We start from the raw sequence: 57,671 nt of genomic DNA, 5'->3' as shown, positions 1-57,671 counted from the left end.
TGCACCGGCGGCTGGCCGAACTGGCCTCGACGGAGCGGTTGCGGGCGGCCCAGCCGCCCGTTGTGCGGACCTGTGCCGAGCGCCGGACACGCTTCTGGACCCGGTCCGCGCTGGCGTTCACGGCGACGATCATCGCGGCGACGACGCTGACGCTGCGGACGGCGCCGACGCACTACGAGGCGCCGATCGGTCCCGCGCAGGCGATCAGCGGGGTACCGGCGGAGGTGGGGCTGGGGCCGTTGTCGGCTGGGGAGCGGGCCTTGCAGGCGAAGCTGCGGAGGATCGCCGAGAAGGGACCGGAGAGACTGGTGCCGGTGGCGAGGTAGCGCGTGCGGGTGCGGACGAGCGAAAGCGCCGGCAGGCCCGCCCCAACCCGGGGACGGGCCTACCGGCGTACGGTCACGCGGTCGTTCAGCCGGCGAGAAGCTCGCGCGCCAGCTTCGCGGTCTCGGTCGGGGTCTTGCCGACCTTGACGCCCGCGGCCTCCAGGGCCTCCTTCTTCGCCTGGGCGGTGCCCGACGAACCGGAGACGATGGCGCCGGCGTGACCCATGGTCTTGCCCTCCGGCGCGGTGAAGCCCGCGACGTAACCGACGACCGGCTTGGTCACGTTCTCCTTGATGAACGCGGCCGCACGCTCCTCGGCGTCGCCACCGATCTCACCGATCATCACGATCAGGTCGGTGTCGGGGTCGTCCTGGAACGCGGCGAGGGCGTCGATGTGCGTGGTGCCGATGATCGGGTCGCCACCGATGCCGACGGCGGTCGAGAAGCCGATGTCACGGAGCTCGTACATCATCTGGTACGTCAGCGTGCCGGACTTCGAGACCAGGCCGATACGGCCCGGCTTGGTGATGTCGCCCGGGATGATGCCGACGTTCGACTGGCCCGGGGTGATGATGCCGGGGCAGTTCGGGCCGATGATCCGGGTCTTGTTGCCCTTCTTGCCGGCGTACGCCCAGAAGGCCGCCGAGTCGTGCACGGCGATGCCCTCGGTGATCACGACGGCCAGCGGGATCTCGGCGTCGATGGCCTCGTCGACCGCGGCCTTGGTGAACTTCTCCGGCACGAAGATGACGGAGACGTTGGCGCCGGTGGCCTCGATGGCCTCCTTGACGGTACCGAAGACCGGTACCTCGGTGCCGTCGAAGTCGACCTTCTGACCGGCCTTGCGCGGGTTGACGCCGCCCACGACGCTGGTGCCGTCGCCCAGCATGAGCTTGGTGTGCTTCATGCCCGTGGCGCCGGTCATGCCCTGGACGATGACCTTGCTGTCCTTGTTGAGCCAGATAGCCATGGTGTGTTCTGTCCTCGTCCTGAGTGCTTACTTGGCGGCGTGGGCCAGCTCGGCGGCCTTGTCGGCCGCGCCGTCCATGGTGTCGACGCGCTGCACCAGCGGGTGGTTGGCGTCGGTGAGGATCTTGCGACCCAGTTCGGCGTTGTTGCCGTCGAGACGGACGACCAGCGGCTTGGAGACGTTCTCGCCGCGGTCCTCCAGGAGCTTCAGGGCCTGCACGATGCCGTTGGCGACCTCGTCGCAGGCGGTGATGCCACCGAAGACGTTCACGAACACGGAGCGGACGTCCGGGTCGCCGAGGATGATCTCCAGGCCGTTCGCCATCACCTGGGCGGAGGCACCGCCGCCGATGTCGAGGAAGTTGGCGGGCTTGACGCCGCCGTGCTTCTCACCGGCGTACGCGACGACGTCCAGGGTGCTCATGACGAGACCCGCGCCGTTGCCGATGATGCCGACCTCGCCGTCGAGCTTGACGTAGTTGAGGTTCTTCTCCTTGGCGGCCGCCTCGAGCGGGTTGGCCGCGGCCTTGTCGTGCAGCTCGTCCCAGTCGTGACGGAACTCGGCGTTGTCGTCGAGCGACACCTTGCCGTCCAGGGCGAGAACCTCACCGGAGACGACCTTCGCGAGCGGGTTGACCTCGACGAGGAGGGCGTCCGACTTGATGAAGGTGTCCCACAGCTTGACCAGGATGTCGGCGACCTGGTCGGCGACATCGGCCGGGAACTTCGCCGCGGCGACGATCTCCTTGGCCTTGGCCAGGTCCACACCGTCGATCGCGTTGATCGGGGTCTGGGCCACGGCCTCCGGACGGGTGGCCGCCACCTCCTCGATCTCCATGCCGCCCTCGACGGAGGCGATGGAGAGGAAGGTGCGGTTCGCACGGTCGAGGAGGAAGGAGACGTAGTACTCCTCGACGATCTCCGGGGCGGTCTCGGCAATCATCACCTTGTGGACCGTGTGGCCCTTGATGTCCATGCCGAGGATGTCCGTCGCACGGGCGACGGCCTCGTCCGCGGAGGCGGCCAGCTTGACGCCACCGGCCTTGCCACGACCACCGACCTTCACCTGCGCCTTGACGACGGACTTGCCGCCCAGACGCTCGGTGATCTCGCGCGCCGCCTCAGGCGTGTCGATGACTTCACCGGCCAGCACCGGTACATCGTGCTTGGCGAAGAGGTCCCTCGCCTGGTACTCGAACAGGTCCACGCGCTTCCGTCCCTATCAGTGATCTCGCGGTTCGTTGGATGCGTGGGCGTGCCGCGAAGGGCAACGTGACGTCCGCAATGTGTCACAAGGGGGGCGCACACGGTGTCCGAGCGCGCGGCATGTCCGTCTCGCAGATTATCGCCGCTCGCGGGGGGTCTCTAAATCAGGGGTCACACCTGAGCGGTGATACCTGTCACATGATGCCGGGTATCGGCGGTTCTGGTGGCACGGCGTGCCGTCTTGCGAACGATGTGCGAGGCCTCACCGGGCTGGGGTTGGCCCGGTGAGGCCTCCGCCCCGGGGGCTGCGCGCCTCCGGGGTGGACCGCCGCTCCCCGCCCCACTGGGATCGGGCGGCCCGGACCGCGGGGTCCCGGCGGGGGCGAACCGACGGTGTTCGGCCGCCCACCCCGAGTCACCCCGCGGAGTCAGACGGAGTGGGACCTGGCCTGTGGGGCGTGGCGGTACTCCGGGGCCATGGGGGCGGTGCCGGTGGCGGTCCCGCCGCCTCCGTCGAGGCCGGTGAAGAGCGCGGTGGCCGTTTCGGGGCCCATGTCGGAGCCGATCATGGTGGCCGCCCGCCTCTGCAGGGCCCGGGCGTGCGCCCTGGCGATGGCCTGGGCCTTGGCCGTGGCCTGCGCGGCCCGGGCCGCCCGGGCACCCTGGATGGCCTGCGCGGCACGGATCCTGGCCGCCGGCCCGGCGCCCTGCCGGCGTGCGGCGTCGTCGGCGGCTGTGGCTGTGGTTGTGGTTCTGTCCGTGGCAGTGGCCATGGCCATGGCTGTGGTTCTGGCTGTGGCTGTGGCTGTGGCTGTGGCGAGGGGACCGCTGATGTTCTTGTTCATGCGTGCGTCAGTCCTTCGGGGCTCCGGTGCGTGTGTCACGCACCCGCGGAGCTGGGAGTGCCTCCGGTGGGCCGGAAGCGCGGCTGGGGACATCGCCGTCCAGAGCGCTGGGAGGGGACTCCGCAGGGGGATCCGAAGTGCGGGATCCGAAGGGGTCCGGACGGACGGGCAGACCTGTTCCGCCCCCGCGCGACAGGTCTGTGGCGGGGAGTGGGCGGCCGGCCGTCCTAGCCGGGGAAGACGGGGATGTCCCGGTACCTGTCCCTGGTCCCGGCCGCGCCGACGTGCGCGGCGGCACCGGGCACCAGCCGCAGCGGCGCCCGGTCGTCGACGGTCACGGCGTAGGCGTCACCGTGCCGGGAGGAACTGGCGTCGACCACCGACTTGCCCAGCGCGCCGTCCGGGTCTCCGGCGGGTGCGGGGCGGCTCGGGCCGTCGAAGGCGCGGGCCGCACGGTGGCCGCCGGTGTGCGTGTGCGCCGCCGCCCCGGAGACGGGCGCGAGGGCAGAGGTGGTGCCCTGCGGCCCGTACGACCCGACGGTCGCCGCCGGCTTCTTCGTACGGGCGGTCTGCTGCCGGCCGCCCTCCGTGACCGCGGGCCGTGCCTCGGTGGTGCCGGGCGCCGAGGTGACCGGCGCCGGGACGGACCCACCGGGCGGTTCCGACACCGGCAGGGTGGCGGACGTACCCGGCAGCGCCGGAAGAGTGGGCAGCCGCACGGGCAGCGTGACCAGCTCCGTCGGCAGGTCGGTCACCTGCCGCACCACGTCACCGAGCCCCTGAACCACGGCCGCGGTCACGGCCCGCGTCACGGTCACGGTCACGGTCACCGAGTGAATCGTTTCCCCCACGACCGGCACGACCTGGACCACCGGCGCGGTGGGCAGCGTGGGGGCGGGGGATGCCGTGCGGGTCACGGGTGCCGTGGGGGCCTCGGGGGCCGTGGAGGTGGCGGGGTGCGTGGAGGTGGCGGGGTGCGTGGAGGGTGCGGAGGTGGAGGGGGTGACGCGCTTGCGGGGCGTTGCCTCACGGGGTTCTGCCTCGCGGGCCGTGGTCCCGTGGGGCGCTGCCTCGTGGGGTGTGGTCAGACGGGGCGTGCTCTCGCGGGGCGTGCTCTCGCGGGGTGCCGTCTCGCGTGCCGTGGTCTCGTCAGGCGCCGTTCTCCCGTCAGGCGCCGTTCTCCCGTCCCGCGGTGTCTCACTGGGCGGGAGGATCCTGTCCACGCCCAGCCGACTCACCAAGGACGTCAACGACGGCGTCGACGGCACCGATTGCGTCCCCTCGGCCGCCTGTGCCCGCCCTCCGCAGAGGAGGCCGAGCGCGAGCAGTCCGCCCGCCAGCAACGCCAGTTGCAGCGCACGCCGCCCCGCCGCCGTACGCGACACACGCGCGGCGGAATCGGGCAGAACGGCTGGCGAGGACAAGACGGGGAGGATCCTCCGGTACGGCGGAACGCGGACGCGAAGCAGGGACGCGGCGCGAGGGCCCGGAGAACACGGACCGCCCCGCGGGCGTCGATCCTCGCACGCCCGGCCCACCGCCGCGCAAGTCCCCCTCACCGCCAAGTCATCATGTCCGGTTCACAAGACCTCTTTGACTTGATGCGGTCTCCTTCACAAGGTGTCCGGTACCGGAATCGGCCGCTTCTCGATCGCCGCGGCCATCACCTCGGGGAAGAGATCGGGCGTACAGGCGAACGCCGGTGCCCCGAGCGCGGCGAGCGCGGCCGCGTGCTCCCGGTCGTAGGCCGGCGCCCCCTCGTCCGACAGCGCGAGCAACGCCACGAACTGCACCCCCGACGCCTTCATCGCCGCGACCCGCTTCAGCATCTCGTTGCGTATCCCGCCCTCGTAGAGGTCGCTGATCAGCACGACGACGGTCTCGGTCGGCCGGGTGATCTGCGACTGGCAGTACGCGAGCGCCCGGTTGATGTCCGTACCGCCGCCGAGCTGGGTGCCGAACAGGACGTCCACCGGGTCGTCGAGCTGGTCGGTGAGGTCGACCACCGCCGTGTCGAAGACGACGAGCCGGGTGTCGATGGACCGCATGGACGCCAGCACCGCCCCGAACACCGAGGCGTACACCACCGACGCCGCCATCGACCCGGACTGGTCGATGCAGAGCACCACTTCCTTCTTCACCGACCGTGACGCCCGCCCGTACCCGATGAGCCGCTCCGGCACGATCGTCCGGTACTCGGGCAGGTAGTGCTTGAGATTGGCCGCGATCGTGCGGTTCCAGTCGATGTCGTGGTGGCGCGGCCGGCTGATCCGGGCGCTGCGGTCGAGGGCGCCGGTGAGGGTGGCCCGGGTGCGGGTGGCCAGCCGCTTCTCCAGGTCCTCGACGACCTTGCGTACGACCGCCCGTGCCGTCTCCTTCGTCGTCTCCGGCATCGCCTTGTTGAGCGAGAGCAGTGTGCCGACCAGGTGCACGTCGGCCTCCACCGCCTCCAGCATCTCCGGTTCCAGCAGCAGCGCGGCCAGCCCCAGCCGGTCGATGGCGTCGCGCTGCATGACCTGGACGACGGAGGACGGGAAGTACGTCCGGATGTCCCCGAGCCAGCGCGCCACCGACGGCGCCGAAGCCCCCAGCCCCGCCGAACGCTCCCGGCCCGACTGCGGTCTGTCCCCCTTCCCGTAGAGCGCGGCCAGCGTCCCGTCCATCGCCGCGTCCCGTCCGGACAACGTGCAGCCGGTCCCGTCGGCGGCCTCGCCCCCGAGCACCAGTCGCCAGCGCCGCAGCCGTTCCTGGGCCGTGTCGTCAAGGCCGGTGCCGCCGCCCGTCAGGTCTGCTGTCATCTCCCCACCCCCACGAGGTCGTTGTCTGGTGCCGTTTCGTCGAGGCCGAGCAGCAGCCGCAGCACCGGCAGTACGGCGGCGGCGCGCCCCTCGTCCGCCTCGGCGCCGAAGCCCGGTGTCCCGCCGGCCTGCCCTGGCGCATCCGCCCGCTCCCCCGGCCCGCGGCGCACCAGCTCGCCGATCGTCCTGCGCACCCCCGGCTCGTACGCCGAGAACGTCCGCCGCAGCAAGGGCAGTACATCCGTGAACGCGTCCGCCGGCACCCCTGTGAGCCAGGTGTCGACGAGGCCGAGCAACCGCTCGTCATGGACGAGCAGCATTCCGCCCCCGCCACCCCCGACGAACCCCTCGACCCAGGCGGCCGCGTCCGCGGGCGGAGTCCCCGGCGAGAGCACCAGCCCCATCAGCCTGGCCGCCTCCTCCGGCTCCAGCTCTCCCTCGTCCAGCAGAATCCGCACCGCCCGCCCCCGCAGCACCCCGGGCACGGTGTCCCGCCCCGCCAGCGTGCGCAGCACCGCCCGCCAGCGGCCCCGCAGATCACGGCCGCCGGCATCGGCCCCCGTCCCGGGCTCCCCGAGCAGTCCCACCGCCGTGTGCACGGCGTCCACATGGCCCCGCATCTCCTCCGCCGCGTCCGCGTCGAGGGCGGCGCAGGCCGGCGGGAGCCCGACGAAGACCCGCTCGGCGAGGCCCGCGGCCACCTCGGCGAGCGCCCCGGTGTCGGTACCCCGTACATCGCCGTAGCGCAGGGAACGGACCAGGGCCGGCAGGGCCTGGGCGAGTTGGCCGACGTCCGTGTCCAGCGCCGCCCGGTCGGCGAGTGCCCGCATCACCACCGGCAGCGCGTCCGGCAGAGCGGCGAGCAGGCAGTGCTCGGCGAGCGCGGTGACGTCGGCGAGGGCTCTCGCCTGCACCGCGTCGGCCTCGGCCCTGGCCGTCGCCGCGCCCTCGACGGTCGTCCCCCACACCCCGGCCTCGGCGACCCGCACCGACAGCTCCGGCTCCCAGCGCAGCCGCCAGGTCTCCCGGAACGTGCCCGTGCTCCCCCGCGACTGCGCCTGCTCACCCCACCCGATGCCGAGCAGCCGCAGCCGGTGCAGCAGCCGGCTGCGCCCGGCGTCGGTCTCCTTGCGCAGGTCCAGCTCCAACTCCCGCTCCAGCGCCTCCGGCTTGAGCCTGAGCCGGCGCTGTTCCCGGGTCAGGTCCCGCTGCAGTGGCACCGCGGGCGCCGTCTCCGGCACCTCCCCGAGCACGTCCCCGACCACCAGCCGGTCGTGCACCAGCGCCAGCGGAACGTCCGAGCCCTCGCAGAGCACCGCCCGCACCGCGTCGGTGGTCTCGCCCAGGCCGGGCAGCGGGCGGCCACGCATCACCGCGAGGGTCTCGGCCAGCCGTACCGCCTCGATGACATGGGCCGAGGAGACGATCCGGTCCTCCTCGCGCAGCAGTCCGGCGACCTGGGTGAGCCACCGCTCGACCGGCCGGTCCGGGGCCCGGAACAGATGCCCGTACCAGCCCGGTGAGTCGATGCCCGCGCCGTATCCGCTCGACCGCGCCAGCCGGCGGTTGGTCCACGGCACCCAGGTCAGGTCCGTCTTGACCTTGGGCAGTCCCTTCAGCAGCTCCTTGTCGGCCGCCACGGTGCTCCGCGCGCGCAGCGCCGGCACATGCCACGCCCCGCACACCACCGCCACGTCCTCGCCGAACTCTCGTTGAGCGGACCGTAGTTGTAGCCGCATGTACGCCTCGCGCACCGGGTCCCGGCCGCGCCCCCCGACCCCGTACGTCTCCCGCAGTACCTCCATCGCCTCCGCCACCGCGGTGAACGGCGCGAGCACGTCCCGCTCCCGCTCCCCGGTCCCGCCCCGGTGCTCGACGACGTCCTCCCACCAGCGCTCGGGGTCGTCGTAACCAGCGGCCTCGGCGAGTGCGGCGAGCGGGTCGACCCGCATCCATTCATCGGCGTCGGACTCACCGCCTCCGGCCCCGGGTTCGCCGGCCTCGGCGTCGGGTGCACGACGCTCGGTCCCGGGTTCGCCGGCCTCGGCGTCGAGTGCACCGTCCCCGGTCCCGGGTTCGCCGGCCTCGGCGTCGGGTGCACGGCTCCCGGCGTCGCCAGGCGTCGCCGCTTCCGCACCCGCCCTCCCCCACGCCAGCGTGTGCGTGGCCGGCAGGTCGATGAAGCGGGCGGGGACCCCGTGGTCCAGGGCCCAGCGGATGGCCACCCACTCGGGGCTGAAGTCGGCCAGCGGCCAGAAGGCCGAGCGGCCGGGCTCGTCCACGGCGTGGGCGAGGAGGGCGACCGGGGGCCGCATCTGCGGGTCGGCGGCCAGCGTGATCAGCGCGTCGGCCTCGGGCGGCCCCTCGATCAGCACGGCCTTCGGGCGGGTGGCTTCCAGGGCGGCCCGCACCGCCCGTGCGGAGCCGGGCCCATGGTGCCGTACCCCGAGAAGCAGCGGCCCGGTCCGCTGCCGCGCGGAGTCGCTCATGCGCTCACCTCCCGGCAGGCGCGGTAGAAGTCCTTCCAGCCGTCCCGCTCGCGGACGACCGTCTCCAGGTACTCCTGCCAGATGACCCGGTCGGCGGCCGGGTCGCGAACGACCGCGCCGAGGATGCCGGCCGCCACATCGCCGGCCCGCAGCACGCCGTCGCCGAAGTGGGCGGCCAGGGCGAGGCCGCTGGTGACGACGGAGATCGCCTCGGCCGTGGAGAGCGTGCCGCTCGGCGACTTCAGCTTGGTGCGGCCGTCGGTGGTGATGCCGTCGCGCAGCTCCCGGAAGACGGTGACGACCCGGCGGATCTCCTCGATGCCGTCGGGCACGGCGGGCAGGTCGAGGGAGCGGCCGATCTGGTCGACGCGGCGCGCGACGATGTCGACCTCGGCGTCCGGGCTCTCCGGCAGCGGCAGGACGACGGTGTTGAAGCGGCGGCGCAGGGCGCTGGAGAGGTCGTTGACGCCCCGGTCGCGGTCGTTGGCGGTGGCGATCAGGTTGAAGCCGCGGACCGCCTGCACCTCCTGCCCCAGCTCCGGGATCGGCAGGGTCTTCTCGGACAGGATCGTGATCAGGGTGTCCTGTACGTCGGCCGGGATCCGGGTCAGCTCCTCGACTCTCACCGTCATCCCCTCCGCCATGGCCCGCATGACCGGGCTCGGCACCAGTGCGTGCCGGCTCGGGCCGTTGGCCAGCAGCTGGGCGTAGTTCCAGCCGTAGCGGATCGCCTCCTCCGGGGTGCCGGCCGTGCCCTGCACCAGCAGGGTCGAGTCACCGCTGACGGCGGCGGCCAGGTGCTCGGAGACCCAGGTCTTGGCGGTGCCGGGCACGCCGAGCAGGAGCAGGGCACGGTCGGTGGCGAGGGTGGTGACGGCGACCTCGACAATGCGGCGCGGGCCGACGTACTTCGGTGTGATCACCGTGCCGTCCGGCAGGGTGCCGCCCAGGAGATAGGTGGCCACCGCCCACGGCGACATCTTCCAGCGGGCCGGGCGCGGCCGGTCGTCCTGCGCGGCCAGCGCGGCGAGTTCGGCGGCGAAGGCGTGCTCGGCGTGCGGTCGCAGGGCACCCTCGGTGGTCGTCGGGTCGGTCGGTTCCACGGACACAGTCATGGCTGAGGCCCCCTCCAGCTCGGCCGGTTCGGATCTGGTGTCCACCGTGCACCACGCCACTGACAATCGCTCTGACCTGCACAAACATGCTCGCAGGGTCGATTGTCAGTGGGGGGACCTACCTTCGATGGCATGACTCAGCAGGGGGTGCGCTGGAGTGCGGACCAGGTGCTGGCACTGGCTCCTGACGCCGCGTCACGCAAGGCGGGAAGCAAACTCGGAGCGGCGGGGCCGTGGTCCGAGGCGGGGAGTTGCGAGGAGGGGACCGTATGGGGACTGTGCAAGGGCAGCGGCAGCAAGCCGTACCAGACGATCGTGGACATCGCGGACCCGGCCGGGCTCGCGTACAAGTGCAGTTGCCCCAGCCGGAAGTTCCCCTGCAAGCACGCCCTCGGGCTGCTCCTGCTGTGGGCGGGCGAGGACGACACGGTACCGACGGTGGCGGAGCCGCCGGACTGGGCCGAGCAGTGGATCGCGGTCCGGCGCAAGCGCGCGGAGGACAAACGGACGGCGGGCGGCGGGAGTTCCCCGGCCGCCGCTGATCCCGAGGCGGCCCGGCGGCGGGCGGAGCGGCGGGCCGAGCGGGTCACGGCGGGCGCCACGGAGCTGGAGCAGCGCCTGACCGACCTGCTGCGCGGCGGCCTGGCCACGGCCGAGCAGGCGGGGTACGGGCTGTGGGAGGAGACGGCGGCCCGCATGGTCGACGCCCAGGCGCCAGGGCTGGCCGCGCGGGTGCGGGAGTTGGGGGCGATACCGGGCTCCGGGCCCGGCTGGCCGGTGCGGCTGCTGGAGGAATGCGCCCTGCTGCACCTCCTCGACCAGGGCTGGCTGCGCCGCGACCGGCTCCCGGAGAGCCTCGCCGCCACGGTCCGCTCCCGTGTCGGCCTGCCCGCCACGGCGGACGGTCCGCCGGTGCGCGACCACTGGCTGGTCCTCGCCCAGTACGACACGGCGGACGCGAAGCTGACGACCCGCCGGATCTGGCTGCACGGCGCCGACTCGGGCCGTACCGCGCTGCTCCTCTACTACGGCGCGGCCGGCCGCGCCCCGGAGCTGGCGCTGCCGGTCGGTCTCGCCCTGGAGGCGGAGCTGTCCGCCTATCCCGGCGCGGGCGAGCACCGGGCGGCCCTGGGCGAGCGGTTCGCCGCGCCCGCGCCCCTCCCGCTGCGGCCGCCCGGCATGACGACGGCCCAGGCGGCGGCCCGGTACGGGGAGGCACTGCGGGAGGACCCGTGGCTGGAGTCGGTGCCGGTGACACTGGGCCGGGTGGTGCCCGTCCAGGACGGCGGCTCCTGGCAACTGGCAGATGCGGAAGAAGAACTGGCACTCCCCCTCTCCCTCGCCGCCCGCTCCCGACCCGGTCTGTGGCGGCTGGTCGCGCTCTCCGGCGGGGCTCCGGTCACGGTCTTCGGCGAGTGCGGCCACCGCGGCTTCACACCACTGACGGCCTGGCCGGAGCACACGGACGAGGCGGTACCGCTGTGCTGACCCGGCCGACTGACGAAACCCGTCCGACTCTCAGATCCGGGCCGGCTCAAGGCGCCCGATCGACTCGCACAACCCTGCCGACTCGTGGAAGGGAAACCCCGTGACCGCTTGGGAGGACCTCGTCACCATGGCCCTGCTGGGCACGGACCGGCGTCCGCCCGCGACCGGCGGGCCCGGGCGGGAGGCTCCGGTGGCCCTGCTGGACGAGGCGGCCGTGGCGACCGTACGGCGACGGGCCGGACTGCGGCCCGCGCAGGCCGCGCACCGCCCCGAACCGGCGCCCGAGGACGCGCGCCCCGCGCTGCCGGCCGCGGCGGCGCGCAGGCTGGCGATGCTGCTCTCCGACCGTCCCGGCACCGGGACCGGCGGCCGCCGGGGCACCTCGCCCGACCTCATGGAGCTGCTGCCCCAGTGGCTCGCGGCGGCCAACACGCGCGGGTTCGCCGCGCCCCCGCAGACGCTGCCCGCGCTGCTGGACGCGGCCCGCGGCCGTACCGACCTGCGGCCTGCCGCGCTGGCCTTCGCCGGGCCGCGCGCCCTGTGGCTGGCCCGGCTCAACCAGGACTGGCGGTTCGCCCTGCGCGCGGCCCCGGGCGGCGGCGCGAGCCTGCCCGGCCCCGAGGACACCGATGCGATACGGCGGTTGTGGCAGGAGGGGTTGTTCGCCGAGCGGGTCGCGTTGCTGGCGGCACTGCGGGCCCGTACGCCCGACGCGGCGCGCGAGTTGCTGGCCGGGACCTGGGCGACGGAGCGGGCGGAGGACCGGCTGATGTTCCTCGACTCGCTGCGCACCGGACTGGCCGCCGGGGACGAGCCGTTCCTGGAACTGACGCTTTCCGACCGGAGCCGTAACGTGCGAACGACGGCGGCGGAGCTGCTGTCCGCCCTGCCGGGCTCGGCGCTGGCGGGGCGGATGGCGGTGCGGGCCGGGGCGTGTGTGGCCGTCGACCACTCGGGGGACGGCCCGGCGATCGCCGTGGAGGCGCCGCCGGAGTGCGACCCGGGCATGGAGCGGGACGGGGTGGTGGCCAAACCACCGAGCGGACGCGGCGAACGGTCCTGGTGGCTGGGCCAGTTGGTGGAGGCTGCCCCGCTCGCCACCTGGTCGGCGCGGCTCGGCGGCCGTACGCCCGGGGAGATCGTGGCGCTGCCGGTCGCGGACGGCTGGCAGGGCGAGTTGCACGCGGCCTGGTGCCGGGCCGCCGTACGGCAGGGGGACGCCGAGTGGGCGAGAGCGCTGCTCGGGGTTCCGGCGGCGCCGGAGGCGGGCGGTCCGGGCGCGGTGTCCCTGGCCGAGCGGGCCAGGCTGCTGGGCACGCTGGACGGTGCGGAGCGGGCCGGGTGGGTGGCCGGGTTCATCGCGGCGCACGGCCTGTCGGAGGCGTTCCAGCTGCTCGGTGTCTGCGCCGTACCGTGGTCGGCGCCGCTTGGCCGAGCCGTGGTGGATGCTCTCAACATCGCGCGGGACGCCGGGAGTTACCCCTGGAGCTTCAGCGGGGTGATGGGCCTGGCCGAACGCTGTCTGGATCCCGCGGAAGCGGGCCGGCTGGACGCGTTGCTGGCGGTTCCGGACGAGGGGGAGGACGCGTCACCGGGTGCCGGCGGGTACTGGGCGGAGGCGTTCCAACGGCTCGCGACGACCTTGAGGCTGCGGGCGGTGATGCTGGAGGAACTGGGGCCGGTCGGCGACTGAGCGTCCGGTGCCGCGACGGCTCTTGGGGGCTGTGCCGCCGAGCCCTGGGCGGCGCGAACCGCCTCACGCCCGGACGCGTCCCGGCCGTCCCGGCCCGGTCGCCAGGGTCAGGACGGATCGGATCGGACGGATCGGATCGGATGTAGTCCGGCCGGGCCGGGCCGGGCCGGGCCGCCGTGACGTGATGCGACGTGACCGCGGGTTACGCCTCCGTGGGCTGCCGGACGTTCTCCCGTACCCACTCCACGATCGACGTCGTCGTCGCCCCCGGCGTGAAGATCGCGGCGACGCCCTTGTCCTTGAGGGGGGCGATGTCGTCCTCGGGGATGATGCCGCCGCCGAAGACGAGGATGTCCTCGGCGTCACGCTGCTTGAGGAGGTCGATGACCGCGGCGAACAGGGTGTTGTGGGCGCCGGAGAGAATGGAGAGGCCGATCGCGTCGGCGTCCTCCTGGATGGCCGTGTCGACGATTTGTTCCGGCGTCTGGTGGAGTCCGGTGTAGATGACCTCCATGCCCGCGTCGCGCAACGCCCGCGCGATGACCTTGGCCCCGCGGTCGTGGCCGTCGAGCCCCGGTTTGGCCACCACCACGCGAATCGGACCGGCTGCCACACCCATCACTGCCTCCATGACCACGAAACGAACACGCCGACATGCGTGCGTACCGAGAAGTACCGCACATTTGGCGCGTTCCGCCACCCGTCTCCAGTGAACGAACGTTATCTCCAGCATCCCGCAACCGGCAGTTTCGCGGAGGTTACCGAGGGGGAAATCACACACAGTGGGACACGTCAGGGAGCCGCAGCGTGGTCCGCGGGGGCAACACGGGCACGCGACGCGGCACGTCGTCGTGCCCTCGCCACCTCCGCTCGGCCTCCCATGAGGGCACACGGGGGACAGAGCCGTCCTCCGCGCGCCGACAGGAGGTCGGCCGATGAAGGTCACCGCGGCACTCGAGCCCTTTCTCCCGCTCTGCCGTCGCTTTCTGCCCGGCAGACTCGCCGGCCTGTCGCTGGCCCTCCTGAAGTCGACCGCACTGGAAGCCGCGATCCTGGCCGGGCACCTGCTGCTCTATCCGACCGGCCTCACCCCGGAGCGCCGCTCCCCCGCACAACAGCCCGCACCGCAGGACGGCACCGCCCTGCTGCCGGTCCGGACGACCCCGCCGGTCGTGCTGCTGCACGGGTTCATCGACAACCGCTCGGTCTTCGTCCTGCTGCGCCGCGCCCTCGCCCAGCACGGCGGCCAGCGCGTCGAGTCGCTCAACTACTCGCCGCTGACCTGCGACATCCGCACCGCCGCCGGCCTGCTGGGCCGGCACATAGAGGAGATCTGCCAGCGCACCGGCAGCCGCCGGGTCGACATCGTCGGACACAGCCTCGGCGGCCTGATCGCCCGCTACTACGTCCAGCGGCTCGGCGGTGACTACCGCGTCCGCACCCTGGTGACGCTCGGCACCCCGCACTCCGGCACCCGGGTCGCGCCGCTCGCGGACGCGCACCCGATCGTTCGGCAGATGCGCCCCGGCTCGGAGGTCATCGAGGAGCTGACCCGGCCCGCGCCCGGCTGCCGTACCCGGTTCGTCAGCTTCTGGAGCGACCTCGACTCAGTGATGGAGCCGGTCGAGACCGCCCGGATCGACCACCCGGACCTCATGGCGACCAATGTGCAGGTGACCGGGATCGGCCACCTCGCCCTGCCCGTCCACCCGGCGGTCGCGACCGGCATACGGCAGGCCCTCGACGAGGCGCACTCGGAGGAGCGGGTCGCGGACGGCCTGACGGTGGCCTGACGGTGACCCGAGGACGAACCGGGTGAGTCGGGTATTCGGGGTGGTTCGGTCGGGCAACGACCGCCCGGCTCCGCCGACTTAGCCCCCCGTATTCTCGAACACTCCTCGAACACAAGGCCAAACCCGCGCCCGCCGTCCCCCGAAACACGGCCGAATGCCCGTTTCCCGAAACCACGAAACCTGCTGAAGATTGTCGCGCCCGTATACCGCCGGGTACAGTCGCCGCACTGCTCTGGCAGCCCCTGTTGTCGAGGCGAAAGAGAAGTTGGTGAACGACCGTCACCCGTCGGGGACCATGACCACCCCGGCCCCGGCTTCCGACGCCGACCAGGCGCACTACGCGCCGTACGGCACCCAGGAAGCCCAGTACGGCGACTTCACCACGTACGGCGACCACGCCGCTACCGGCACCTCGTTCCACAGCGACCCGCTCTTCGGCCATCTCCCCGGCGAGGCCCAGGCCACCGGCGCGTACGACGCCACGCAGTGGCAGACGACCGGCGACCACACGCTGAACTACGACCCCTACGCGGCCCAGCACCACGCCGCCTACGACTCCGGCGCGTACGACAGCACCAGCTGGACCATCCCAGCGCAGGCCACGCAGGCGACACAGGGCACGGTCGGCGACGGCAGCGGCCACTGGGACGCGAGCGCCTGGCTCCAGCCCGACCAGTCGCACCCGGCCGGCGCCACCCAGCAGTGGGAGTGGGGCACCCAGGTCTTCGACACCGGCACGTACGACGCCACGCAGTGGAACTCCGACGGCACCCCGGCGCAGCCCGCGGAGCCGGAACACGAGCACGAACCCTGGTCCGCCGAGCCCTTCGAGCAGTCGGCGACCCAGATGTTCGAGCAGGTTCCCGCCGAGCAGGTTCCCTACGACGAGTACGAGGAGTACACAGAGGACTCCACGGACGCCGGGGAGTTGGCCGCGACCGGTGAGCTACCTGCAGTAACGCCACTGCTGGAGGACCAGGAAGAGGTCACCCCGGCCGCTGCGACCGCGACACGCGCCGGCGGCCGCGCGGGGGCGCGCTCCCGCCGTCGTACGCCCCCCAAGCGCTCCGCGCTGCTGACCGTCGCCGTGCCCTCGGCCTGTGTGATGGGGGTCGCCGGAATCGCGGCCGCCTCCGTCGGCACCCTGACCGGCGGCGAGGGCCAGGACACCACCGCCTCGGCCGCGCAGTCGGTGAAACCGTCCGCCGCCAACAGCAAGCTGGACGCCCAGCTGAGGACGCTCTCGGCGGGCGCCGACGACTTCGCCGACCGGGCCAGCCGGACCCAGGAGCGCATCGACCTCAAGACCCAGCAGGAGGCCGAGAAGAAGAAGGCGGCGGCGGAGGCGGCCCGCAAGGAGCGGCTGCGCCCCAAGTACGTCCTCCCGGTCACGCAGCGGGGGCTCAGCGCCTACTTCGGCCAGGCCGGCGTGAACTGGATGTCCGTCCACACCGGCATCGACTTCCCCGTCTCCTACGGCACGACGGTGATGGCCGCGACCGACGGCGTCGTCTCCACCAAGTGGAACAGCGCCTACGGCAACATGATGATCGTGACGGCGAAGGACGGCACGGAGACCTGGTACTGCCACCTCTCGTCGTACCGCGTCGCCTCGGGTACGACCGTGAAGGCCGGGGATCCGATCGCGTACTCCGGGAACTCCGGGAACTCGACCGGCCCGCATCTGCACTTCGAGGTCAGGCCGGCGGGGGGTTCCGCCATAGACCCGCTGCCGTGGCTGCGGAGCCACGGACTCGACCCGACCTGATCCTGGCCCTGCGCCTGGTCAGCAAGCCCTGATCGGTGAGTCCTGATCAGTGAGCCCCGCTCGTGGCAGCGGGGCTCAGCCTTCCGTCTTCACAGCGCCGGCGCGGTCACAGCTTCTCCACCGGCGCGTACCGCAGCAGCAGTCGCTTCGGCTTGGTGTCGCCGAAGTCGACCGTCGCCTCCGCGTTGCCGCCCGTGCCCTTCACCCCGACGACCGTGCCGAGGCCGAACTGGTCGTGGGTGACCCGGTCACCGACGGCCAGCGAGACCACCGGCTTCTCCGAGGTCCGCCGGGTGGCGAAGCCGGACGCGCCGGACGCCGAGGAGCGCGAACGGGTCGAGGAGAGCGAGGCCGCCACGCCCGACGCGGGCCCGGAGGACACCGGCGCCATCGCCCCGGTCCGCTTCCACTCCAGATACCCGGCCGGGATCTCCTCCAGGAAGCGCGAGGGCGGGTTGTACGACGGCTGCCCCCAGGCGCTGCGCATCGCCGACCGCGTGAGATACAGCCGCTCCCGCGCGCGCGTGATGCCGACGTACGCGAGACGCCGCTCCTCCTCCAGCTCCTTGGTCTGGCCGAGGGCGCGCATGTGCGGGAAGACGCCGTCCTCCATGCCGGTCAGGAAGACCACCGGGAACTCGAGGCCCTTGGCGGTGTGCAGGGTCATCAGGGTGATGACGCCGGAGCCGTCCTCGTCCTCGTCGGGGATCTGGTCGGAGTCGGCGACCAGGGCCACCCGCTCCAGGAAGGCGGACAGCCCGGCCGGCGCCTCGCCCTCCCCGGACTCCTGCTCGAACTCCAGTGCCACGGAGGCGAGTTCCTGGAGGTTCTCGATCCGGGTCTCGTCCTGCGGGTCGGTGGAGGCCTGCAACTCGGCGAGATAGCCGGTGCGTTCCAGGATCGCCTCCAGGACGGTGGCCGGTCCGGCGCCGGACTCCACGACCGTACGGAGGTCCTCCATCAGCGTGTTGAACCGCTTGACGGCGTTGGTCGACCGCGCGGCCATGCCGTACGCCTCGTCCACGCGCTTGAGCGCCTGGGGGAAGCTGATCTTCTCGCGCTGGGCGAGGGCGTCGATCATCGCCTCCGCGCGGTCGCCGATACCGCGCTTGGGGACGTTGAGGATCCGGCGCAGCGGGACGGAGTCCTCCGGGTTGGCCAGCACGCGCAGATACGCCAGGACGTCCCGGACCTCCTTGCGCTCGTAGAAGCGGACACCGCCGACGACCTTGTAGGGCAGGCCGACGCGGATGAAGATCTCCTCGAAGACACGGGACTGCGCGTTCGTGCGGTAGAAGACGGCGACATCGCCGGCCTTCGCCTCCCCCGCGTCCGTCAGACGGTCTATCTCGTCGGCGACGAACTGTGCCTCGTCGTGCTCGGTGTCGGCGACATAGCCGGTGATCTGCGCGCCCGCGCCCGCATTGGTCCACAGGTTCTTCGGGCGGCGGGACTCGTTGCGCTCGATGACCGCGTTGGCGGCGGAGAGGATCGTCTGCGTGGAGCGGTAGTTCTGCTCCAGGAGGATCGTCGTCGCGTTCGGGTAGTCCTCCTCGAATTGGAGGATGTTGCGGATCGTCGCCCCCCGGAAGGCGTAGATCGACTGGTCGGCGTCGCCCACCACGCACAGTTCGGCGGGCGGGAGGTCCTGCTCGCCCGGCGGTACGTCCTCCGCGTGCGCGCCGGTGCCGACCAGCTCGCGCACGAGCGCGTACTGGGCGTGGTTGGTGTCCTGGTACTCGTCCACCAGGACGTGCCGGAAGCGGCGGCGGTAGTGCTCGGCGACGTCCGGGAAGGCGCGCAGCAGGTTGACCGTCGTCATGATCAGGTCGTCGAAGTCGAGGGCGTTCGCCTCGCGCAGCCGCGACTGGTACATGGCGTAGGCCTGGGCGAGGGTCTTCTCGAAGCCGTCGCTCGCCCGGGCGGCGAAGTCCTCCTCGTCGACCAGCTCGTTCTTGAGGTTGCTGACCTGGGCACTGAAGGACTTCGGCGGGAAGCGCTTGGGGTCGAGGTCCAGGTCCCGGCAGACCAGCGCCATCAGGCGCTTGGAGTCAGCCGCGTCGTAGATCGAGAAGGAGGAGGTGAAGCCGAGCTTCTTGCTCTCCCTGCGCAGGATCCGCACGCACGCGCTGTGGAAGGTCATCACCCACATCGCGTTCGCGCGCGGGCCGACGAGGTGCTCGACGCGCTCCTTCATCTCGCCCGCGGCCTTGTTGGTGAAGGTGATCGCGAGGATCTGCCCCGGGTGCACCTGGCGCGCGCCGAGCAGGTGGGCGATGCGGTGGGTGAGCACGCGCGTCTTGCCGGAACCGGCGCCGGCCACGATCAGCAGCGGGGAGCCTGCGTGCACGACCGCCGCGCGCTGGTTCTCGTTCAGCCCCTCCAGGAGGGCGGCCGGGTCCAGGGCCGGGCGGGCGGCGCCGTCGCGGTAGTAGGCGTCCCGGTCCGGGGGCGCGTCGAACTGCCCGCCGAACAGATCGTCCGGAACCGGTTCCGGTACGTGCTCGTCCTCGGGCGGCGGCGGGGGTTCCTCCTCGTGGCCGCGCGGGGACTGGAGGCTCGCCAGGAAGCTGTCGTCAAAGAGGCTGCTCATCGCTCTCCGAGTCTAGGGCGCCCCACCGACAACCGGTCCCCACCCCGGAAACTCACCCCGGTCACCCGCCAGAATCGGCCCCTCACGGTCAGCGATCACACGCCGTGAGCACGGGCCGGCCCGTCAGCGGAGAGCACGGACCACCCGCCCGCACCGGACAAGTCACCGCATACCCTCCCCGATCAACCGATCCGGCCGATCCGCAACACCAAGGTCACGAAAATGTATCGGGCATATCGCACATCAAACTTCACACGGAGCACACGAGTTGGCTAGCGTGCCGAGCAGGCCGTACGACCCCCACCGGCGAACGTCGCCGGGCCGCACGGCCTCCGCCGAGTCCAGGGTGCCGCCGCGTACCCGGAGCCGGGGACCCACACCGAACCTTGGGGTGAATCGGTCCCGACTTCCCACCGGGGAACGGACCGTAGGGCAACCCTTCCGAACCACCCGCCCGAACCCGACAGCTAACTCGGTAGGCGGAGCATGGAAGGAGTCGCCCCCGTTGGCGTCGCACCGCAAGTCGCGTCCGTCCGCAACGCGCGTAGCAGGCATACGCACCCCCGCCCTGGCCACCGCCGCCCTCACCTCCGTGGCGCTGCTCTCCCAGACGGCCAACGCCGCGCCCTCCGAGGACGGCAAGCCCAGCCTGGAGGAGGTCGAGAAGAAGGTCGACGCCCTCTACCGGCAGGCCGAGTCGGCGACCGAGAAGTACAACGCGGCCAAGGAGAAGACCGGAAAGCAGCGCAAGCAGGCCGACACCCTGCTCGACGACGTCGCCGAGCGCACGGACCGGCTCAACAAGGCGCGTGAGGAACTGGGTTCCTTCGCCGCGGCCCAGTACCGCACCGGGACCGGCGCACCCGACACGGCGACGTTCCTGCTCGCGGACAGTCCGCAGGACTACTTCGACCAGACGCAGCTGATGAGCCGGCTGACCTCGCGCCAGAAGGACGCGGTCGACGACTACGCCACACAGCAGTCCGCGACCATGGCGAAGCGGCAGGAGGCCGCCAAGAGCCTGGAGACGCTCACCGAGACCCAGGACGACCTCAAGACCGCCAAGACCACCGTTCAGACGAAGCTGGCCTCCGCGCGGGAGCTGCTGTCGCAGCTGACGGCCCAGGAGAAGGCGCGGCTGGCGGAGATCGAGAAGCAGCAGCAGGCGGCAGCGGCACGCAAGGCGGCGGAGCTCGCGAAACAGCAGGCGGCGGCCGCGAAGGATGCTTCGTCGTCATCGACGTCGACCTCCAGCGGCTCCTCTTCGTCCTCTTCTTCCTCCTCGTCCGACTCCGCCTACGGGACGAAGGCGGCCAAGGCGATCGCCTTCGCCCGTGCGCAGGTCGGTAAGCCGTACGTCTGGGGCGCCACCGGCCCCGGCTCCTACGACTGCTCCGGCCTCTCCCAGGCCGCCTGGAAGGCCGCGGGCGTCTCCCTGCCGCGCACCACGTACGACCAGGTGAACGCCGGCACCACCGTCTCCCTCGCCGACGCCCAGCCCGGCGACCTGGTCTTCTTCTACGACGACGTCAGCCACGTCGGCGTCTACATCGGCAACGGCATGATGATCCACGCCCCGAAGCCCGGCGCGTACGTCCGGGAGGAGTCGATCTACTACGGCGGCGAGTCGATCATCCACAGCGTGGTGCGACCGGCCTGAAAGGCGCCTGCGACCGGCTCAAGAGGCGCGGGCACGCGCACGCGCGCATTTCGTGGGGCTGCATCTGGCGGGGGCTGGTGCTGTACGGGTTCGCCGTGGCCCGTTTCGAGTGGCGGCAGGTGATCGCGGGGGCAGGCGACCACTGGGTCGCGGGCGGCGCGCCCGCGATCTCCGCGCTGGCCGGGGCAAGGCTGCTGGCCGCCGACAGCGCCCGGCTGTACCTGTGGAACGACGACGACCGGGGCGTTCTGCGCACGGTGACGGTGGCGCTGCTCGTCCTGGCCCTGGCCTGGTACGTCGTACTGCTGGCCGCCGAGGTGGCGCGACCCCGGCCGCGTTACGACGTACGCCGCTGGGCGACGGTGTTCACGATGGGGTTGACGGCCGCGGCGATGCTGTCGGTCGCGACCGCCGTCGGCGTCCCGTGGCTGAGATGGCCGGGGCGGGTCCTGGCGTGGGTCGCGGTGGCGGCCTGGCCGGCGGTGACCGCCGGCGCGGTGACGGCCGCCCGCGCCGCCCTCAGGAGGGCTTCCTGAGGGTCACGTCCACAGCACGGCGATGAAGATGTTCACCATGGTCAGCAGGCCCACCAGGCCGAAGGCACCCTTCTCCACCTTCTCGTCGTCCCGCTTCACGTAGACGAGCCCGAGGATCACGATCAGCAGCGCGAGCTTCACGCCGATCTTGACGGTGTTGACGTGGTGGTCGTCGGCCTCGTTGAGGCCGACCAGGATCACGCCGGTCGCGAGCATGGTGAACGCGCCGTGCAGCATCCCGGGGACGAAGCGGGCCGTGCCCTGGCCCATCGCCTTCATCTGGGTGAGGAAACCGCCGAGGAGCGCGGCGATGCCGATGATGTGCAGGCCGACGAAGAGATGGATGAGTACGCCCATGGCCCCGGAGCCTAATCAGGGCCCCCCGGGTCGCCGGTCACCGGCCCCTCCCTCCGCACCCGCCGCCGCCCGTCGCCTGTCGCCGACCGCCGCTGCCCGCCGTCCACCGTCCGCCGCCACGGCATCGCATATATGCACCCCATAGCACCCCGCGCGCCCCGCTCGCCCCGGAACCGCCGCTTCGGTCATCCGGCCCCGTGAAGCCGACGGGTCCGGACCGGAATCCCGGTCACATAGCGTCGGGTAACGATCCGGTCACACCAATTCCGCGCATCGCGTTACCAGGCCGACACAGACCGGTTTAGCGTCCTCCCCCAGGTGACCGACTCCCCACCGCCGCCCGGGCCAGGGGCGGCAGTCGGACACCACCGCCGAGAAAGTCCGGCGGCGGCCCGCTCCCCCTGTGCGGGCCGCCGCCGGACGCGTAATCCGCACCCCTGCGGCCGTATACGCGCTCCCCCTGGCGTGCGTACGGACCACACGGCGGTCGTACGAAAGGACGTGACCAGTCCAGGTGGCAGCGCACCGCAAGCCCCGACAGCGCTCGCTCAGCGGCAGTACGGCCCGCACGGCCGTCACCCTCGCCCTGGCGGGCGCGGCCACCGCGACGGGCTTCGAAGGGACCGGACACGCCGAGCCGCAACTGACACCGGCGCAGGTGAAGGCCAAGGTGGACCAGCTGTACCAGGAGGCCGAGGCGGCCACCGAGAAGTACGACGGAGCGAAGGAGAAGGCCGACGCCGCCCAGCAGCGGCTCAAGGCGTTGCAGGACGAGACCGCCCGCAAGCAGGACAGGCTCAACTCCGCGCGGGACGCGCTCGGTCTGGCCGCGGCCGCGCAGTACCGCGACGGCGGTATCGACCCGGCGTGGCAACTGGCGCTCTCCAGCGATCCCGACCGGTACCTGGACAACGCCGCGTTCGCCGAACGGGCCGGTGCCGCGCAGGCCGGCGCGGTGGCGCGGGTGCGCCGACAGCTGCGGGAGATCGAGCAGTTGCGCGGCGCGGCGCACGTCGAGCTGGCCTCGCTGCGATCCCGGCAGGCCGAGCTGAAGCGGCAGAAGACCACCGTCACCGGCAAGCTGGCCGAGGCCCGGCGGCTGCTGGACCGGCTCTCGCCGCAGCAGCGGGCGGCGGTCACGGCGGACGGCGACTCCGCGCGCGCCTCCCGTTCGGCCTCCGGCGCCCGCGCCACCCTGGCCCCGGGCGGCGTCACGGCCTCCGACTCCCGTGCCGCGGCCGCCGTGGCGTACGCCTACGCCAAGCTCGGCAGCCCCTACGTCTGGGGCGCGACCGGCCCCGACGCCTTCGACTGCTCGGGACTCGCCCAGGCCGCCTACCGCTCCGCCGGCGTCTCCCTCCCCCGTACCACCTACGCCCAGATCAACGCCGGCCGCCGCGTCTCCCGCTCCGAACTCCAGCCGGGCGACCTGGTGTTCTTCTACTCGGGCATCAGCCACGTCGGCATCTACATCGGCAACGGCCAGATGATCCACGCCCCCAATCCGTCGGCCCCGGTACGGATCGCCCCGATCGACGAGATGCCGTTCGCCGGGGCGACACGGGTGGTGTGAACCCCGTCGGCCACCGTACGGATCCGGGGCCTCCCGGAGCCGCCTCAGACCAGGCGGCGCGCGGTCGCCCAGCGGGTCAGCTCATGGCGGTTCGACAGTTGCAGCTTCCGCAGCACCGCCGACACATGGGACTCGACCGTCTTGACGGAGATGAACAGCTGCTTGGCGATCTCCTTGTAGGCGTAGCCGCGCGCGATCAGGCGCAGGACCTCGCGCTCGCGCTGGGTGAGGCGGTCGAGGTCCTCGTCGACCGGCGGGGCGTCGGTGGAGGCGAAGGCGTCCAGGACGAACCCGGCGAGCCGCGGGGAGAAGACGGCGTCGCCCTCCTGCACCCGGAAGATCGAGTCGACCAGGTCGGTGCCGGTGATCGTCTTGGTGACATAGCCGCGGGCGCCGCCGCGGATCACCCCGATCACGTCCTCGGCCGCGTCCGACACGGACAGCGCGAGGAAGCGCACCGGCCGTTCGGCGTCCGCCGTCAACGGGGCGCACCGGCGCAGCACTTCGACCCCGCCGCCGCCCGGCAGATGCACATCGAGGAGCACCACCTCGGGCCGGGTCGCGGTGATCACCGTGACCGCCTGGTCGACGTCGGCGGCCTCGCCGACCACCTCGACGCCGGTCTGCTCGGTCTGGCCGATCTCGGCCTGCACACCGGTACGGAACATCCGGTGGTCGTCGACGAGGACCACGCGCACCCGACGCCCGGCCTTCTCCGTGCCTTCCGCCGGGCCGTTCGCCTCGGTCGCGTCGCTCATGACGTGTTCTCCGCCCTCTCCATCTCCAACTCGACCTCCGTGCCGCCGCCCGGCACGGACCGCAGCCGCGCCGTACCGCCGTGGCGTTCCATGCGGCCGACGATCGATTCTCTGACACCCATGCGGTCGGCGGGTATCGAGTCGAGGTCGAAGCCGGGACCGCGGTCGCGGACGGACACGAAGACCGTCCTGCCCTCGGCTTCGGCGTAGACCTGGACGGCGCCGCCCTCGCCACCGTACTTGGCGGCGTTGACCATCGCCTCGCGCGCGGCCTGCATCTGCGCGCCCGTCCGCTCGTCGAGTGGGCAGTCGCCGACCACCACGACCTCGATGGGGACGCCGTGCTTGTCCTCGACCTCCGCGGCATTGCGCCGGACCGCTTCGGCGAGGGTGGTGGGCTCGTCGGCCTCGTCCTTGCCGGTGCCCTCGGGCTTGTAGAGCCAGGTGCGCAGGTCGCGCTCCTGGGCGCGGGCGAGGCGGCGCACCTCGTTCGCGTTCTCCGCGTTGCGCTGGATCAGGGTCAGGGTGTGCAGCACGGAGTCGTGGACATGAGCGGCGACCTCGGCGCGCTCCTGGGCGCGGATACGCATCAGCCGCTCCTCGGAGAGGTCCTGGGTCATCCGCACCAGATACGGCCCGGCGAGCAGCGTGATGCCGACGAGCACGGCGAGCGAGGCCTGGAGCACCGCCCCGATGTGCGCGGCGGAGCCCTGCATGACGAAGACGCCCGAGACGCCCGCCGTGACGAGCAGGACGCCGACGCCCGCGCGCAGCAGCGAGAGCGTACGGCGCCGGCTGCCGACCTCGACCCAGCGGGCCCGGCGGGCGTTGTCCGCCTGGCGCCAGACGAGCGCCACACCGGCGGCGACCAGGACCGCGGGCAGGAGATAGGCCTTGGCGCCGCTGGTGAGGTTGACACTGCCCACGAACACCATGGACACGACGACCATGAGGAGCAGCGCGACGATCTGGCCTCTGTCGGGTCTGCGGGCGACGAGTCTGCGGCGGCCGTCCGCCGAGGTCTCGGTGGTGACCAGGGAGGGCGGTTTCTGGCCGCCGACGCCGCCTAGACCGAGGGGCACGAAGAACCAGAACGCGGCATACAGCAGCGCGCCGAGGCCGTTGGCCATGAACAGGCCGACGAAGACGAGCCGCACCCACACGACGGGCAGGCCGAGATGCCCGGCGAGGCCCCGCGCCACCCCACCGAGCCAACGGCCGTCGCTGCTGCGGTAGAGCTTGCGCGGCGGCCGCGGGTCGTCGAGGGGCACTGCTGCGGCTTCCGGCATGCCATCGATGTTCACACGCCACAAGTCCCCGGGCATCAGGGTCGGCCCCCGATACTCCCCTGATCTTCGGATTTCCCCGCGCCGGGTGCCCGGACTTCGGGTGGCGAGCGGCCGGGTCCGTCGCAGGGCGCGGCATCGAACGCCTCCCGGCCCGGCCTCGGGGCCGATTTCAGGGTTCGGCCAGGGTCATCCCGACTGCCGTCGCGGCGGCTCGCCCGTCACCATTGACTCATGACTGATCACGAGCACGCCGCGACGGGTCCGGGACCCGGCCCCGGCCCGCGGCCCGCCCCGGGCCCCGGGCCGTCGGATGCCGCGCCCGCCGCGGCGGAGGCGGCCGGGACGGGGGCGCCCGAGACGGAGGCCGACACCACCGGCACCGGCACCGGCACGGAGGCGCTCCCCCGGTTCCGGCGCGACCGCCGGCACAAGATGATCGCGGGCGTGTGCGCGGGGCTCGGCCGTCACACCGACCTGGACCCGGTGATCTTCCGCATCACCCTGGCCGTGCTGGCCGCGACCGGTGGCATCGGTCTCCTCTTCTACGGCTTCGCCTGGCTCTTCGTGCCGTACGAGGACGACGAGGAGAACGAGGTCCGCAAGCTGCTGACCGGCCGGGTCGACGGGCAGGCCCTGGCGGCCGTGCTGTTCGCCCTGGTCGGCTGCGGAGTCCTGCTGACGATGATCAGGAACGGCGGGGTGCTGGCGTTCGCCGTCGTCCTCTCCGTTCTGCTGGCGGGCGCCGGGTACTGGTCGCGGCGGCGAGGCGCCCCGGACCCCGATCCACTGGCCGCTCAGACGGTCGCCGACGCCCCTCCCGAGGCCCAGGCACCGCCGATCTCGATCACCTACCCGTCCTGGTGGCGCGACCCGATCGTCAAGGACGGCACGCACGTCGGCGGCACCGGCTATCTGTGGGGCCCCGCCGACGCCCGCGACCGGGACGTCCCGGGACTGGACTTCCGGCTGAGCACCCCGTGGGTCCACGGCCAGGACACACGCGCCCGGCAGAGCACACCCCCGAAGCCGCGCGGACCACGCTGGATCGGCGGCTGGATCTTTCTGTTCGCCCTGCTGGCGGGCGGCCTGGGCACGGGCCTGACGTGGGACACACACCCGCTGGGCACCAGCCTCCAGGCCGGTCTGGCCGGTGCGCTGATCGTGTTCGGCCTGGGCACGGCGGTCAGCTCGTTCCTGGGACGCACGGGGGCCGGCTCGCTGTTCCTGGCGCTCGTCACGGCGGCTCTGCTGGCGGCTTCGACGGCCCTGCCGTCCGACATCAGCACCCACTGGACGCGCGAGTCCTGGACCCCGGCGACGGCGGCCCAGGTGGCGACGGAGTACGACCTGGGGACCGGGGTGGCCACCCTGGACCTGAGGCACATACGCATCGCCGAGGGGCAGACGGTGTCGACGGCCGCCGAGGTGGGGGCGGGACAGCTGAAGATCGTCGTGCCGGCGGACGTGACCGTGCGGATGAGCATCGACGTGGGGGTGGGCGACATCCAGTTGCCCGGTGACGACAAGAAGGACGTGGACGTGGAACCGGGCAAGCACAAGGACGTGACGCTGCGGCCGACGGGCGGCGCGAAGAACACGGGCACGCTCGACCTGGATCTCCAGGTCGGCGCGGGACAGGTGGAGGTGAGCCGTGCTGCGGCATGAGTTCCAGCCCGGACGGCTGATCGTGGGCGTCTTCCTGACGGCGACAGGAGTCGCCTACGCCGGTGACGCGGCGGGCCTGTGGACGACCGAGTGGTTCGCGGTCATCCCCCTGATGGTGGTCGGCCTCTTCCTGGCAGGCGTGACCGCGGTCCTGACCCGGGCGATACGCAGGCACCGCCGCGCACCGGAGAGCTGACGTAGAGCCGAGGAGCTAGCGCAGGCCGCCGGACCGTTGTCGGCGCCGGGCACGCAGCATCGCGTCCAAGGAGAGGTAGGGGGCGCCGGCCAGGACCAGGGGCAGCCAGGCCATCAGGTAGGCGAGGTCGTTGCCGTAGTAGTACGGGGAGTTGGCCCAGCTGATGGTCAGCCAGAGGCTGAGCGAGATCAGCGCACCGCCGAGGGCGGCAAGGCGGGCCAGCAGGCCGAAGAGGGTGCCGAGGCCGACGGCGAGTTCGCCGATGGCGATCGCGGTGCCGAAGCCGACGGGGTTCTTCAGGGCCAGGTCGACCAGGGCCGGGATCGCGGCGGAGTCGCGGACCCCGCGCATGGTGTCACCGATCGAGCCGGAGCCGCCGGACTTCAGGAAGGCGCTGTCGGTCAGCTTGTCCAGGCCGGCGTAGATGAAGGTGACGCCTAGGAAGATCCGCAAGGGTAGGAGGGCGTATCGGGTGGCGATATCGCGCAGACCGCGATCGCCATCGAGATAGGGGGGGTGCGTGTCCGTACGAATGCCGTGAGTCATCGCCACTAGCCGCCTCTCGCCGCTGTACCCAGGGCCCCTCAACAGACCATACGTACGACAACCGCGACCCGCTCAATCCTGCTCAGGATATTTTTACGAATTTCGGCGGGTCTTCGTCACCCGCCCGCAGTCCACCGTCACCCGGTCGCCCGCCCACGGATCCCCGCCCCGGTCCCCTACTCGGTCACCTCCACCACGCACCGGTTGGTGGCCGCCCCGGCCGCCGTCACCACCTGGACCTCGACCAAGCCGGGTTCCACCTCGGCGGGTACGGGGACGGTGAGGACGCTGTCCGTGGGGTTGCTGAAGCCGCCGGTGACGGGGACCAGGGGCACGTGGACGTTGACCGCGCCGACGCGGACGACCATGCGGGAGAGACGGTCGGCGGTCTGGGCGCCGGGCGGCACGAAGCCGGTGCCACGGATCTCGATGTCGTCGCCCGTGCGGATGGGCGCGTCCAGGTCACCGGCCTCACGGGCGCGGACGACGGAGAGGATGACCGGGCGGCCGCCCTCGGCGTACTTGCCGGCGAGGTAGGTCGCGGCGGAGATCAGGACCACCGTCGCGAGGCCCCAGGGAAGGTCGGGAAGCTGGTCGGGGCGGCGGGCGAGGCGTACGGCGGCGAAGACGAGGGCGACGGCGCCGATCACGACGTACTGGATGTCGGCGAAGGTGCCCCGGCCGGAGTCGTCGGTGAGCAGGTCGGCCGCGCGGGGGCGGTGTGCGCGCACCTTCTGCAGACGCTGGCCGAGGATGCGCAGCCCGACCACCCGGCGCACCAGGACGGCGATGCCGCTGACCACGGCGAGGACGGTCACCACACCGGCGCCGCGGGCGAGGTCGAGGCCGGAGATGAGGGAATCCCGGTCGGCGGGAGAGGAGGCGACGGCCAGGCGGCCGGCCAGCACGAGTACGGCGTAGGCGACGAACAGGACCCAGGAGGCGGCCACGGTGCGGGAGGTGGACATGCGGTTGTCCTCGCCGATCACGGGGGCGAGCACGCCGCCGCGCGAGCGGTGGAACCAGGAGGCGGCGGTCAGCGCGAGGGCCACGACCACGGCGGCGACCAGTCCGGCGGTGCGGGCGCTGGTCCAGCCGGCGCCGATCGCGGTGAGGGACTGGGCGAGCAGCGTGATCACGACGGCCGCCCAGACCGTGACCACGGTGCGCAGCCAGAGCCGGGCGAGCCAGGCCTCGCCCTCGGCGCGGCCGCGTTCGGCGACCACCTCGGCGGACTGGGAGAGTTCCTCGGAGACCCACTGGCGGGAGGCGGAGGCGGAGTGGGCCACCGCCGCGGGCAGCCCCTGTCCGGCCGCGAACTCCTCGCGTTTGAGGAGGAATTCGGCGACCGCCCGCCGGTGCCCCTCGCGTGCCCCGTGCGGACAGTCCCCGCACGTGCACGCGCCCCCGTGGACACCCGAACCGGCGCCCTGCCTCGCCTCCTGCACCGCCACGCCCGACGCCCGCCTTCCCCACGCCCGGGGCACGGCGCGCAGGGCCCTCCCCGGGGCCGGACAACGCCGTGCAACTCCCTTGTGTCGAGAGCGAATTGTGCCCTACGCCACGCTGTTCGCGTTCAGCAGGTTGGTCACGACGGGTGAAGGTACGGCCGACAGGTTGACCCGGCTGCGAGAATTCCCCCATGGCCGAGATCATCCAGCGGGACGGGACCTGGGCCTTCGACGGCAGCACGGTCCGGATCACGCCGGGACGCCATCGCTCCGTGCCGCTGTTCCGGCAGACGTACGGGGAGATCGCCGTACCGCTGGAGGCGGTGTCGGGGGTGGTGTACGAGCCGGAGCGCAAGCGCGGGCGGCTGCGGATGCGGCTGCGCGAGGGCGCGGATCCGTTGCTGCAGGCGACGGGCGGGCGGCTACCGGAGGCCGCGGATCCGTATCTGCTGACGGTGGACGGGGACCGGTCCGGGGTCGCGGAGTACGTCGTGGCGGAGATCCGGCAGGCGCTGCTGCTGGACCAGATCCCGGCGGAGCCGACGAAGGCGTACCTGCTGTCGGGGCCGCCGGTGCCGGTGTCGGTGCGGTCCTCGGACGGCACGGTGTCGTTCGACGGTACGCAGGTGCGGATCGACTGGGCCGACACCGCCGACCGGGTCAAGCGGGCGACCGGGCCGCGGATCATCGGGCTCGGCGACCTGGTGCAGGTGGAGTGGCTGCCCAACTCCGGCTACGAGGACGGCTTTCTGCGGTTCGTCACCCGGGAGACGGTGTTCTCGAAGCTGCCGGCGGAGCGCGACCCCTACGCCCTGGACCTGTGGGGCAGTGTCCGCCGCGATCTGCTGACGGCGCTGGTCGCGGCGGCGGTCACGGCCCGGCTGCCGCATCCCTCGACCCGCGCGGGTGCGGAGTACGCCGACCGGGACCGGCCGCCGGCGGCCGTGCCGCGCCAGTCGGCCGACCACCACGACATACTGCTGCGCAGGCTGCGGGAGCTGGGCGAACTGCACCGGGACGGGGTGCTCACGGACGAGGAGTTCGCGCTGACGAAGGCGGCCGTGCTCAGGAGTTTCTGAGGCCGCTAGCTCAGCAGGTCCGGTTCGGCGCGGCTGATGTCCTGCCACAGGGGCTGGTAGTTGATCCAGGCCACCAGGTCGCCGCCGAGCTGTTCGCGGGTGGCGACGGCGAGTTTGTGGTCGATGAGCAGCGGGCGGCCGGCGGCTTTGGCGGTCAGCTGGACCTGCGCGGACTTCTCCATCGAGAGGAACCACCAGGCGGCCGCGTCCACCGAGTCGCCGACGGTCAGCAGCCCGTGGTTGCGCAGCACCAGTGCCTTGCGGGAGCCGAGGGCGCCGGCGATCCGGCGGCCCTCCTCGGCGTCGACGGCGACCCCGGTGTAGGCGTCGTACAGGGCGTGGTCCTCGTAGAAGGCGCAGCTCTCCTGGCTGATGGGGTCGAGCAGGTCGCCGAGGGCGGACAGGGCGCGGCCGTGCACGGAGTGGCAGTGGGCGACGGCGACGACGTCCGGGCGGGCCGCGTGCACCTGGGCGTGGACGGTGAAGGCGGCCTGGTTGACGTGGTAGCGGCCCTCGATCACCTGACCGTCCTGGTTGGCCAGGACGAGGTCGCTGACGGTGACGTGCTTGAACGGCATGCCGAACGGGTTGACCCAGAAACAGTTCGAGTACTCGGGGTCGCGGGCGGTGATGTGCCCGGACACCCCGTCCTCGAGTCCGGCCCGGCCGAAGATCCGCAGCGCGCCCGCGAGCCGCTCCTTGCGATGCCGACGCTCGTCGTCGAGCGAGTCGTGCATCGGCGGCATCGCGAACCGGAGCTGATCGGTGGGCAGCGGCAGGGGCGGGGTCGGCCCGTGCATAGGTCCTCCAGCACTGGGTTTGTGTTACGGCCGGAAGTTACCGTCGGTCAGCGCAGGAAAACAGGGCTGTTCTGTAAAGATGACGCGCGCGAGCAAATCACGACAGAAGATGTCGGGTATCGGCAGCACAGTGGCTCGTATGACACGTACAACCCCCACGAGCGGAACCGCCGGTACCGACTGGGCGGCCTTCGTCGCCGCCGCGCCCGGCCTGGCGCGCACCGTCGAGGAACGGTTCGCCGCCCACCGCCACCACGTCCTGGCCACCCTCCGCAAGGACGGCTCACCCCGCACCTCGGGCCTGGAGGTCCGTTTTCTGGCCGGCGAGGTCTGGCTCGGCATGATGCCGGACTCGGTGAAGGCGCTCGACCTGCTGCGCGATCCGCGGTTCGCGCTCCAGGCCAATCCGGGAGCCGGCACCGACATGGGCGGCGGGGACGTACGGATCGCCGGACGGGCGTACGAGGTCGTGGATGCGGCGGTGAAGGGGGCGTACACGCAAGAGGTGGAACCGCCGGAGCCGTTCCACCTCTTCCGTACCGAGCTGACGGAGGTCGTACGGACCCACGTCGAGGACGACACCCACCTGGTCGTCGAGATCTGGCACCCCGGGGAGCCCCTGCGCACCGTCAGGCGCAGATAGGCCCTACTCGTCTACTCCCACTCGATGGTGCCCGGCGGCTTCGAGGTGACGTCGAGGACGACCCGGTTGACGTCACGGACCTCGTTGGTGATCCGGGTGGAGATCTTCGCCAGGACGTCGTACGGCAGGCGCGACCAGTCGGCCGTCATGGCGTCCTCGGAGGAGACCGGGCGCAGCACGATCGGGTGACCGTAGGTGCGGCCGTCGCCCTGGACGCCGACCGAGCGGACGTCCGCGAGCAGGACCACCGGGCACTGCCAGATGTCGCGGTCGAGGCCGGCCGCGGTCAGCTCCTCGCGGGCGATGGCGTCGGCCTCGCGGAGCAGGTCGAGGCGGTCCTTGGTCACCTCGCCGACGATCCGGATGCCGAGGCCGGGGCCCGGGAAGGGCTGGCGCTGGACGATCTCCTCCGGCAGGCCGAGCTCCTGGCCGACCATCCGGACCTCGTCCTTGAAGAGCTGGCGGAGCGGCTCGATGAGCTTGAACTCCAGGTCCTCGGGGAGACCGCCGACGTTGTGGTGGGACTTGATGTTGGCGGTGCCGGTGCCGCCGCCGGACTCGACGACGTCCGGGTAGAGCGTGCCCTGCACCAGGAACGCGACCTCGGGACCCTCGTCCGCGATGATCTCGACCTGGGCCTGCTCGAAGACCCGGATGAACTCGCGGCCGATGATCTTCCGCTTCTGCTCCGGGTCGGAGACACCGGCGAGGGCCTTCAGGAACCGCTCCTCCGCGTCCACGACCTTGAGCTGGACGCCGGTCGCGGCCACGAAGTCCTTCTCGACCTGCTCGGTCTCGCCCTTGCGCATCAGGCCGTGGTCGACGTACACGCAGGTCAGCTGGGCGCCGATGGCCTTCTGGACGAGGGCCGCGGCCACCGCGGAGTCGACACCGCCGGACAGGCCGCAGATGGCGCGCTTGTCGCCGACCAGCTCGCGGATCGCGGCGACCTGCTCCTCGATGACGTTGCCGGTGGTCCAGCTCGGCTCCAGGCCCGCACCGCGGTACAGGAAGTGCTCCAGGACCTGCTGGCCGTGCGTGGAGTGCATGACCTCCGGGTGGTACTGGACGCCGTAGAGCTTCTTCTCGTCGTTCTCGAAGGCGGCGACCGGGACGACGTCCGTGGACGCGGTGACGGTGAAGCCCTCGGGGGCGGCGGAGCAGGCGTCGCCGTGCGACATCCACACGTGCTGCTCGCCCGGGGTGCCCTCGAAGAGAGTGGACGACGTCCTGGAGACGTGCAGGTCGGTACGGCCGTACTCACGGGCGCCGGTGTTGTCCACCGTGCCGCCGAGGGACTGGGCCATCAGCTGGAAGCCGTAGCACATGCCGAAGACGGGGACGCCGGCCTCGAAGAGCGCACGGTCCAGACGGGGGGCGCCCGCCTCGTACACGGACGAGGGGCCGCCGGAGAGGATGATCGCCGCCGGGTTCTTGGCGAGCATCTCGGCGACCGGCATGGTGCTGGGCACGATCTCGCTGTAGACCCGGGCCTCGCGGACGCGGCGGGCGATGAGCTGGGCGTACTGCGCGCCGAAGTCGACGACCAGGACGGTGTCGGGGGTGGCGGCAGCGGGAGTCGCTGATGACACGGGGTGCCTTCCGGCGGTGGGGCGGGGGTCTGTGGTTACCGATTCTAACGGGGCGGGCGCGGGACACCCCGACGAGGTGGTGTGGCATACTCGCCCCCATGCTCACGCAGACGACCTTCTCCTTTACCTATGGCAACCGGCCCGCCGGCTGCCATGGTCGTGCCGCTTGAGCAACTGACAAGCGACTTCCCCAGGCGCCCCGGGCCGACAAGGTCCGGGGCGCCTGGTGTTTCTCCGGATCATGCCGGTCCGGGGCTCCCGCCCCTGCGAGAACGAGGAGCCCCGACATGACCGTCAGCCCCGCCGAGCACATCAGCCCCGCCGAGAAGACCGGTGCCCGTACCGCCGAGGCCGCCGATGTGATCACCGGTGCGCGGGAGCGCATCGACGCGCTCGACGACCGGATCATCGGTCTGATCCAGGAACGGATGGCGGTCTCCGCCGTCATCCAGGAGGCCCGGATCACCTCCGGCGGCCGCCGGGTGAACCTGTCCCGGGAGATGGAGGTCCTCGGCCACTACAGCGCGGCGCTCGGCAGGCCGGGCACCTCCCTGGCCATGACCCTCCTCGAACTGTGTCGCGGGCGGATCTGAGCGGTCGCATCGGAGTCGGGCGGATCTGAGTTCGGGGCCGTCTCACCCGTACGGCGCGTGACCGGCACGCGAACCGCTTCGTTGGTGGGGTGTCCGTGCCAGCCAGGGGCGGGCCCGAAAGAACCACGCGTGGCTCACTGGAGCGATGAGGCGTACGGATCGTGCCGTGTGCCGTGGGACCTCGCTCCAGTCACGTGACCGGACGGCAGGGGACAGCAGCCCGGTCACACCAGAGACGGTCGACTCCGGGGACGCCCGGGGTCGACCGGCGGAAAATTGCAAAAATGCATAAGGGCTGGGTCAAACGGTTGCGGAGGCCCCGTGCATCCAGCACGATGCCTAGAAGGCCCCCACAGCCTTCAGAAGTCCCCAAGTCCCAGTTCAGGCAACGGAATTGCCGTGTGCCGACCGCCCATCGAAGGTCGAAACCTGCCGTACGCCCCGAGTGCGCAGGGGCGCCGACCCGGGGCACGGACGGTGGCACAGGGCACAGAGACCAGCGGCGCAACCCCCCGGCGCCGCTCCCCGGCACCGACGCTGCCCTGACGTCGGTGCTGACGGAAGAAGGGCCCCGCGGCTCCGTCCCGCGGGGCCCTTCGCCTTCCCGCGAAGAGCCTTCCCGCAGAGAGTCGGCCTATGGCGAGCCGGCCTATGGGGAGTCGGCCCCTGAAGAGTCGACTCGCAGAGAGTGACTAGGTACGGCTCACCATGCCGCACCCCTCCGGTCGGTCCCCGAGTTTCCGGCTGCGGTCGTAGGGGTCGATCGACGGGCCGGTCGGGGTGGCGCTGCCCGCCGGCGCCCGGGACGGGAACTGCGGGTGCAGGAAGCCGTCGTTGACGTCGCAGGCCGAGTTGCCGGCGTCCTCGTCGTAGCTCAGGAGGGTCAGGCGGCCGGGGGTCACCCGGTAGCGCGCGGGGTCGGGGAGTTCGGCGTCGATGACCCGGCGCACGATGGTGCGGGCGACCTCACCGGAGCCGTCGACGGGGACGACCGGGTAGACGAAGGTGAAGTCGGCGTGCACGGCCACGCCCGCGAACTTGCCCTTGGCGAAGGTGATCCGGCCGCGTGTCTTGATGACCTTGCCGGCCGGCATCACGTCCTCGGGGTCGAAGCGGCTGAAGAGGGACAGCGGGTCGTGGGCCTTGCTGGGAGCGCGCAGCGCGGTGTTGAGCTCGTCGAGCAGGCGGGGCTGCTTGGGGTCGAGCACCGCGAGGGCGGCATCGGGGCGGGCGCCGGCCACGACCCGGGGGTTGAGGTTGGCGTCGACCAGCAGCTTCTTGGTCTGCCGCAGGGCCAGTTCGACGCGGTCCTTGGGGATCGAGCCGAGCGCGGTGGCCTTCGGCAGCACGATGCCGTCCGCGCCGTCGGCCCAGCGCAGCGCCGGGGAACCGGCGAACGGGCGGGCCAGGGTGGGGGTGTCGGCGGCGACCGCGGACGGCGGCGCCGTCGGGGCGGCGGTCTCGGCGGGGAGCGGCGAGGTGGCGGTGTCGGTACCTGAGGAGGAACCGGAGGACGAGCCGAAGGGATCGCCGGGAATCAGCGAGGGCCGCATGGCCACGACGGCCACGGCGATCGCCACCGGCAGTCCGACGACCGCCCAGATCCTGCGGCGCCGGGCGGCCCGCCCGTCCTTCTCCTGCCAGGCGGGCCCGGTCCGCCAGCCCTCGGGCTCCTGCTGCCCCTTGAGCCGCTCGGTCACCTGACGGGCGCGCGCGGAGGGCTCCTTCGGGGCGGACTTGCGGATGTCGCGCTCGGTGTCGCGGATGAACTGCTCCCACACCTCGTCGGGTATGGAGGAGGACGACGACGGCTCGTCCCCCGACGACTGCTCGGACCGTCTGTCAGACATGACACTCTCTCGCTCGGCCGTTCGACGGGGGCGAGAATAGCCTTGGAATCCGCCGTGGACATGCCCACGCCGTCGGAGACCCGAAAGTGACGACCATCACATAAGAATTCGGTGAATGTGGAGGCAACCATTCACCGGATTCACCGGTCACATCAGCGGAACCAACGGTTACATCCGTCTGCCGCACCTGATTCACGGGGGTCCACATGAAGCTTCGCCGCGCCATGGCCGCGGCAGCCACCACGGCTGTCATCGCGCCCATAGCCCTGCTGTCCGCGCCGGCCGCCCTCGCGGACGACCTGCCGTCCACGCCCGCGTCCGAGAGCGCGCCGAGCGAGATCCCCAGCGATTCCGCCTCGGCCTCCCCGTCGGACTCCGCCGCGCCGAGCGACAGCGCCTCCGCGTCCGCGTCCGAGTCCGCTTCGGAGTCCGCCTCGCCCAGCGACAGCGCGAGTGCCAGCGCCAGCGCCAGCGCGTCCGCCTCGACCGAGCCGTCCGAGTCGGCGGAGCCCAGCGAGGACCCGTCCGACCCGGACGTCCCCTACTGCGAGGACCTCGACGAGAACTTCGGCGACGCCAAGGTGTCCGCCGACATCAAGGGCCTGCCCGGCAAGATCGTCGCGGGTGACGGCTTCCACGGCTTCCGGCTGGTCGTCACCAACGAGTCCAAGACCGACGTCGAGGGTGTCGCCTTCTACGCCGAGATCGAGAACTACGAGCTCAGCGAGTCGAAGTACCTCAGCCCGCACGTCGACCTGGAGTTCAAGAACCCCGACAGCGGCTCCTGGGACCGGATCGGCAGCGACGACTGGGCCGGCGACTACTTCTTCTACGTCGACAAGCTCAAGTCCGGCGCGAGCAAGTCGGTCGACCTGCGGGTCTCCATCGACGCCACGGCTCCCGCGGGTGACGCCTACTCCTTCGGCTCCGGCGCCTACCTCGACAAGGTCGACGGCCAGGACTGCATCGCCGAGGGCTGGGCCCAGTACGACTTCACGGTCCTCAAGGCCGGCTCGTCCAACCCGGACCCGGGTACGGCCACGCCGGGCGACGACGGCGGCAAGGACTCCGTGAAGAAGCCGCAGGGCAACGTCTCCGACCTGCCGACCGGCAACCTCGCCGAGACCGGCTCCAGCTCGGCGCTCCCGGTCATCGGCCTGGTCGGCGGGGTCGCCGTCGTGGCCGGCGCCGGTGCGGTGTTCGTGGTGCGGCGCCGCAAGGCCGGGGCGGCCGCATAGCCATGTGAACGAGGTCGCGCGGACCGCCGTCGTACGGCGGCCGCGCACACCGGACGAAGAGGGACCTGGGCTCGGAGGGGGGCTCAGGTCCCTCTTCGGCGTCCGGACCTTCGGGCGCCCGGGTTACTTCTTCGGGGGTACGGCCGGGATGTCCAGCAGCGGCAGGCGCAGCGCGCCGAAGGCCTCCGCCGGTACCGCGGGGCGGTGCGGCTCGACCGGCCGGAGACGCTCGTACGCCTCGCCCTGCCGTGGCCGCGGGTCCGTCTCGCCCTTGTTGGGCCAGTACGACATCGCGCGCTCGGCCTGCGCGGTGATGGTGAGCGACGGGTTCACGCCCAGGTTCGCGGAGACGGCGGCGCCGTCCACCACCGAGATGCCCGGGTGGCCGTAGAGCCGGTGGTACGGGTCGATGACCCCGGTCTCGCGCGAGTCGCCGATCGGGCAGCCGCCGAGGAAGTGCGCGGTGAGCGGGGTGCCCATCAGCTCGCCGACGTTGCTGCCGGCGAAGCCGTTGATCTCGGCGGCGAGCACGCTGGCGGCCTCCGAGGCGGCCTTGATCTGCTTGGGGTTGGGGGCGCCGTGCCCCTGCCGGGCGGTGAGCAGGCCCTTGCCGACGCCGTCCGGTTTCAGGTACGTCGTCAGCGAGTTGTCCAGCGACTGCATCACCAGGCCGATGATGGTCCGCTCCGACCAGCGCCGGTTGGAGAGCGAGCGGAGCACGAGCAGGGGGTGGCGGGCCGCGTTCGCCAGCCAGCCGAGGACGCGGGAGGAGCCCTCCGCGTACGGCACCTGGAGGATGGACATGCCGCCCATCGCGTTGGAGCCCTTGCCGTAACGGACCGGCTCGATGTGCGTGTTCTCGTCCGGGTGGATCGAGGACGTGATGGCGACGCCCCGGGTGAAGTCGGCCTTCGGGGTGCCGTGTGCCCTGCGGTAGCGGCGGTCGTCGGTCTGGGCGCCGACCAGGGCCTCGGAGTTGGTACGGGTGAGGTCGCCCAGCCGGTCGGAGAGGTACGGCAACTGGCCGCCGGCCTTCATCCGGTGCAGCAGGGTCTGGGTGCCGTAGGTGCCGGCCGCGACGACGACCCGGCGCGCCTTGAAGATCCGGCCCTTCGCCTTCTTGTCGTCGGTGGGGAGGGTCGCGATCGCGTAGCCGCCCCGGGAGTCGTCGGTGACGGAGACGACGGTGGTCATGGGGTGCACGACCGCGCCCGCCTGCTCGGCGAGGTGGAGGTAGTTCTCGTTGAGGGTGTTCTTCGCGCCGTGCCGGCAGCCGGTCATGCACTCGCCGCACTCGGTGCAGGCGTTGCGGGCGGGGCCCGCGCCGCCGAAGTAGGGGTCGGCGACCTGGTCGCCGGGCACGGCCTTCGCCTCGCCGTCGGCGTCCTTGCCGTCGCCGAAGAAGACGCCGACGGGGGCGAGGTGGAAGGTGTCGCCGACGCCGAGTTTCTCCGCCGCCGCCTTCAGGTGGACGTCGGAGGGGGTCATCGTCGGGTTGAGCCGTACGCCGAGCATGCGCTGCGCCTGGTCGTAGTACGGCTTCAACTCCTGCTGCCAGTCCGTGATGTCACGCCACTGGGGGTCGTCGAAGAAGGCCTTCGGCGGAACGTAGAGGGTGTTGGCGTAGTTGAGCGAGCCGCCGCCGACGCCCGCGCCGGCCAGCACCATGACGTTGCCGAGGAGATGGATGCGCTGGATGCCGTAGCAGCCGAGCGCGGGGGCCCAGAGGTAGTTCTTGATGTCCCAGGAGTTCTTGGGGAGGGCTTCGCGGGTGAAGCGGCGGCCGGCTTCCAGGACGCCGACGGTGTAGCCCTTTTCCGTCAGGCGCAGGGCGGTGACGGAACCGCCGAAGCCTGAGCCGACGACGATGACGTCGTAGTCGTAGGCATCCTGGGGCACGATTTCTCCTCTTTGAGCGTACGTGCGGGTTGAGTGTGGTCGCTCGCGCAGTTCCCCGCGCCCCCGAAAGACGGGTCGGCTATCGCAGCCTCAGTGCCTTCATCACCCGAAGGCTCGTGCTCATGAAGGCGGCGTACTTCTCGTCGTCCATGCCGAGCGAGGGGGCCATCGGCAGCAGGCGCTGCTGGGCGACCGTCTGCGCCTCGGTGTACTTGAGGATGCCCTCGGAGCCGTGCCGGCGGCCGAGGCCCGAGTCCTTCATGCCGCCCATCGGGGACTGCACGCTGCCGTAGGCGGGCGCGTAGCCCTCGTTGACGTTCACGGTGCCGGTGCGCAGGCGGGCGGCGACGGCACGGCCCCGGCTGCCGTTCTTCGTCCAGACCGAGGAGTTGAGGCCGTACGGTGTGCCGTTGGCGTGCTCGACGGCCTCGTCCTCCGTCTTGAAGCGGTAGATCGAGACGACCGGGCCGAAGGTCTCCTCCGTGCAGACGGCCATCGCGTCCTCGACGCCGTCGAGGATGGTCGGCTCGTAGAAGTAGGGGCCGATGTCGGGGCGGGCGGTGCCGCCGGCGAGGAGGGTCGCGCCCTTCTCCACGGCCTCCTCCACATGCCGGGTGACCGTCTCCAGCTGGCGCTCCCCGACCAGGGATCCCATGTCCGCGCCGTACGCGAGGGACCTGCCCAGGCGCATGGCCCTGGTGCGGGCGGCGAACCGCTCGACGAAGGCGTCGGCGACCGACTCGTGGACGTACAGCCGCTCGATGGAGATGCAGAGCTGGCCCGCCGAGGAGAAGCAGGCGCGCACCGCGCCGGCGGCCGCCTTCTCGATGTCGGCGTCCGCGAGGACCAGCATGGCGTTCTTGCCGCCGAGTTCGAGGGAGACGCCGACCAGCCGGGCGGCGGCGCCCTGGGCGACCTCGCGGCCGGTGCGGGTGGAGCCGGTGAAGGAGACGTAGTCGGCGTGCCTGACGACCTCGGGGCCGACGACCGGGCCCGCGCCGAGGACGACCTGGAAGACGTCGGCGGGCAGCCCGGCCTCGATGAGGATGTCGCGGGCCCACAGGGCGGTCAGGCAGGTCTCGGTGTCCGGCTTCATGACGACCGCGTTGCCCGCGACGAAGGCGGGCAACGCGTCGCCGACGGAGAGTTCCAGGGGGTAGTTCCAGGGGGCGATCTGGCCCACCACGCCCCGCGGGTGGCGCAGTTCGGTGACCTTGGTGAGGGTGGGCATGGCGCCCGCGTGCCGCTTCGGCCTCAGGTAGGAGGGGGCCTTGCGCCCGTAGTGGCGGGCGGCGACGGCGACGGCCTGCACCTCCTCGTGCGCGTGCAGGCGGGCCTTGCCGGTCTCCAGCTGGATGAGGTCGAGGACCTCCGCCTGGCGGGCCAGCACCAGATCGTGGAAGCGGAGCAGGACGGCCGCGCGCTGCCGTACCGGCACCTTCGCCCACACGGCCTGCGCGGCGCGGGCCGCGTCGAAGGCCTTCGCCACGTCTTCGGGGGTGGACTCGGGCAGGTCGGCCAGCTTCTCGCCGGTGAAGGGCGTGTGGTTGGCCGTACGACCGGATCCGACGACGCCCTTGGTGAGCTGGGCGACCAGCTCGGGCGTGACCACGTCGGCGGCGGTTCGGGCCCCTGCGGGGGCGGGGGCGAGCGGGTTCGTGCCGGTGGTGGCCGGTGCGGGGGCCGGGGCCTGCGAGTCCGTCATGAGCCGCAGGGTATTCGGGAGCGGAGCCTTTGGGTACCCGTGGGTAACCCGCATTCACCGAGTGCACACACAGTGCCAGCGATCACTGGCGGGGAATGTGCTGATCAGGGGCTGGACCGGGGACGATCGGCGCCGGTCAGCCGCGTTCCGGTTTTTTGGCGAGAAGGAGGCCGAGGGCTGTCAGGGGGGTGAGGCGGCGGGGTTCGGGAGCGGCCGGGGCCGGTGCGGCCGGGGGCGGCGGCGGTGCCGGTGCCGGTGCCGGTGCCGGAGGTTCCGTGACCCACTTCGGCAGGGCCGCCCCCGCGGCCCCGGCGAGGATCTCGGCGGCCTCCGGGGCGGCCGGCCGGGCCTCCGGGTCGGGGGCGAGGAGCCTCTCCAGAAGCGGGCCGAGGGGACCGGCGTCCCGCGCGGTGGCCGCTCGCAGCAGCGCGCCCAGGGACCACAGGTCGGACGCGGGACCGGCGCCCCGTCCGGCGGCACACTCGGGCGCGACGAAGCCGTCGGAGCCGTCGGAGCCGTCGGAGCCGTCGGAGCCGTTGTGCCCCTGCTGACCCTGCTGACCCGCGCCGATACCGAAGTCGGTCAGTACGACCCGATCGCCCCCGGCCTCCAGGAGAACGTTGGACGGCTTGAGGTCACGGTGCACGATGCCGACGCAGTGGGCGGCGTGCAGGGCGCCGAGCACCGCGAGCCCGATCCGGGCGGCCTCGGCGGGCGCCAGCGGGCCGTGGGCGGCGAGCGCTTCCTGGAGAGACGGACCTTCCACCAACTCCATGACGACCCAGGGAAGTTCGCCCTCCTGGAGTACGTCGAGGATGGCGACGGCGGCCGGATGGTCGACGCGGGCGGCGGCCCGGGCCTCGTGCAGCAGGCGGTGTGCGGCGCGCTGCCGCTCCTCGTCGTCCGGCTCGCCGGTCAGGCGCGGCTCCTTGACGGCGACCTGCCGCCCGTCCTGCTCGTCGCGGGCGCGCCACACGGTGCCGGTCGGCCCGGAGCCGATGCGCTCGGCGAGCCGATAGCGCCCACCGATCAGACGTTCCCCGACCGGCTGTTCGCCGTCTTCACTCATGCCACATGAGTACCTTGCGCACCATGCCCTTGTCGAAGCGCCACGGTCAGCGGACCGCGGAGCACGGGCCCCTTCCTGTGGAAGGGGCCCGGACGGGGCTTGGACGGCGTCTGGAAGGGGCCCGTGGCCGTCAGATGTCGACGCCTCCGATGGCGAGTTGGGCGATCTGGACCCGGGTCAGGACGCCCGCGTAGGTGTGCACCTCGTCGATCGCGCCGGCCAGGTAGTCGGCACCGCCGTCGGGCGTGCGGGTGCGGCCGACCTGGAGCGGGCCGGTCGGCGTCCAGGTGTTCTCGCCGGCGACGTCCGCCGTGGCGGCGGGGTAGTCGGCGGCGACGTAGAGGCGGAGTTGGTCGGCCTTCTCGTCGTACACCACCGCGAGGTACTCGTCGCTCGACGCGGCCCAGTCGGCGGGCGCGCTGACCGTCGTGGTGGGCGCGCCGGCCCTGTCCTCGTGGGCCACCACGGCCTCCCAGGTCTGGGAGGCGGCGACATAGCGCAGGGTGAACAGGTCGGTGTGGGCGCCGGGCTGGGACAGCACGGTCATGTCGTGGTCGGCGGTGCCGGTGTCGACGCGGACGTGCGCGGTGACGGAGAAGCCGGCGTCGGTCGGGGTGACCGCGGTGGGGGTGCTCGCGTAGTCGCCGTCACCGTCGAGGAGGAGGTCGCCGGTGCCCCACAGCGGGTAGGTGGCCGGGACGCAGTCGGGGTCGGTGGCGCAGTCGTCGCTGCCGGTGTTGATGGCGGCGTCCCCGGCGAGGGTGAGCGGCTCGCCGCCGGCCTGGGCCGGGCTGCTGCCGTCGGTGGCGGTGTCCAGATCCCAGTAACCGATCCGCTGTGCCGAGCGCGCCGCCGCCTCGTCGGCCTCCTTCGCCACGAAGACCCGGTCCCAGACGTTCACGTCGGTGAGCAGCCCGCGCCAGTGTCCGCCGGTGCCGTCGGCGCCGAGCCGCAGCGTTCCCTCGCCACCGGCCGCCGTGACGCCCTCCGCCGCGCCGGCCGGGCTCCCGTTGACGTACAGCCGCACGGTCCGCGTCTCGGTGTCGTACACGCCGGCGAGGTGGGCCCATTCGCCCCGCTCGGGGGCGCCGCCGGTGACGCGTGCGGTGCCGCCGTCCCGGGTGGGGAGGCTGAACGACCAGACGGGAGCGCCGGTCGCCGGGTCGGTCGCGGTGCCCAGCGCGAAGCCGGAGGCACGGCTGACCGCGGTCACGGAACCGTCGAGGGTGTCGGGCCGTACCCAGGCGTCGACGGCGAAGGTGCCCGCCGTGTCCACGGCCGAGTCGAGGCTCAGGTATCCCTCGTCCGTGCCGTCCAGCGCGGCGGCGGAGGTCACGCTCGTCCCGGACGGGCCGGACGCGTCGAGGGTGACGCCGGTGCCGGGCGTGGCGCCCGAGGAGTGCTGCGGGTCCCAGTGGGTGACGGCCGTGCGGCCCTGCGAGACCTTCACGTAGTACGTGGTCCGCGCGCTGACCTTGCCGGTGCCGTCGACGGCCTGCGCCTGGAGATAGGTGGCCCCGTCGTCCTCCGGCATCCAGCGGAGCGCGACCGGGCCGCCGGGCGCGGCCGGCGCGAGGGTGTGTGTGGCGCCGCCGAGCCAGCTGTAGCGGTACGAGACGACGTCGTCGGAGGCCGAGTCGATCGTGAACGTGCCGTACGTGCCGACACCGTCGTGCCAGTCGCCGTCGTCCGGGTACTCGGCCGACGAGACGACGGGCGCCGACGGCGCCGCACCGTCCTCGGCCGACGCCGCGGCCGCGGCCGGGACCGCGGCGGCCACCGCCAGCACGGCGAACGCGCACGTCACCACGGAGCCCCGCCCCACGGTTGTCATCGTCAAGACCTCTCCCCAAGCTCGCCACAAGCCCGGGTCAACACCGGGCCAAGAGGAGGATGACCACAACTTCCGTCCCACGCAACGCATTTGCCACTCGTCCCGGGCCGTGCGGGGCGGCCGCCGAGGCACCCCGCGCCCTCAGCCCGCCGCGAACGTGTCCACCGCGACGTCGAAGTACTCCCGCGCCTCCCGTACCTTCCCGACCGGCGCGGACACCCACACGTCGTACATCCGGCCGCCCTCCTCCCAGCACAGGTCGTAGGTGTGCCGGGGGCCCTCCGCCGCGCTGAAGCCCTTCCAGGTGAACTCCCAGAACGCGGCGGGGTGTCCCAGGTGGGTGGTGTCGGTGACCCGGCCGTCGTGGTAGCCGGGGTTGGTGCTCGGCCCGTCGGCCGCAGCCCGCCGCATCGCCGTCCCCGGTCCGCCGGTCTGCGGCTCGGAGACCCTGATGCCGAGCCGGAAGGCCTGCCCCGGCGACAGGTAGAAGACGCGCTGGCCCTGCGGATCGCGGGTGAAGTCCTCCGGTACGGCGAGGGAGAAGCCGCCCGGGTCCCGCGCGAGACGGTAACCGGAGGGCGCGGTGCGGGAGTCGGTGGCCGGAGGCGAGGGCGACGAGGGTGACGAGGATGAGGGCGACGGAGTCGGGGTGGTGGCCGTCGGGTGTGACGGGGAGACGGTCGCCGTGGGCCCGGGGGCCGGGGTGCCGCCGCCTCCGCCGCCGTTGAACAACAGCGCGGCCGCCGACACGCCGGCCCCGGCCATCGCCGCGACCAGCAGCGCGGCGACCAGCACTCCGCGGGGCGAGTACCGGGGTGACCCGGCCGGCACCGGGGCCGGTGGCCAGGGCACGTCCCGCTGGGTCGGCGTGTACGCGGAGACGCCGGCGCTCTCCGCCGTACTCGCGACCGCCACTGCCCCCGTCTCCAGGAACCCGCGCAGCATCCGCTCGGCCTCCGCCGCGCCCAGCCGCCGCTCGGGATCCCGCTCCAGCAAGCCTCGTACGACCGGCAGCAGCGGCTCCGCCTGGGCCGGTGGCCGGATCTCGTCGGAGACCACGGCGTGCAGGATCCCGCCGAGCGAGTCGCGCCGGAACGGCGACTCGCCGCTGAGCGCCGCGCACAGCAGCGCGCCCAGCGACCACAGGTCGGAGGCGGGACCGGAGCGGGAGCCGGACATCCGCTCGGGCGCGGTGTACTCGGGCGAGCCCACGAAGGAACCGGTCTCGGTGAGCGTGGTGGCGCCCGCGACCTGCGCGATCCCGAAGTCGGTGAGGACGACACGCCCGGTGGCCGCCTCGACGAGCACGTTCGCCGGCTTGATGTCCCGGTGCAGCACCCCGGCCGTGTGCGCCGTCCGCAACGCGCTCAGCAGGGCGATCCCGATCCGCGCGGCCTCCCCGACGTCCACCGGACCGCTCCGCGAGATCCGGTCGGCGAGCGAACCCCCGACGATCAACTCCATGACGATGTAGGGCCGTTCACCCTCCTCCACCACGTCGTGCACCACGATGATGTGCGGGTGGTGCAGCTGTGCGACGGCCTGCGCCTCCCGCAGGGTGCGGTCGCGGCGCAGCCGGGCGTCGTCGTCCGGGAGCGAGTCGTCGACGGTGAGTTCCTTCACGGCGACCTGCCGACCGAGTAACTGATCGGTCGCGCGCCATACGACACCCATCCCGCCCCGCCCGAGCCGCGTTTCCAGGCGATAACGCCCCGCGATCAGCCGGACGGCTTCCCCGTCGGTCCCCATGGCCCCATGATGCCGCACCGGACGCCTGCGTTCCGGACGGTGACCGGCCAACAAACGCGCCCGGGGCGGCGCACGGGAGCGCGCGGCGTCAGCCGGACGCTCCCGGATCCCAGCTCTGCAGCACCCACTTGAACTGTTTGCTCGCGGTCGGCCAGTCCGTCGCCGGCGACGACATGTAGATCGCGTACTCGACGCCCGCCCGCGAGTAGTACGTCTCCTCGATCGCGCGCCGCGGCCCGGCGGCGTTCGCCCCGTCCTTCTTCAGCGCGGTCCAGGTGTACTCCCACACCGACCCGTCCCGGTCCCGGTACAGGTTCTTCTCCATGGTCACGCGGTGGTAGTCGACCAGCCGCTGCAACTGCTGCTCCAGGTCGAGCTGGTGCGCGAGCGCGTCGGAGAAGTCGGGCGAGCTGTCGATGGCGATGCGGAGGAAGTGCCGGCCGTTGTCGGGCGTGTAGTCGATCTGCTTGAGGTCACCGTCGATGCCGTAGACGCTCCGCTTCCAGCCCTTGGGCAGGGAGAGCTTGAAGCCCAGCGGGTCCTCCACGGACTTCCAGTCGGTGGGGACCGCGCCGTCCGGCGCCGAGGTCGGGCCGCCGGAGGAGGAACCGGACGTGGCGGGCGCGGCGACGCTGCCGGAGCCGTCCTGCTGCCCGAAGTCCCACTTCTGCAGGGCGACCGCCGCGCCACCGCCGAGCAGCGCGGCCATGGCGACGACGAGCGCGAGCGTACGCAGCCGGCGCCGCCTGGGCTGGGCGGCTCCGGAGGCGGACGGCGGGCCGATGGTCGTCGCCGCGTCCATGGAGCCGCCCGAGGGGCTCCGTCCCTCGTACGATCCGCCGTAGGAACCGCCCTGCGAGCCGCCGTACGACCCGCCCTGCGAGCCGCTGTACGGGCTGCCGTACGACGCCGAGTCCCGCGAGCTGTCGAACGAGCCCGCGTGCGGTGTCACGGGGTCCGGCCGTGGCCCCCCGGTGACCTGCGACCGCGTCGGTACGTACGCCTGCGCCCCGCTCGGCCGCCGGCCCTCCGCCGCCTCGGCGAGCATCTGCTCGGTCTCCTCGGGGCCGGGCCGCTGGGCGGGTTCCTTGCGCAGCAGCGCGGTGATGACCGGTTCCAGCGGGCCCGCGTTGCTCAGTTCGGCGGCCTCGTCCTCGACGACGGCCTGCATGGTGGTCAGCGGCGAGGTGCGGCGGAACGGCGAGCGCCCCTCCACCGCGGTGTACAGCGTCGCGCCCAGCGCCCACAGGTCGGAGGACGGCCCGGGGTCGTGCCCGCGCACGCGCTCCGGCGCCAGGTAGTCGACGGATCCGACGACTTCCCCGGTACGGGTGATCGTGGTGTCGCCCTCGATCTGCGCGATGCCGAAGTCGGTGAGGAGGACCCGGCCGTCCCGGCCGATCAGGACGTTGCCCGGCTTGACGTCCCGGTGCAGCACGCCGGCGCTGTGCGCGGCGCGCAGCGCGCGCAGCACCCACAGCCCGATCCGTGCGGCCTCCCGCGGCTCGACGCGCCCGCGCTCCTTGACCTCGTCGGCCAGCGAGTGGCCCTCGACCAGCTCCATGACGATCCACGGACGGCCGTCGTGTTCGAGGACGTCGTGGACCGTGACGACGGCGGAGTGGTTGATGCGCGCCGCGGCCCGGGCCTCCGCCCGGGTGCGGGCCAGCAGGACGGCCTGGTCGCCCTCGGAGACGTAGAGCGCGGCCGTCAACTCCTTGATGGCGACAGCCCGGTGCAGCACTTCGTCGTGGGCGCGCCACACCCGGCCCATGCCGCCGCTGCCGATGATGTCGGCCAGCCGGTAGCGGCCCGCGATGAGCAGGCCCTGCATCTGATTCACGTTGCCCCGCAATGGTCTTGTCAGGGCCAGACTAAGGACCGGCCTTCGGTCATGGAACCGGTGGGGTCCCACGGAGACAGCACTGTGACGGTTTTCGCTTTCGGCCCGGAAAGTGAACAGAATCCGCCCACCGGAACGGGAACCATTCGGCTCGCACCGGCGTTGACGCTCAGCCCGTGTACTTGTACGTCGACGACGCCTGGTCGTACAGCCGTGTGACCTCGTCCCGTTCCGACTCCGGGCCGCGGACCTGGACGATGTGGTACCGACCGTTGATCAGGAAGACCATGTTCCGTACGAACAGGTCGCCCTGCCAGCTGTCCGTCCAGGTGAACTGTCCCTCGGCGGACACCTTCTGGCCCACCGTGATGGTCCGCAGCCCGCCCGCCGTGGCCCAGCTGGAGTCCCGGTACGGCTGCAACTCCCGCTCCTTGTCCCGCTGGTACGTCATCGGGTCGCTGCCGTAGGTCGCCGCGCTGTCCCGGCCGGCCACGACGATCAGCTCGAACTTCCCGTGCGAGTAGATCACCTGGCCGCTGCCGTTGCGCGGCGAACGGTTCCAGCCCTTGGCGACGGCGACCTGGAAGCCGTCCGGGTCGTTGCGCAGGGTGAAGCCGTCGGCGGCGGTGGCGCCGCCCGTCGAACCCGCGGTGGTCTGCGTCTCGGTGGACGGGGCCGCCGTCTGCGACGGTGTCTGTGCGGGGGTCGGACTCGGACTCGGTGCGGGACCGGCCTGGCCGGCCGCGCCCGTCCGGTCACCGTTCGTCGCCCCGCCGTTGTCCGCGGTGTCCTTCTTGGGCAGGAAGAGCATGGCGTACGCGACCACCGCGGCCAGCAGGAGCAGCACCAGCAGAAGCAGCGTACGGCCCAGCCTGCGCGGGGACTTGGCCTCCTGCCTGGCCCGTTTGTGCCGGCCGTGCGGGCTGGTCGCCGGAAGCCCGGCCCGGCGCCAGCGCACCAGCTGCCCGCGCCGGCGGACGATCGGCAGCCGAGCCGGGTCGGCGGCGGGCGGCGCGGCGACCACATGCGCACCGGCGTCCGGCTCGGGCGCGGACCGCACCAGCGAGCGCAGCCAGCCGCGCAGCTCCTCGAAGTCCAGCCGTTCGGTGGGGTCCTGACGCAGCAACGACTCCACGACCGGCCTCAGCGACCCGCACTCCTCCGCGAAGGCGGGCGGCTCCGAGCACACCAGCTGCACCAGCTCGGCCGTGGACTCCTCCGGATACGGCGCGTGTCCCTGTACGGCCCGGAACAGCAGCGCGCCCAGCGCCCACAGGTCGGTGGCCGGGCCGATGGGTGCCGCCAGCTGCCAGTTCTCGTGCACGGGGCCGGCCTGTTCCGGCGCCCAGCGCTCGGTCACCGGTCCGACCACGGTCATCCGCACCTGCCGGGCCCGCTCGGCGGCCAGCGCGGTGGCGGGCCCGCGCCGCCCGGTCACGACGGCACCCGGCTCGCCCCAACGGGGAGCCTGCGCGGGTACGACCGGCCGCGGGACGTCGGTACCGGCGCCGACGGCCGGGAGCGCGGTGCGCTCCGCGGGAGGCGTGCCGGGGCGGGGCACCGCCCCGTGCCAGGGCGAGGGCGCACCGCTCACCCCGTAAGGGTCGGCGATCTGTCCGGGCGGCACACTGCCGACGGCCCGCTGCCCACCGCCGGTCGCCTCCACCTGCGCCTGCCCATGGGCGTACGGCGACCGCTGGGCCGCCCCGTTGGCGTGTCCCGGGGCATACGGCGACTGGGCCGCCCCGTTGGCATACGGCGACTGCGCGGCACCGTTGGCCTGCCCCGGCCCGTGCGGCGACTGCGGGGCGGGGGGCGTGGTGTCGCCGTCGGCCGGTGGCCGGGCGCCGGGGAGCGCGGCCCGACCGTTCTGCTGGGTCTCCTGGACCCGGGCCGCGGCCCTGGCCCCCGCCCGGTACGCGGCGATCGCCCCGGCCCGCGCGGCCCGGATGTCCCCGCCGGTCTCCAACGCCCGCCGCTCCACCGCACCCGAACCGGCCCCGCCCGAGCCCTCGTCGGGCCCGGCCCCCGGCAACCCGCCGGCGGCCCGGGCCTGGATGGCGGCGCGCCGGGCGGCCTCGGGGTCCACTTCCGCCACACCGGGCGCCGTCCGCGCGCCGGTCGTACCACCCGCCGCACCACCGATGCTCCCGATGCCCCCGACAGCGAGGGCTCCCGAGCCGCCGGGACCGGCCGGACCGCCGGATGTGGCGGAACCTTCCGCCTCCCCGACCCGCCGACGGCCGTCGGCCCCCGCGCCGCCCTCTCCCTCCGGCGCGGGCACCGGGTCGTACCCGCAGAGCGCCTCTTCCGCCGCCCCGACCGCGAGGCCGGTCAGCATCACGCGGCCGTCGTCGCAGACGAGGACCGTGCGGGCGGTGATGTTGCGGTGCACCCAGCCGTGCGCGTGCAGCACCCGGAGCGCCATCAGCACGTCGGAGGCGACCTCGGCCGCCCGGTACGGCGTCAGCGGCCGCTCGGCGAGCAGGGTGGCCAGCGACCGCGCGGCCACGAACTCGCTGACGATCCAGAGCGAGCCGCCCTCGGCGAACACGTCGAAGACCTGGTCGAGCCGGGGATGGTCGGGGATCCGGGCGGCGGCCTGCGCGGCCTCCACGGCGCGGCGCACCGCGGGATCGCTCGGCCGGCGTGTCGCGGTGCGGGCGGCCGGTGGCCGACGCGCGCCGCGGTCACGGGCCGTGAAACCGTCGGGCAGCCCCTCCGCGTCTAGCACCTCGGCCTCGACGACCTCCGGCAACGGCACCTGCCGGACGTACACTTCCTGCCCGCTGTAGGTGTCGAAGGCGCGGGTCTCGGTGTGTTCGTACTCGTCGGAGGGGGGCAGGGGCAGGCGGTAGCGGTCGGCGAGCACCCGACCCGCGTAGTCGTCCACGTTGCCTCCCCCGGCCGCCCGGTGGTCAAATCCGCTCGTTTCGCGACCCGTTCCGCATACCTACCTGGATGCGTACGGTCCGCAACCACTCACGATACGTGCCGGAGGCAATTCGCATTGAGGGGATGCGAATTTGTCACTTCGGCTCGAAGCTCGCCGTCAGCGTCTTCCAGGTGTCCTCACGCAGCTCACTGCTCCAGTCGGCGGCCTTCGCGGTGTACATCAGCCCGTACCCCTGGTTCGGGCTGACGACGAACCCGCGGTCGACGGTCCGGAACTCGGTACCGCCGTCGACGTAAGTGAACTCCCAGTCAGCCGTGTTCCAGCCGCGGTAGCTCACCGCCGCTATTCGGATCTTGTGGTACTGGGAGCGCACCATGGAACGCTCCTGGTTCTTCCAGTCCGCCACCGGGTCGTCCTTGGGCGTGCTCGTCCAGCCGATCAGCAGCTTCTGTCCGTCGGGCCCGGTGAACCGGTCCCCGGCGGGGCTGTCGGTCTGGAACTTCCAGCCCTTGGGCAGCCCGATCGAGTACCCCTGGCCGCCGTCGTACGTGCGGACCGCCTTGGCGCTGTCATCCTTGCTGCCACTGGAGTTCGACGCCGAGGAACCGTTGTCGTCCGATCCGTCGGTGTCCCCGGAGTTCCCGGCGGTCGCGGCCGTCGCGGAGTCGCCGTCCGCCTGCGTACCGCCGCTCGTGTCCTCCTTGGTGGAGGACCCACCGCCGGACCCCGAACCGGAACTCGCGCTCGCTTTCGCGCTCGCGCCCGAGGTGGCCACCGCCTTGGAACCGCCGCTCTTGCCACTCCCCTTGTCGTCCCCGTCACCGCCGCCCAGCGTGAGGGCGAGCACGGTACCGAGCACGGCGAGCGCCACCACCACGGCGATGATCACCAGGGTCCGCTTCGGCACCACGTCCGTGAGGGGGGCCCGGGGCACGGTCCGGGGCGCCAGGTCCAGATCCGGCGGCGGCACCACGGGCCACCCGGAACTCGCCTTGCCGGCGGCGGACTTGGCCCCCGTCGATCCGCTGCCCGCACCGGCACCGCCGGCACCGGCGAGGGGACCGGCAGCGGGACGTGCGCCGTCCGCCGAGCCGGTAACCGAGCCCGAGCCGGTCGCGACCGGGCCGGCCTTGGTGGCACCCGCCTCGGCAGCGGCGCTCTTCGACCGGGTCGCGGACGCGGCACTCGCCGCTCCCGCGGCCTTCCGCACGGACCGCAGCGCCCCGCGCAGCTTCTCCCCGGCCTCCTCGCCCCGCCTGGGCGTGGTGCCCTTCTCCTCCTGCGGCGCGTCCGGCTGCGGAGGCAGCGGCACGACCCGTGTGGCGTCGACGGGCAGTTCCTCGGGCGCGTTGATCACCGCGTTGAGCATCGCCCGCGCGCCGGCGTCGTCCAGCCGCTGGGCGGGGTCCTTGGTGAGCAGACCGTAGATGACGTCCCTGAGCGGCCCCGCGTTCTTGGGCTCCTCCAGCTGTTCGGTCATCACCGCGGTCAGCGTGGCGATCGCCGACCCCTTGTCGTAGGGCGGGGCGCCCTCGACCGCCGCGTACAGCAGGCCGCCGAGCGACCACAGGTCGGCCGCCGGGCCGGGCTTGTGACCGCGGGCCCGCTCCGGGGAGATGTAAGAAGGGGCGCCGACGAGCATGCCGGTGGAGGTGATCGACGGGTCGCCCTCGACCTGGGCGATACCGAAGTCGGTGAGCACGACCCGGCCGTCGCCCTCGGCGATCAGCACGTTGGACGGCTTCACGTCCCGGTGCAGGATGCCCTCGCGGTGCGCCGACCGCAGCACGTCCAGGATCGCGAGCCCGACCTCGGCCGCGCGCCGGGGCTTGAGCAGGCCGTCCTCCCGGATGACCTCGGCCAGCGACTTGCCCTCGACCAGCTCCATCACGATCCAGGGCCGGTCGTCCTCCTCGACCACGTCGAAGACCGTCACCGCACTGTTGTTGCGGATCCGGGCGATCGCCTTGGCCTCACGCAGGGTGCGCGTGATCAGGCGCCGCTTCTCCTCCTCGTCGATGTTCGACGGGAACCGCAGCTCCTTGACGGCCACCGTCCGACCGAGGGTCTCGTCCTCGGCGCGCCACACCGTGCCCATGCCGCCGCGGCCAAGCACTCGTCCCAGCCGGTACCGCCCGGCGAGAAGACGCTCACTGTTGTCCTGACGAGTCTCCTGACGAGAAGTACCCGCCCGCTCCGCCTCCGACATGCGTCCCCTCATGCAACCCGCCCTGACAGAGCCTTCATTGTCCCTCACCCGACAAGTGCCCAACGCCCAGGGTGCCCCTGACCGCGCATCGGACCGGCCGATCGGAACCCCCGGTGACGAGGGCGTCACGCAAGCCGGGATGATGGGCCGCGACAAGGGAGGAATCCGGATGCCCACGCTTCGGACACTGGTGGCCATACCGGCCTCTCTTGCCCTGCTGCTGGCACCCGCGGCAACCGGTTCCGCGTCCTCGGCGAAGGCCACGGACCCATTCCTGTCACAGTTCGTCATCAAAGGCCGGGCGCCCGCCGCGGCGCTCCTGGACCACCACGGCGGCGACGTCCGCTACGCGGCCGCCGGCCCGGGCATCGCCCGTGCCGACCACTTCCGCGCCGGCAGCATCACCAAGACCTTCATCGCCACCGTCGTCCTGCAACTGGCCGCGGAACACCGGCTGTCCCTGTCCGATCCCGTGGAGCGTCATCTGCCGGGACTGCTGCGCGGACGGGACACCGACGGGCGGCGGATCACCCTGCGCGCCCTGCTCAGCCACACCAGCGGGCTCGCCGACTTCACCGAGGTCACCCGGGGGGCCGTCCCCCTGACCCCGCTTCAGGCCGTACGCATCTCGCTCGCCCTCCCCTCGACCGGCCTCGGCCGCTTCTCGTACTCCAGCACCGACTACGTCGTCCTCGGCATGGTCGTCCGCCAGGTCACCGGTCACTCGTACGCCGCCGAGGCGCGGCGCCGCATCATCACTCCCCTCCGTCTGACGGGCACGTCCTTTCCGGGTGCCCGGGCCTCGCTGCCCGCGCCGCACGGCCGTGCCTACGCGGCCGACGGCTCCGATGTCACCGAGCTCGACCCGCGCGTGGCCGGCGCCGCGGGTGAGCTGGTGACCACGCTCGACGACCTGGACCGCTTCTACGCGGCGCTGCTGGGCGGCGAGCTGCTGCCCTCGCACTGGCTGCGCGAGATGCTCAGCACCCGTGCCGCACATGGGGCGTACGGCCTGGGGATCTTTCCGGTGAAGCTGTCGTGCGGGACCACGGTGTGGGGGCACAACGGCCGGATCGCGGGCAGCTATGTGCGCAGTGCTGCCTCGGTCGACGGCCGGCATGTCCTTACGTTCCGCGTGAACACGACGGCGGTCGCGGACCCGACCCTCGAACCCGCCCTGCTCACGGCCGAGTTCTGCCCTCGCAGTAGGTAGAACGGCCGGGGTTCGGGGGAAGATCCCGACCCCTGGTCGCTCGATCGGGTGATGTCGGACGGTCGGGCAGGGGCAAGGCGGGTTCGGCACCGCCGGGCACCACCGTCAGGGCTGAGCACCGCCGCGGCGCGACGAGAAGACCGACGGAACGGCCAGCCCCACCGGACAGGAAGCCCACCGGACGGGAGGCCCGCGGAACCGCTGAATCCACCGCCAGTAACCCCCACCGGACGCCAGGCCACACCAGACGGGTGGCCCGCCGGACGGAAGGCCCCACGGACGGGTGGCCCCACCGGACGCCAGGCCCCACCGAACCGCAGGCCCCCACCGGACCGCAGGAGGAGGCCTACAGCGGCACGATGTCCGGTGCTCCCAGCCTCGCCGCGTCCGCCGTCAGGTCGTCCGGCTGGAGTTGGGACTCCCGTTCCGCCTCCACCCGCTTCTCGTAGTGCTCGACCTCCCGCTCGATCTGGTCCTTGTCCCAGCCGAGGACCGGCGCCATCAGTTCGGCGGCCTCGCGGGCGCTGCGGGTGCCCCGGTCGAAGGTCTCGATGGAGATGCGGGTGCGGCGGGTGAGGACGTCGTCGAGATGGCGGGCGCCCTCGTGGGAGGCGGCGTAGACGACCTCGGCGCGCAGATAGTCGTCGGCGGCCGAGAGCGGCTCGCCCAGGGCGGGGTCGGCCGCGATGAGGTCGAGGACCTCCTCCGCCAACGAGCCGTACCGGTTGAGGAGGTGCTCGACCCGGACGACGTGGATGCCGGTGCGGGCGGCGATCCTGGCCCGCGCGTTCCACATCGCCCGGTAGCCCTCCGCGCCGATCAGCGGGACGTCCTCGGTGACGCACTCCGCGACCCGCATGTCGAGCCCGTGCACCGCCTCGTCGACGGCGTCCTTGGCCATCACCCGGTACGTCGTGTACTTGCCGCCCGCGACGACCACCAGCCCCGGCACCGGATGCGCGACCGTGTGCTCGCGCGACAGCTTGCTGGTGGCGTCGGACTCGCCGGCCAGCAGCGGGCGCAGCCCCGCGTACACGCCCTGCACGTCGTCGCGGGAGAGCGGCACCGCGAGCACCGAGTTGACGTGGTTAAGCAGGTAGTCGATGTCGGCGCTGGAGGCGGCGGGGTGGGCCTTGTCGAGGTCCCAGTCGGTGTCGGTCGTCCCGATGATCCAGTGCCGGCCCCAGGGGATGACGAACAGGACCGACTTCTCGGTGCGCAGGATCAGGCCGGTCGTGGAGTGGATGCGGTCCTTGGGGACGACCAGGTGGATGCCCTTGGAGGCACGGACGTGGAACTGGCCGCGCTCACCGACCATCGCCTGGGTGTCGTCGGTCCACACACCGGTCGCGTTGACGACCTGCTGGGCGTGGATCTCGTACTCCCCGCCGCCCTCCACGTCCTGCACCCGGGCCCCGACGACCCGTTCGCCCTCGCGCAGAAACCCGGTCACGCGCGCGCGGTTGGCCGCCTTCGCGCCGTAGGAGACGGCCGTGCGCACCAGGGTGGCCACATAGCGGGCGTCGTCCATCTGGGCGTCGTAGTACTGGATGGCGCCGACCAGGGCGTCCTTGCGCAGGGCGGGCGCGATCCGTAGGGCGTGACGGCGGCTCAGGTGACGGTGGACGGGCAGGCCCCGGCCGTGCCCGCTGGCCATGGACATCGCGTCGTAGAGCGCGACGCCCGAGCCGGCGTACAGGCGCTCCCAGCCCTGGTGCTGGAGCGGGTAGAGGAACGGGACAGGCTTGACCAGGTGCGGGGCGAGCCGCTCCAGGAGCAGGCCGCGCTCCTTGAGGGCTTCGCGGACCAGGGCGAAGTCGAGCATCTCCAGATAGCGCAGGCCGCCGTGGATCAGCTTGCTGGACCTGCTGGAGGTGCCGGAAGCCCAGTCACGGGCCTCGACGATGCCGGTGTTCAGGCCCCGGGTGGCCGCGTCCAGCGCGGTCCCCGTGCCGACCACTCCGCCGCCCACGACCAGCACGTCCAGCTCGCGCTCGGCCATGGCCGCCAAGGACTCCGCCCGCTGCTTGGGCCCCAGTGTCGCTGTCCTCACCGCTGCCTCCCGCTCTGCCGCCATGGGTCATGGCTCGTCGTCGGTCGTCGGTCGCATCGGCCACGCCCGGCAGGCGGGGCCCATGCCCAAAGTCTGACCGCGATGGGCGACTTCAGCCACCACGCGCCCTCAGCCTGTGGACAACGCTCGCCGAACCCCCGGAAGACACACGTACACAATCCCACATAACGTTCATATTTACTCCTAGTCTGACATTGCGCTTCGCTCGTCCTGTCCACAGGGCTTGCGCACCTGTCCCGCTTCGGTTACTGGGAAGGACGGCCCACGCCATGCCCGCAGACCTCGCCGTCATGGGACTCGGTCCCTTCGGCCTGCCCCTCGCCCAGGCCGCCGTGGCCGCCGGCATCCCGACGATCGGGTACGCCACCGGTCCCGAGGCGGGCTCGCTCAGCCCCGCCGAGCTGCGCCGGATGCTCTCGGGGGGCTTCCGGGTGGCCAAGGACCCGGCCGAACTGGGGCGCGTACGGACGGCCGTGATCTGCGCGCCGACCCCGCGCGGCGCGGACGGCGGGCTCGACCTGAGCCGGGTGGAGGCCGCGGCCCGCACCCTGGCCGAGCGGCTGCGCCCGCACACCACGGTGATCCTGGAGTCGCCGGTCCACCCGGGGACGACGGAGGACTTCCTGCGGCCCCTGCTGGAGAAGGGCTCGGGCCTGCGCGCGGGGCGCGACTTCCATCTCGCCTACTCGCCCAGCCGGGTGGATCCCGGCAGCCGCGACTTCACCCCGGCCAACACCCCCAAGGTCATCGGCGGTCTCACGCCGGCGTGCACGGAGTCGGCGGCCGCGTTCTACGGCCGGCTCACCGACAAGGTGGTACGCGCGCGTGGCCCGCGCGAAGCCGAGACCGTGCAGCTCCTGGAGACCAACTTCCGGCACGTCAACATCGCCCTCGTCAACGAGATGGCCGTCCTCTGCCATGACCTGGGCGTCGACCTGTGGGACGTCATCCGCTGCGCGGAGACCAAGCCGTTCGGCTTCCAGGCCTTCCGCCCCGGACCCGGCATCGGCGGCCACGGGGCCGCCCAGGACCTGTCCGGCGCCGCCGGCCGCGGCCTGCGCATGGTGGAACTGGCCCAGCAGGTCAACAACCGGATGCCGGGATACGTCGTCCAGCGCGCCGCCGCCCTGCTCAACGAGCACGGCAAGTCGGCGCGCGGCGCGCGCGTGCTGCTGCTCGGCGTCACCTACAAGGCCGACCTCGCCGACCAGCAGGCCACGCCCGCCCGCGAGATCGCGATCCGGCTGATGGAAATGGGCGCCTCGGTGAGTTACCACGACCCGCACATCGCGTCCTGGAACATCCTGGACCGCCCGGTGCCGCGCGCGGACTCCCTCTACGAGGCGGCCGCCGACGCCGATCTGACGATCCTGGTCCAGCAGCACCGGACGTACGACCTGCAGGGCCTGTCGGTGAAGGCACAGCTGCTGCTCGACACCCGCGGGGCGACACCGACGGGGGCGGCCCACCGGCTCTGAGCCCTGCTCCGCGGCCGCGGAGAAATCGCCAGGAGCGCTGTCACAGGCTCCTGTTAGTCTCCCCCCACTCGTCGCACAGGTGTGCGTACGTTTTTTCACCTCGCTGTTCGCGCGGTGATCCACCAGGGGGGATTTTCTGTCATGAGCCAGTCAGCTCCACCACCGCCGCAGCCCCAGTCGCCGTCACAGCCCCAGTCGCCGTCACAGCCCCGGTCAGCGCCGCGCCTCCAGCCGCAGCCGGCCGACGGCAACCCGTTCGCCCAGCAGCAGGCACCCGCGCCGTACGCCGCCCAGCCCGGCGCCGTACCCCCGCCTCCGGTGCCGCCCGTGCCGCCCCGGGGCAATGTCGCCCTCGGCGTGGCCGGTGCCGTCGTCGCGGCCGTGGCCGCCGCCGCTCTCTACGGCATGGTCATCGGCCTCACCAAGCACGAGATCGGCTGGGCGGCCGTCGGCGTCGGCTTCGTCATAGGCCTCGCGGCCGGCAGGCTCGGCGGCCGCAACCCGCTGCTCGCCGTCGTCAGCACCGTCCTCGCGCTCGGCTCCGTCTACCTTGGCCAGCTGGTCGGTGAGGCGATGATCGGCGCCGACCAGCTCGACATGAGCTTCTCCGAGGTGTTCTTCCAGCACTTCGGCGCCGTCCAGGACGCGTGGAAGGAAGAGGCCGACCCGCTGACCTTCCTCTTCTTCGCGATCGCCGGGTGGGCGGCGTTCTCGGGCACCAGGAAGGCCGCCGCCTGACGGGCTCGCGGCACGCGAAAGGGCCGGTCACCCCAACCGGGTGTCCGGCCCTTCG

General features: G+C 72.4%; 42 protein-coding genes, 1 pseudogene and 1 riboswitch (1 of these 44 cut by a window edge). Of the genes and pseudogenes, 17 read left to right on the top strand and 26 right to left on the bottom strand.

What is annotated here, in order from left to right; translation table 11 throughout:
- Nucleotides 1-326, top strand: the final stretch of a protein-coding gene (locus ABZ642_RS24215) for a sigma factor-like helix-turn-helix DNA-binding protein (protein WP_360487669.1). 526 nt of this gene lie to the left of the window's left edge; 326 of the gene's 852 nt are visible here — the last part of the coding sequence; its start codon lies beyond the left edge, outside the window; its stop codon occupies nt 324-326.
- An 85-nt stretch (nt 327-411) separates the two neighbouring features.
- Here ABZ642_RS24215 and sucD read toward each other — a convergent pair whose 3' ends face one another.
- The 7 genes from sucD to ABZ642_RS24180 all read right to left on the bottom strand — a co-directional run bounded on the left by sucD (nt 412) and on the right by ABZ642_RS24180 (nt 9,748).
- The gene (sucD, locus tag ABZ642_RS24210) at nt 412-1,296 is read right to left on the bottom strand and encodes a succinate--CoA ligase subunit alpha (RefSeq protein ID WP_351933019.1); all 885 of its coding nucleotides are present in this window, start codon (nt 1,294-1,296) and stop codon (nt 412-414) included.
- Between the two features lie 27 nt (nt 1,297-1,323).
- A complete protein-coding gene (sucC, locus tag ABZ642_RS24205) occupies nt 1,324-2,502 on the bottom strand; it encodes an ADP-forming succinate--CoA ligase subunit beta (RefSeq protein ID WP_351693433.1) in 1,179 nt (392 codons plus the stop codon).
- A gap of 427 nt (nt 2,503-2,929) precedes the next feature.
- Entirely contained in the window at nt 2,930-3,274 is a 345-nt protein-coding gene (locus ABZ642_RS24200; protein ID WP_360487664.1) for a hypothetical protein, read from the bottom strand.
- Nucleotides 3,275-3,573: 299 nt separating this feature from the next.
- A complete protein-coding gene (locus tag ABZ642_RS24195) occupies nt 3,574-4,176 on the bottom strand; it encodes a hypothetical protein (RefSeq protein WP_360487661.1) in 603 nt (200 codons plus the stop codon).
- A 783-nt stretch (nt 4,177-4,959) separates the two neighbouring features.
- The gene (locus ABZ642_RS24190; RefSeq protein WP_360487658.1) at nt 4,960-6,144 is read right to left on the bottom strand and encodes a VWA domain-containing protein; all 1,185 of its coding nucleotides are present in this window, start codon (nt 6,142-6,144) and stop codon (nt 4,960-4,962) included.
- Nucleotides 6,141-8,633 (bottom strand): DUF5682 family protein, encoded by a 2,493-nt coding sequence (locus ABZ642_RS24185; protein ID WP_360487656.1) that lies wholly within the window; start codon nt 8,631-8,633, stop codon nt 6,141-6,143. Before ABZ642_RS24185 ends, ABZ642_RS24190 begins: the two co-directional genes overlap by 4 nt.
- Nucleotides 8,630-9,748 carry an AAA family ATPase gene (locus ABZ642_RS24180; RefSeq protein WP_360487653.1) on the bottom strand — a complete coding sequence of 373 codons (1,119 nt, stop codon included), beginning with the start codon at nt 9,746-9,748 and terminating at the stop codon, nt 8,630-8,632. Before ABZ642_RS24180 ends, ABZ642_RS24185 begins: the two co-directional genes overlap by 4 nt.
- Nucleotides 9,749-9,880: 132 nt before the next feature.
- Here ABZ642_RS24180 and ABZ642_RS24175 point away from each other — a divergent pair, with 132 nt between their 5' ends.
- Entirely contained in the window at nt 9,881-11,236 is a 1,356-nt protein-coding gene (locus ABZ642_RS24175) for an SWIM zinc finger family protein (protein ID WP_360487650.1), read from the top strand.
- Nucleotides 11,237-11,363: 127 nt separating this feature from the next.
- Nucleotides 11,364-12,929 (top strand): DUF5691 domain-containing protein, encoded by a 1,566-nt coding sequence (locus ABZ642_RS24170; protein WP_360488010.1) that lies wholly within the window; start codon nt 11,364-11,366, stop codon nt 12,927-12,929.
- Nucleotides 12,930-13,131: 202 nt separating this feature from the next.
- Here ABZ642_RS24170 and ABZ642_RS24165 read toward each other — a convergent pair whose 3' ends face one another.
- Nucleotides 13,132-13,548: a cobalamin B12-binding domain-containing protein gene (locus ABZ642_RS24165; protein WP_360487647.1), complete on the bottom strand. Its 417-nt coding sequence runs from the start codon at nt 13,546-13,548 to the stop codon at nt 13,132-13,134.
- A 316-nt stretch (nt 13,549-13,864) separates the two neighbouring features.
- On the opposite strand from ABZ642_RS24165, the gene ABZ642_RS24160 reads away from it, so the two are divergent.
- Nucleotides 13,865-14,722 (top strand): alpha/beta fold hydrolase, encoded by an 858-nt coding sequence (locus ABZ642_RS24160; protein ID WP_360487644.1) that lies wholly within the window; start codon nt 13,865-13,867, stop codon nt 14,720-14,722.
- Nucleotides 14,723-14,990: 268 nt separating this feature from the next.
- Nucleotides 14,991-16,490 carry a M23 family metallopeptidase gene (locus tag ABZ642_RS24155; protein WP_360487641.1) on the top strand — a complete coding sequence of 500 codons (1,500 nt, stop codon included), beginning with the start codon at nt 14,991-14,993 and terminating at the stop codon, nt 16,488-16,490.
- Between the two features lie 106 nt (nt 16,491-16,596).
- Here the strand turns inward: ABZ642_RS24155 and pcrA are convergent, their stop codons facing one another.
- The gene (gene pcrA, locus ABZ642_RS24150; protein WP_360487638.1) at nt 16,597-19,083 is read right to left on the bottom strand and encodes a DNA helicase PcrA; all 2,487 of its coding nucleotides are present in this window, start codon (nt 19,081-19,083) and stop codon (nt 16,597-16,599) included.
- A 323-nt stretch (nt 19,084-19,406) separates the two neighbouring features.
- A riboswitch (cyclic di-AMP (ydaO/yuaA leader) is annotated at nt 19,407-19,580 on the top strand.
- A gap of 8 nt (nt 19,581-19,588) precedes the next feature.
- On the opposite strand from pcrA, the gene ABZ642_RS24145 reads away from it, so the two are divergent.
- Complete coding sequence (locus ABZ642_RS24145; protein ID WP_360487635.1) at nt 19,589-20,743, top strand: NlpC/P60 family protein; 1,155 nt, start codon at nt 19,589-19,591, stop codon at nt 20,741-20,743.
- Between the two features lie 65 nt (nt 20,744-20,808).
- Nucleotides 20,809-21,279, top strand: a pseudogene (locus ABZ642_RS24140) (hypothetical protein); the annotation flags it as partial.
- 3 nt (nt 21,280-21,282) lie between these two features.
- Here ABZ642_RS24140 and ABZ642_RS24135 read toward each other — a convergent pair.
- Complete coding sequence (locus tag ABZ642_RS24135) at nt 21,283-21,636, bottom strand: hypothetical protein (RefSeq protein ID WP_351693476.1); 354 nt, start codon at nt 21,634-21,636, stop codon at nt 21,283-21,285.
- Nucleotides 21,637-22,150: 514 nt separating this feature from the next.
- Between ABZ642_RS24135 and ABZ642_RS24130 the strand changes: the two genes are divergently transcribed.
- Nucleotides 22,151-23,209 carry an NlpC/P60 family protein gene (locus ABZ642_RS24130; protein ID WP_360487632.1) on the top strand — a complete coding sequence of 353 codons (1,059 nt, stop codon included), beginning with the start codon at nt 22,151-22,153 and terminating at the stop codon, nt 23,207-23,209.
- 44 nt (nt 23,210-23,253) lie between these two features.
- Here the strand turns inward: ABZ642_RS24130 and ABZ642_RS24125 are convergent, their stop codons facing one another.
- Complete coding sequence (locus ABZ642_RS24125; protein ID WP_351742085.1) at nt 23,254-23,967, bottom strand: response regulator transcription factor; 714 nt, start codon at nt 23,965-23,967, stop codon at nt 23,254-23,256.
- Nucleotides 23,964-25,256 carry a PspC domain-containing protein gene (locus ABZ642_RS24120; protein ID WP_360487628.1) on the bottom strand — a complete coding sequence of 431 codons (1,293 nt, stop codon included), beginning with the start codon at nt 25,254-25,256 and terminating at the stop codon, nt 23,964-23,966. Before ABZ642_RS24120 ends, ABZ642_RS24125 begins: the two co-directional genes overlap by 4 nt.
- 231 nt (nt 25,257-25,487) lie before the next feature.
- On the opposite strand from ABZ642_RS24120, the gene ABZ642_RS24115 reads away from it, so the two are divergent.
- A complete protein-coding gene (locus ABZ642_RS24115; RefSeq protein ID WP_360487625.1) occupies nt 25,488-26,921 on the top strand; it encodes a PspC domain-containing protein in 1,434 nt (477 codons plus the stop codon).
- Nucleotides 26,908-27,117: a hypothetical protein gene (locus ABZ642_RS24110; RefSeq protein ID WP_360487623.1), complete on the top strand. Its 210-nt coding sequence runs from the start codon at nt 26,908-26,910 to the stop codon at nt 27,115-27,117. Before ABZ642_RS24115 ends, ABZ642_RS24110 begins: the two co-directional genes overlap by 14 nt.
- 15 nt (nt 27,118-27,132) lie before the next feature.
- On the opposite strand, the gene ABZ642_RS24105 is transcribed toward ABZ642_RS24110, so the two are convergent.
- Nucleotides 27,133-27,663, bottom strand: a complete 531-nt coding sequence (locus tag ABZ642_RS24105; RefSeq protein WP_360487620.1) for a DoxX family protein — start codon at nt 27,661-27,663, stop codon at nt 27,133-27,135.
- 176 nt (nt 27,664-27,839) lie between these two features.
- Complete coding sequence (locus ABZ642_RS24100; RefSeq protein ID WP_360487617.1) at nt 27,840-29,117, bottom strand: hypothetical protein; 1,278 nt, start codon at nt 29,115-29,117, stop codon at nt 27,840-27,842.
- Nucleotides 29,118-29,305: 188 nt separating this feature from the next.
- On the opposite strand from ABZ642_RS24100, the gene ABZ642_RS24095 reads away from it, so the two are divergent.
- Nucleotides 29,306-30,193 (top strand): DUF4429 domain-containing protein, encoded by an 888-nt coding sequence (locus tag ABZ642_RS24095; protein WP_360487615.1) that lies wholly within the window; start codon nt 29,306-29,308, stop codon nt 30,191-30,193.
- Nucleotides 30,194-30,198: 5 nt separating this feature from the next.
- Here ABZ642_RS24095 and ABZ642_RS24090 read toward each other — a convergent pair whose 3' ends face one another.
- Nucleotides 30,199-30,993: a class II aldolase/adducin family protein gene (locus ABZ642_RS24090; RefSeq protein WP_360487612.1), complete on the bottom strand. Its 795-nt coding sequence runs from the start codon at nt 30,991-30,993 to the stop codon at nt 30,199-30,201.
- 139 nt (nt 30,994-31,132) lie between these two features.
- Here ABZ642_RS24090 and ABZ642_RS24085 point away from each other — a divergent pair, with 139 nt between their 5' ends.
- Nucleotides 31,133-31,636, top strand: coding sequence for a pyridoxamine 5'-phosphate oxidase family protein (locus ABZ642_RS24085; RefSeq protein ID WP_360487609.1), 504 nt, complete (start codon nt 31,133-31,135; stop codon nt 31,634-31,636).
- A gap of 11 nt (nt 31,637-31,647) precedes the next feature.
- Here ABZ642_RS24085 and guaA read toward each other — a convergent pair whose 3' ends face one another.
- Entirely contained in the window at nt 31,648-33,228 is a 1,581-nt protein-coding gene (gene guaA / locus ABZ642_RS24080) for a glutamine-hydrolyzing GMP synthase (protein WP_360487606.1), read from the bottom strand.
- 287 nt (nt 33,229-33,515) lie between these two features.
- Between guaA and ABZ642_RS24075 the strand changes: the two genes are divergently transcribed.
- Nucleotides 33,516-33,821, top strand: coding sequence for a chorismate mutase (locus ABZ642_RS24075; RefSeq protein WP_360487603.1), 306 nt, complete (start codon nt 33,516-33,518; stop codon nt 33,819-33,821).
- A gap of 692 nt (nt 33,822-34,513) precedes the next feature.
- Here ABZ642_RS24075 and ABZ642_RS24070 read toward each other — a convergent pair.
- Nucleotides 34,514-35,671, bottom strand: a complete 1,158-nt coding sequence (locus tag ABZ642_RS24070) for a hypothetical protein (protein WP_360487600.1) — start codon at nt 35,669-35,671, stop codon at nt 34,514-34,516.
- 206 nt (nt 35,672-35,877) lie between these two features.
- On the opposite strand from ABZ642_RS24070, the gene ABZ642_RS24065 reads away from it, so the two are divergent.
- Entirely contained in the window at nt 35,878-36,909 is a 1,032-nt protein-coding gene (locus ABZ642_RS24065; protein WP_360487597.1) for an LAETG motif-containing sortase-dependent surface protein, read from the top strand.
- Between the two features lie 123 nt (nt 36,910-37,032).
- Here ABZ642_RS24065 and ABZ642_RS24060 read toward each other — a convergent pair whose 3' ends face one another.
- The 8 genes from ABZ642_RS24060 to ABZ642_RS24025 form a co-directional block, all read right to left on the bottom strand.
- The gene (locus tag ABZ642_RS24060; RefSeq protein WP_360487594.1) at nt 37,033-38,808 is read right to left on the bottom strand and encodes a GMC family oxidoreductase; all 1,776 of its coding nucleotides are present in this window, start codon (nt 38,806-38,808) and stop codon (nt 37,033-37,035) included.
- 79 nt (nt 38,809-38,887) lie between these two features.
- Complete coding sequence (locus ABZ642_RS24055; protein WP_360487591.1) at nt 38,888-40,513, bottom strand: succinic semialdehyde dehydrogenase; 1,626 nt, start codon at nt 40,511-40,513, stop codon at nt 38,888-38,890.
- A 136-nt stretch (nt 40,514-40,649) separates the two neighbouring features.
- Entirely contained in the window at nt 40,650-41,582 is a 933-nt protein-coding gene (locus ABZ642_RS24050) for a serine/threonine-protein kinase (protein ID WP_360487588.1), read from the bottom strand.
- Nucleotides 41,583-41,712: 130 nt separating this feature from the next.
- A complete protein-coding gene (locus tag ABZ642_RS24045) occupies nt 41,713-43,416 on the bottom strand; it encodes a LamG domain-containing protein (protein ID WP_360488007.1) in 1,704 nt (567 codons plus the stop codon).
- Between the two features lie 141 nt (nt 43,417-43,557).
- A complete protein-coding gene (locus ABZ642_RS24040) occupies nt 43,558-45,165 on the bottom strand; it encodes a serine/threonine-protein kinase (protein ID WP_360487585.1) in 1,608 nt (535 codons plus the stop codon).
- Between the two features lie 88 nt (nt 45,166-45,253).
- A complete protein-coding gene (locus ABZ642_RS24035; protein WP_360487582.1) occupies nt 45,254-46,999 on the bottom strand; it encodes a serine/threonine-protein kinase in 1,746 nt (581 codons plus the stop codon).
- Between the two features lie 178 nt (nt 47,000-47,177).
- Nucleotides 47,178-49,901 (bottom strand): protein kinase, encoded by a 2,724-nt coding sequence (locus ABZ642_RS24030; RefSeq protein ID WP_360487578.1) that lies wholly within the window; start codon nt 49,899-49,901, stop codon nt 47,178-47,180.
- Between the two features lie 136 nt (nt 49,902-50,037).
- Nucleotides 50,038-52,113, bottom strand: coding sequence for a serine/threonine-protein kinase (locus ABZ642_RS24025; protein ID WP_360488004.1), 2,076 nt, complete (start codon nt 52,111-52,113; stop codon nt 50,038-50,040).
- Between the two features lie 169 nt (nt 52,114-52,282).
- Between ABZ642_RS24025 and ABZ642_RS24020 the strand changes: the two genes are divergently transcribed.
- The gene (locus ABZ642_RS24020) at nt 52,283-53,326 is read left to right on the top strand and encodes a serine hydrolase domain-containing protein (protein WP_360487575.1); all 1,044 of its coding nucleotides are present in this window, start codon (nt 52,283-52,285) and stop codon (nt 53,324-53,326) included.
- Between the two features lie 346 nt (nt 53,327-53,672).
- On the opposite strand, the gene ABZ642_RS24015 is transcribed toward ABZ642_RS24020, so the two are convergent.
- Nucleotides 53,673-55,379, bottom strand: a complete 1,707-nt coding sequence (locus tag ABZ642_RS24015; protein ID WP_360487572.1) for a glycerol-3-phosphate dehydrogenase/oxidase — start codon at nt 55,377-55,379, stop codon at nt 53,673-53,675.
- A gap of 290 nt (nt 55,380-55,669) precedes the next feature.
- On the opposite strand from ABZ642_RS24015, the gene ABZ642_RS24010 reads away from it, so the two are divergent.
- Nucleotides 55,670-56,878 carry a nucleotide sugar dehydrogenase gene (locus ABZ642_RS24010; protein ID WP_360487569.1) on the top strand — a complete coding sequence of 403 codons (1,209 nt, stop codon included), beginning with the start codon at nt 55,670-55,672 and terminating at the stop codon, nt 56,876-56,878.
- A 141-nt stretch (nt 56,879-57,019) separates the two neighbouring features.
- Entirely contained in the window at nt 57,020-57,616 is a 597-nt protein-coding gene (locus ABZ642_RS24005; protein ID WP_360487566.1) for a hypothetical protein, read from the top strand.
- Nucleotides 57,617-57,671 lie beyond the last annotated feature (55 nt).

This window comes from Streptomyces sp. NPDC007157 (assembly GCF_040634235.1).
Taxonomy (GTDB): Bacteria; Actinomycetota; Actinomycetes; order Streptomycetales; family Streptomycetaceae; genus Streptomyces.
This window is presented reverse-complemented; position numbering and strand designations above follow the sequence as displayed.

Coding starts and splice junctions, on each gene's coding strand:
- ABZ642_RS24075 (WP_360487603.1), top strand. CDS start 33,516: ATGACCGTCAGCCCCGCCGAGCACATCAGCCCCGCCGAGAAGACCGGT.
- ABZ642_RS24105 (WP_360487620.1), bottom strand. CDS start 27,663: ATGACTCACGGCATTCGTACGGACACGCACCCCCCCTATCTCGATGGC.
- ABZ642_RS24065 (WP_360487597.1), top strand. CDS start 35,878: ATGAAGCTTCGCCGCGCCATGGCCGCGGCAGCCACCACGGCTGTCATC.
- ABZ642_RS24090 (WP_360487612.1), bottom strand. CDS start 30,993: ATGCACGGGCCGACCCCGCCCCTGCCGCTGCCCACCGATCAGCTCCGG.
- ABZ642_RS24010 (WP_360487569.1), top strand. CDS start 55,670: ATGCCCGCAGACCTCGCCGTCATGGGACTCGGTCCCTTCGGCCTGCCC.
- ABZ642_RS24050 (WP_360487588.1), bottom strand. CDS start 41,582: ATGAGTGAAGACGGCGAACAGCCGGTCGGGGAACGTCTGATCGGTGGG.
- ABZ642_RS24085 (WP_360487609.1), top strand. CDS start 31,133: ATGACACGTACAACCCCCACGAGCGGAACCGCCGGTACCGACTGGGCG.
- ABZ642_RS24025 (WP_360488004.1), bottom strand. CDS start 52,113: ATGTCGGAGGCGGAGCGGGCGGGTACTTCTCGTCAGGAGACTCGTCAG.
- ABZ642_RS24135 (WP_351693476.1), bottom strand. CDS start 21,636: ATGGGCGTACTCATCCATCTCTTCGTCGGCCTGCACATCATCGGCATC.
- ABZ642_RS24095 (WP_360487615.1), top strand. CDS start 29,306: ATGGCCGAGATCATCCAGCGGGACGGGACCTGGGCCTTCGACGGCAGC.
- ABZ642_RS24165 (WP_360487647.1), bottom strand. CDS start 13,548: ATGGGTGTGGCAGCCGGTCCGATTCGCGTGGTGGTGGCCAAACCGGGG.
- ABZ642_RS24070 (WP_360487600.1), bottom strand. CDS start 35,671: ATGTCTGACAGACGGTCCGAGCAGTCGTCGGGGGACGAGCCGTCGTCG.
- ABZ642_RS24020 (WP_360487575.1), top strand. CDS start 52,283: ATGCCCACGCTTCGGACACTGGTGGCCATACCGGCCTCTCTTGCCCTG.
- ABZ642_RS24160 (WP_360487644.1), top strand. CDS start 13,865: ATGAAGGTCACCGCGGCACTCGAGCCCTTTCTCCCGCTCTGCCGTCGC.
- ABZ642_RS24055 (WP_360487591.1), bottom strand. CDS start 40,513: ATGACGGACTCGCAGGCCCCGGCCCCCGCACCGGCCACCACCGGCACG.
- ABZ642_RS24170 (WP_360488010.1), top strand. CDS start 11,364: ATGGCCCTGCTGGGCACGGACCGGCGTCCGCCCGCGACCGGCGGGCCC.
- ABZ642_RS24190 (WP_360487658.1), bottom strand. CDS start 6,144: ATGACAGCAGACCTGACGGGCGGCGGCACCGGCCTTGACGACACGGCC.
- ABZ642_RS24005 (WP_360487566.1), top strand. CDS start 57,020: ATGAGCCAGTCAGCTCCACCACCGCCGCAGCCCCAGTCGCCGTCACAG.
- ABZ642_RS24200 (WP_360487664.1), bottom strand. CDS start 3,274: ATGGCCACTGCCACGGACAGAACCACAACCACAGCCACAGCCGCCGAC.
- ABZ642_RS24035 (WP_360487582.1), bottom strand. CDS start 46,999: ATGCAGGGCCTGCTCATCGCGGGCCGCTACCGGCTGGCCGACATCATC.
- ABZ642_RS24125 (WP_351742085.1), bottom strand. CDS start 23,967: ATGAGCGACGCGACCGAGGCGAACGGCCCGGCGGAAGGCACGGAGAAG.
- ABZ642_RS24115 (WP_360487625.1), top strand. CDS start 25,488: ATGACTGATCACGAGCACGCCGCGACGGGTCCGGGACCCGGCCCCGGC.
- ABZ642_RS24185 (WP_360487656.1), bottom strand. CDS start 8,633: ATGAGCGACTCCGCGCGGCAGCGGACCGGGCCGCTGCTTCTCGGGGTA.
- ABZ642_RS24045 (WP_360488007.1), bottom strand. CDS start 43,416: ATGACAACCGTGGGGCGGGGCTCCGTGGTGACGTGCGCGTTCGCCGTG.
- ABZ642_RS24175 (WP_360487650.1), top strand. CDS start 9,881: ATGACTCAGCAGGGGGTGCGCTGGAGTGCGGACCAGGTGCTGGCACTG.
- pcrA (WP_360487638.1), bottom strand. CDS start 19,083: ATGAGCAGCCTCTTTGACGACAGCTTCCTGGCGAGCCTCCAGTCCCCG.
- sucD (WP_351933019.1), bottom strand. CDS start 1,296: ATGGCTATCTGGCTCAACAAGGACAGCAAGGTCATCGTCCAGGGCATG.
- ABZ642_RS24180 (WP_360487653.1), bottom strand. CDS start 9,748: ATGACTGTGTCCGTGGAACCGACCGACCCGACGACCACCGAGGGTGCC.
- ABZ642_RS24120 (WP_360487628.1), bottom strand. CDS start 25,256: ATGCCGGAAGCCGCAGCAGTGCCCCTCGACGACCCGCGGCCGCCGCGC.
- ABZ642_RS24040 (WP_360487585.1), bottom strand. CDS start 45,165: ATGGGGACCGACGGGGAAGCCGTCCGGCTGATCGCGGGGCGTTATCGC.